Source organism: Halorubrum sp. SD41 (assembly GCF_058630335.1).
In genome coordinates, this window is record NZ_JBZVGZ010000008.1 from 1 (window position 1) to 53590 (window position 53590).

Consider the following 53590-nt stretch of genomic DNA (forward strand, 5'->3'; position numbering starts at 1 on the left):
GCCGCCTTCGGCGGCCGCGAGGAGCACGCGCGAGGGAGTCAGTCGCCGGAGCGAAGCGGAGGCGACTGACGAGGCTGGGGAGGCGTGAGGCGCGGGGCGGTGCTGTGCGGGGCGGGACTCAAAGGGGCAGCCGCGAGGACGAAGCACGGCGACGTAAGCACCGCAGGAACGAGCGAAGCGAGTGACGAGGAGCGCAGCGAGCCGCGCGAGTCCTCGCGGCTGGGGCTTTGGAAGTGTTCGCAGTTGATCTACGGTTTGTTATTTATAAGCGAGCGGCTGGGGCTTTGGAGGTCTTCACCTCAAAATCACGAACTGCTTATAAAAGCCGACAGCAACACCTCTGTTCGGCTTATAAACAACCACCCAGTCAATCCGATTCCGCTACGTAACAGAGCCAATCGAACGGCTCTGTTGAAACCCTATTCTTCAAACAGATTCTCACCTGAAACAGCCGGTCGCTGAAGAGTGCGTATTGACTATCGGATTATCTACCAGTTCAGAGAGATGTTCTGATAGCCGTGTAAGATGAAGGGCGCGTATCGGTCACCATGGGGGTCGGAATCAGTGCTGTTAGAATCAGCCGATGTAGGTGAAATCCAAAGGATTTGATTAACCACAAATTGTGTGAATAAAATAGACTCCCACGACACTACCCACGAATCACAGCTACCCGAGAAGTACCGACGCGGACAACCAACAAACCACGAATACGGCCGTAGCAACCCATCGTCCAATCTTCGCTCCAAACCAGTTCCCAATGCGAGATCTTGTCAGTGGAAAACCAATCACCCCAGATATGAGAAGGAGAGCAGCCACGGCGACATCCGCTGTGACGAGATACGAGATCCCGAGGAGAAGAGCTATACCACCAAGGACGTACGCCACGGCAGTTGTAAGTTTATCTACGAGAGTTTTCGATTGGTTCTTTTGCCTCACCATCTCCGCAGCCGACGCCCTATCATCCTCGTCAGCAAGTATCTCCAGTTCGCTCACCACCTCGCCAAGGTTGTTCACGACGAACAACTCTTCTGTACCATCTTCCATCTCAATCCGCAACCGATCTCGGAGACCACCACCAAACACTGTCTCTCGGAATCCGCCACTGAACTTCTCCTCAACACCCACGTCTAGAATCTCGTCAAAGGGGATGTTGACAACGTGTTTTCCCTGAGATTCGTCGACTTTATTCGGGGTGAATTCGATGGCTTCGGAAGTGATGGTGAGAGTCCCTCCAAGGGTTCGGTCGCCAAGGGATCGGTTGGCGTTAAACTCCTTAATTGACCTCTCATCTGTGGACATAGGCGATGACTTAGGTCTATAGACATATGATTGAAGGGGGTCGTAGCCAGAGGGTCTAGGGAGTCTACAGAATCATGAATCTACTGCTACACGATGAATCCTATGAAAAGTGCCCAAGTCAACTGACCGACTGATGTATCCAAGTCGGTTTGAAACCAACGAGGGCCGACTGCTGAACCCACACTCTGAATCTTGTACGGCGTTCCTAATAGACTTCTGAGAAGTAGTCGGTGGGCGCGGTAATTGTGTAACCAGTATTGACCGCAACCGGGGCAGAATATATCACCTACTGAGGATTTCAACAGAGCCGATCGAACGGAAGACAGTTGTCGCCGAGTCGTCGACTCGCGGGTATGGTTCCGCCCCTCGCGCTCGACATCGACGGCACGCTGACGACGCCGACCGGTCGGATCGACCCGCGAGCCTTCGAGCTGCTGCCGGACTGGGACGCGCCGATAGTCTTCGCCACCGGGAAGGCGTTCCCGTACCCGGTCGCGCTCGCGCACTTCCTCGGCCGCGAGGAGACGGTGATCGCGGAGAACGGGGGCGTCGCGTACGTCGACGGCGAGACGACGCTCGTCGGCGACCCGGACGCGGCCCGGGCCGTCGTCGAGGCGTTCCGCGAGCGCGGCGGCGAGGTCGGCTGGGGCGACGGCGACACGGTGAACCGCTGGCGCGAGACGGAGGTCGCGGTCTCGCCCGACGCCGACGAGGCCCTGCTCCGCGAGGTCGCCGCCGCCGCCGACGACGTGGAGGTCGTCGACACCGGCTACGCCTACCACGTCAAGTCGACGGGCGTGAGCAAGGGGCGGGCGCTCGGCGTCGTCGCCGAGGCGCTCGGGCTCGACGTCGAGGAGTTCGTCGCGGTCGGCGACAGCGAGAACGACGTCTCGACGTTCGGCGTCGCCGGCGAGTCGTACGCGGTCGCCAACGCGGACGCCGCCGCGCGCGAGGCCGCTGACGCGGTGCTCGACGAGGGGTTCATGGACGGGACGGTCTCGGTGCTCGAACGACTGCGCGAGCGCGCCGAGTAGGCGCGGCGTCTTCTTCCCGCTCACTCCCCGCCGTAGGGGTACCGCGCCGTCGCCCCGCACTCCAGGCAGCGGACGACCACGCGACCGGGTCGCGTCCGGACGCGGCTCGTCCTTCCGGGCCGGAGGTAGACGGCGCAGTCGTCGCAGGCGCGCCTGGAGAGCTCGGAGGGAACGCCACAGCGGTTGCGCTCGGCGATGCGGCGGGCGCGGGCGACGTACTCGCGGGCGCGGTCGTACTCGTCATCGACGACCGCCTCGCGGGCGAGGGCGAACAGCCGCTCGATCCGCTCCGACGGGATGCCCATGTCACGGAGGGCGGCGCGCGGCGGCAAAGAGGTTGTTATCCGGAGCGGTCGGTCCCGCGGGGCCCTCCGTTCGGACGTTCCGCGAGCGGCGCCGTCAGGACTCGCGCCACTTGTGGCCGCACTCGACGCAGGTGAACAACCGGACCTCGTAGGAGCCCCCCGGCTTCGGCAGCATCTCGTAGCGGGCCCGGTCGCCGTCGCAGCCGTCCGCCGGACAGGGCTCCCGCGTCGTCTCGGCGGAGCCGTCCGTCGCGTCGGCCACGGCGGGCGCCCCGTCGTCCCGTTGCGCGTCCCGCGTCGCCATCGCCGCCTCGTCTCCCGAGTCACGCGGCTCCTCGCTGTCGCAGGAGCGACACACCCACGCGTCCCCCTCGGCGTACATCGTCGACCCGCACTCGTCACAGAACCGCATAAAACCGACGTACGCGGACGGGTGACAAATACGTTAGCTTCCGAGCCGCCGCGACCCGCACGCTTTTTTATCGGTCCAACCCAACCGAGCGGTATGAAGGAATCCCTGATGGACGTGATCTGCTGTCCGCTCGACAAGGCGGCCCTCGAACTCGACGTCGACGACGCGGACGACGAGGAGGTCCTCGCCGGGACGCTCACCTGTACGGAGTGCGGCGAGACGTACCCCATCGAGGACGGGATCCCGAACCTCCTCCCGCCGGACATGCGCGAAGAGGCCGCGGCGTAGCGGACCGCGATCGACCGGCCGCCGCGGAACGAGTCGCTCCCGCGCGCCCTCGGAAGCCCTCACTCGTGTGAATCTTTTTTTAGTACGGGGTCGTGGTCCCACCCGTGCCGACACTCGACGTCGAACTGAACGGGGAGGCGGTCCACGACATCGACGCCCCGGACTCGTTCGTCACCGACGGGCCGTTCCCGGTCGTGCTCGAGAACAGCGGGCGCTCGACGCACGTCCACCTCCACTTCGACGACGAGCTCGACCGGGTGGCCGCGCTCGACGAGGGGAACCACTTCGTCGCCGACGAGGCCACCCGCCACGTCCACGTCTCGACGGCCGCCGTCGACGAGGCCGTTCGCGGCAAACTGAAGATCGTCACCGGCTACGGGTCGAACACGACGTACGTCGACGTTCGGGTCGACCCGTCGCCCGAGGCCCCCGAGGAGGCGGTCGCCGTCGACGAGGAGCTCTCCGCCCCTCCGGAGCGCACGCCGGAGCCGCCGGCCCGACAGCGCGCGGTGAACGGCCTCGACCGCCTGGTACAGCGCGGCGGGGTCGCGGGCGCGGTCTTCGGGCTGGTCGCGGTCGGCGTCGCGGTCGCGGTCGCGGTCGCCGTCGACAGCGCCGTCGTCTGGCTCGCGGTCGGGCTCGCGCTGATGGTCGCGTTCGGCGCGGCGCTGCTCGCGCTGACGTGAGGCGACGGGCGTGTCCGCCCCGCGGCCTCCGCCGGCTCGACTCCGCTGTTTCCAGCGGCTCGTCCCTCTCGTCTCGCACCCCCCGTCTCGCACCCCCCGTCTCGCTCCGGATCCGCGCGCTTTTAACCGTCCCACCGGAACGAGACGCCATGAGCTTCGAGAAGGAAGACGAGGTCGTGCTCCACGACAAACACAGCGAGTACGACGGCGAGACGGGGAAGATTACGCAGGTGATGGAGACGATGTTCGGCGACGCGACGTACACGGTCAGCTTCGAGGACGGCCAGGAGACGGGCGTCCCGGAGGACGCGCTCGACGCCGTCGAGAGCGAGGAGTAACGCCGCCCCCACTCGTACCGCATGCCGAAAGTCCCCTTCCACTACGTCGACCTCCGCGCGTTCTCGTACGCCACTGAGGACGTGAAACGCGTCGAGCAGGCGCTGTTCTCCCTGCTGCCCGACGACGTCGAGCTCGAACGCGTCGAGAACGTGGGGCATCACGGGGACCGGATCGTCGTCCTCTCGGCGCGCGTCGAGCGGGCCGACGAGATGCGACACGTGCTCGACCGGCTCTCCGAGCTGGAGGACCTCGACCGCGTCCTCGACGAGCTCGACGAGCGCGTCGACGACAACTGCGCGCTGTTCCTCCGCCTCGACAAGCAGGCGGCGTTCCGCGACGAGGTCCGGCTCGGCCCGGGGCTCACCGTCCGCACGAAGGTGGAGGCGTACCCGGCGAAAAAGGAGAAGGCGGTCGCGAACGCCCGCGAGACGCTCTCGCGGCTCGCGGACGAGGACTGAGCGCGCCCGACCGCACCCGCGTGCGGTCGACCGCCGACGGCCGCGCGAGGCCGCGCTCTCCCGGTCGCGTGTCCGGCCCGCACCCGCGGCGTGACTTTTTCACCCGCCCCGTCGATGTCCGGCTATGAGCGATCCGTTCGTGGTCGTCGGCGCCGACGCGGCGGGGTTGAGCGCGGCCAGCAAGTTCCGGCGCGAGGCGCCCGACCGCGAGGTCGTCGTCTTCGAGAAGGGCCGGTGGATCTCGTACGCCTACTGCGGGATGCCGTACTTCATCGCGGGCTACGTCGAGCGCATGTCGAACCTCCTCTCGCTGTCGCCGAGCGACGTCGACGAGCGGGGGATCGACCTCCGTCGGGGTAGCGAGGTCGTCGCCGCCGACCCCGACGCGAAGCGCGCCACCGTCGAGACGGCCGACGGCGACCGCTTCGAGCAGGCGTACGGCGACCTGCTCGTCGCCACCGGGGCGCGCGCGACGACCGGTCCCTTCGACGTGCGAGGCGTCGACGGCGCGTTCACGCTCCACGACATGGACGCGGCCGCCGCCATCGACGCGTACGTCGCCGATCCGGACGCCTACGACCGCGAACGCGCGGACGTGAGCGCGGTCGACCGCGAGCGCGTCGAGCGCAACGCCGCGATGCCGGCGCCCGAGACCGCCGCGGTCGTCGGCGGCGGGTACGTCGGCGTCGAGGTCGCGGAGGCGCTGACCGAGCGCGGGCTGGATGTCCACGTGTTCCACCGCTCCGGCCACCTCCTCTCGCCGTTCGGCGAGACTGTCGGGAACCGCGTCGAGGCGGCCCTCGAAGCCGAGGGCGTCACGGTTCACACCGACTCGCCGGTCGAGGCGCTCGTCGGCGACGACCGGATCGAGGCGGTCGAGGTCGGGGGCGACCTCGACGGGACCGTTCCCGAGCGCTTCCCGGTCGATATGGCCGTCGTCGGCGTCGGCATCCGGCCGAACACCGACCTCCTCGACGGCACCGGCGTCGACCTCGGGCCGGGCGACGCGGTCCGCGTCGACGACCGCGGCCGCACCAGCCTCCCGGACGTGTACGCCGCGGGCGACTGCGCGACCGCCCGCCACGCGGTGACCGGAGAGCCCGACTGGCTCCCGCTCGGCCTCACCGCGAACCGTGCCGGGCGCGCCATCGGTGCGACCGTCGCCGGCGACCCGACGCCCGTCGGCGACATCGCGGGCACCGCGGCCGTGAAGGCGTTCGACGCCGAGGCCGCCCGTGTCGGAATCTTAGATCCCGAGAAGGCCGAGGCGGCCGGCTTCGACCCGGTGGACGAGACGGTGACCGCCGGCTCGCGCTCCGGCTACTACCCGGGCGCGGCCGAAACCGACGTGACCCTCGTCGCCGACCGGGACACCGGGCGTCTGCTCGGCGGGAGCATCGTCGGCACCGACCGGGCCGCGGTCCGGATCGACACGCTCGCGACCGCGATCGAGGCGGACATGACCGTCCCCGAGGTCGAGCGCTTGGACCTCGCGTACGCGCCGCCGTTCAGTCCGGTGTGGGACCCGATACTCGTCGCCGCGAAGGTGCTGAACGGGAAGCTCAACGAGTGAGGCGGTTCGGGTCGCGGCGCTACCGCGACGCGGCGATCCGCGAGAGGAGGAAGCCGACGACCGTCGACGCGGCGCCCACCGCGACCGCGACCGCGCCGGCGAGGGCGAGCGGCGCGGTGAACGCGGCGGCGGCCGGGGCGCCGGCCGCGAGCGGGAGGAGGTACGGCTCCGGTCCGAGCTCCCGAAGCAGCGTCCCCGCGAACGGTCCGTAGGCGAGCAGTATCGCCGGGAACGCGCCGCCGCCGGTCGCGGCGAACGCGACCGCGCCGATCGCCGTCACCGCGGCGAGGACGCCGGTGGTCTGCGCGCTTCCGACGCCGGCCGCGGCCGTCACGTCGAACGCGACGTACGACAGCGCGAGGCCGACCGCGCTCCACACCGTCGCCCGCTCGAATCCGGTCTCGCCGAGGGCTATCCGTCGGAGCGCCGCGCGTCGAGACGCGGCCGCGCCGCCGTCGCTCGCGCCGTCCGCCGTTCGCTCGTCGCTCGCGTCGTCGCCCGTCATTCCGGTCGCGTCGCGCCCCGCCCCTCGCGGTCGGGGGTGAGGTTACCGTGTTCGTCGATCTCGCCCGCGACGATCCGCGTCGAGGAGATGCGCTCGCCGTCCTCGGCGATCACGTGGTCGACGACGACCAGATCGAGCGGGTCGCGGCCGCGCTCGGCGCGGATCTCGTTGATCCGCTCGCCGCCGGCCTTCGTCTCGGGGGAGACGATCAGCGCGTCGAACTCCGGTTCGACCGCGATGCCGGTCGGCTCCGTCAGTTCGCGGATCTCGTACTCGCGCCCGTGCGCTTCGGCCCGCGGGGCCAGCTCCGCCTCCAGGTCGCGCTCGCGCCGGTCGTAGGGGCGGACGTACCGCTCGACGTGTCGGGTCTCCGGCGCCAAGTCGTCGGAGGTGAGCCCGACCGTGACGTCACCCAGCTCGAACGCCCGTTCGAACAGCTTGCGGTGGCCGTCGTGAACGGGATCGAACGTACCCCCCAGCGCGACGTTCATGCCTCTCCGTTGCGCGGGTCGAACTTAAAACGTCCCGAACCGCGGTCGGGCGGTGCGCGGTCGGTGCCGGCCGAATCAGTTCGTCGGCTCGTGGCCGTCCGCGTCGTCACCGTCCGCGTCGTCGTCACCGTCCGCTTCGTCGCCTCCGGTGTCTTCGCCGCCTTCGGGTTCATCTCCGTCAGATGCCTCGTCGTCGACGCCGTCGCCGTCCTCGCCGTCGACGGATATCTGGACCGGTTCGGTGTCGCCGTCGGGCGACTCGCCGCCGAGCCGGCGGTCGAGGTTGAAGACGGCGTTCAGCTCGGCCTGGACGTCGCCGACGACGGTGCGGACCAGTTCGCTCGGCGCGATGGCCTCGTACTCGTAGGGGTTGTTGCCCGCCCCCTCCGCCTTCCGCTTGCCGCGCTCGACGGTCCCCTCGTCGTGGAGCTCGGCGAGCGCCTCGCGGACGGTGCTGGGGTACAGCCCCGTGCCGTCGGCGACCTCGTCGCTCGTGCTGTGGGGGTTATCGCGGAGGTAGACGTAGATGCGCGCGCGGGTCTCGGTGTCGAGCAGCCACGCGAGCAGGTCGACGACGTTGTCGTCGAACCCCTTCACCGCCCTGTCCGCGCCCTCGCCGAGCCGCTCTTTCGTCTTCCGAAGCTCCTCGCGGGTCCGGTCCGTCGGCGACTCCTCCGGGTCGTCTCCCGGCTCGGTCGGTGAATCGTCCGTGGTCATGCCGGAAACTGGGGGCTACGCGGCCAAAAGCGTTTCTCGTCGCTTTCGTTCCGACGGAACCCCCGGGAGCGCCCCAGAGGCGTTCGATTCCGGGGTTAGGGGCTCACGAGGAGGTCCGAACGCAGCGCGTCGGCGCCCTCCTCGTCGCGGATCCGGCGCTGGCGCGCGGCGCCGCTCTCCGCCTCGTACACCTCGCGGATACCGTCGACGCCGAGCCGGTCGCACTCCGCCGCGACGACCTCGCCGAGCGCGGTCGTCCCCTCGCCGTCGCGGTCGACGAACGCGGCCTCGTGGCCGTGACGGATCGCGCGCCACTTGTTCTCGTCGAGCAGCTCGCGGCGCAGCGTCGACGGCGACTCGCCGTCCTCGTACCGCTCGGCGTAGTCGACGACCAGCGCGCGGACGTACTCGGCGAGCGCGAGCGTGACCTCGGGGTCGCGCTGCGCGTCGGGCGCGCGAACCTCCACCGTGCCGTGGCCCGTGTGGGGGCGCACGTCGAACCACAGCTCGCCGCGGTCCGCGATGGAGTCCGTCTCGACCATCCGGCGTTCGTACCGCTGGAACGCGTCGAAGTCGTCGAACGCCGAGGGGATCCCAGTGTTCGGGAGGTTCTCGAACACCTTCGCGCGGGCCGAGGCGAGTCCGGTGTCGAACCCGTTCCAGAACGGGGAGTTCGCGGACAAGGCGAGCAGCACCGGGCAGTGCCACCGCAGGCGGTTCGCGACCCAGACGGCCTTGTCCGCGTCGTCGACGCCGACGTGGACGTGGAGCCCCGCGGTCGTGTTCCGGTGTTGCGGGTACTGGATCCGGTCCAGCTGGGCCTGATACCGCGGCTTCCGAACGTGGTCGAGCTCGCGCCACTTCGCCGCCGGGTGGAGGCCCGCGGCCGCGATCTGATACCCGTCCGCGGCGGCGTGGTCGACGAGCGCCTCGCGGACCGTCGCGAGCGCGTCCGCGGCGTTCGCCGGGTCCTCGATCAGTTCCGTCTGCGCCTCGATGGTACACTCGAACAGCTCGTGGTCGAACCCCTCCGGCACCGCCGCTGGCGGGTCGCGGCCGTACACGAGGTCGTCGGTCCCGGACGTGGGATTGCCGTCGGCATCGACGATGTAGAACTCCTCCTCGATGCCGAGCGTCCCCATCCGGGAGAACGCGTCCCGCGAACCGAGTTCCATTACGCCTCCGTTCCGCCCGCGCGGTCTTATATGGATTGGAACCCGAAACGGAGCGCCGGTCTCGCGAGCGACTGCTTAAATTAGTCGTCGAGCTCCTCGGCGACGGAGTCCGGAACCGCGTCCGGGCCGCCGGCCGCGGCGTCGGCGATGTCCGCCTCCTCCGGGCTTTCGGCCTCCGACGCGAACTCGGGGTCGAACAGCCGGAGCGCGGTCCGGATCGTCTCCCAGTCGTCCTCGCCCGCGGCGTCGCGGAGCGAGCGCGTCGGCGCCGCGAGCAGCTGGCCGACGAGGGCGTCGGCCAGGTCCGCGACCGTCTCGCGCTGCTCGTCGGTCAGGTCGCCCTGCGCCTCCAGCTTCGACATCGCGCGGTCGAGCTCGCGGGCCTTCACCTGGTCCGCGCCGGCGTACATCGCCGAGATCGCGTCGTCGGCGCGCTTCCGCTTGTACGCCTCCAGGATGCGGTCGAGCTCCTCGTCGATGATCGACTCGACCTTCCGGGCCTCCTCCGCGCGGCTCTCGCGGGTCCGCCGGGTGACGTCCTCGAGGTCGTCGATGTCGTAGACGGTGACACCCTCGCGGGCGCCCGCCGCGGGGTCGACGTCGCGCGGCTGCGCGATGTCGATACAGACGAGCCGCCCCGCGCCGTCGACGTACGAGGGGTGGACGACCAGATCCGGGCTCCCGGTCGCGGTGACGACGAGGTCGGCGTCGGGGATGATCGCGGGGAGGTCCGCGAGCGACACCGCCTCCGCGGGGGTGTCGACCTCCTCGACGACGAACTCCGCGTGCGGCACCGTGCGGTTGGCGACGACGATCTCCGAGACGGCGGTGTCGTCGAGCGTTCGAGCGGCGAGCGTTCCCATCTCGCCGGCGCCGACGACGACGGCCGTCCCGTCTGTCAGGTCGATCTCGCCGGCCGCGAGCCGGACGGCCGCGGAGCCGAGCGAGACGACCCCCTCGTTGATCTCGGTCTCCGTCCGCGCGCGCTCGCCGACGTGGAGCGCCTTCGTCACGGCGTCCTTGAGGACGGGGCCGATCCCGCCCGCGGACTTCGACTCCTCGTAGGCCTCCCGCAGCTGGCCGATGATCTGGTCCTCGCCGAGCACGAGCGACTCCAGCCCGGAGGCGACCCGCATCAGGTGTTCTAAGCTCTCCTCGTGGTCGAGGCGGCGGACCGCGCCGGCGCGCACCTCCGGCGCGAACGTCGACAGCGCCGTCGCCCCGTCGACGGTCCGGTCCGTGACGACGTACGCCTCCGAGCGGTTACACGTCTGGACCGCGAACGCCTCCTCGACTCCTTCGCGCGCGAGCAGGTCGGAGACGGTCGCGCGGACGCCGTCGCCGCCGGCGGCCTCGATCTCGTCGACGGTCGCGTCGGCGTGGGCGACGCTCGCGCCGGCGATCGCACCCGTCTCTCTCATCGGTCGAGTACCTCCTCGATCACGGTGTCGGCCTCTTGCCGTCCGTTGGATCTCCCCTTTTGTAAACCCTTCCAAACCCCCCGGGATCTGACAACGCGCCGGACCGCTTCCCGCCGCGTTTCGGGGTCGACACCCTCCGATTTCAGCTCCTCGCGGATCTCCCCCGAGAGCGCAGCCATCTCGCCGGCCCCCTCGATCTCGGCCTCGATCCGCTCCCGGAGCGCCTTCGCCAAGGCGGGGCTCGTGCCCCCCGTCGAGAGCGCCACGGTCACCGGCTCGTCCTCGACCGTCGCGGGCACCACGACGCTGCCCGGATCGCGGCCGCCGGAGACGTCCGTCCGGTTGACTAAGATTCCCCGATCGAGCGCCGCGGCCTCGACGGCGGCGTTGACCGCGGCGTCGTCGGTCGCCGCGACCGCGAGCGCCGGGTCGAGCCGGTCGAGCCAGTCGGGAATCTCGTCCGTGTCCGGAGCGGCGCGGACCAGTTCGACCGGCGGCCCGTCCGCACCGTCGCCGTCCGCGCGCCCGTCCGCCTCGCGCCCGTCCGCCTCGCGCCCGTCCGCGAGCGAGCGCAGCCGCTCGTCAAACTCGGGGCTGACGACGACGATCCGGCCCGCCTCGTCGAACCCGGCAGCCTTTCGCGCCCCCACGGAACCGCCGCCGAAGACGGCGACCGTCTCGCCCGCGAGGTCGTGGTACAGCGGAGTCACGCCGTGTTGCTGTCCGCCCGGTCCGCGATGCGGATACCGGTCTTCTTCAGGATACGCGTCGAGAACAGCGTGTCCCAGTCGTCGGCGCCGACGTCCCAGTGCTCGTCCATCAGCTCCCGCACCTCCGCGATCCGGCGCTCGCTCTCCGCCTCGGTGCGGCCGTGCGTCATCGCGAAGAAGTTGTACTCCCAGACGCCGGCGTGGCGCGGCCGCTCGTAGCAGTGCGTGACGAAGTCCAAGTCAGCGACGGCGGGGCCGACCTCGTCTAAGACCTCCTCGGGCACGTTCCAGACCGTCATCCCGTTCTCCGTGTAGCCGAGCGCGTAGTGGTTCGGGATGACGCCGACGCGGCGCACCTTCCCCTCCCGCTCGAACCGCTTGACCGTCTCGATCACCCACCCGACATCGGCGCCGATCGCGGCCGCGACGTCAGCGTACGGGGTCTCCGTCACCGGGAGCCCGCCCTGAATCTCGACGATCAGGTCGCGCTCGTCGGGGGTGAGCGTCTCCCGGTCGCTCGGTTCCACGGTGGGCCCGAGGTCCGACAGGTCCACGTCGCCGTCGGGGACCGGCCCGTCGACGAGGAACTTCGCGCCGACGTGGAACTCCCGGAGCTTCGGGAGGTTGTACGTCTCCTGGTCCGTCGCGGCCTCGATCTCTTCGAGCACCTCCTCGACGCGGTCGCTCCCGTCCTTGTCGGGGTCCGGGTGGTCGGCGACGCTCACCACGAACCACATGTTGAGGTGGGGGTGCTCCCGCTCGTAGTTGTGCGCCACCGCGGTGAACTCGTTGACGGTCTCCGCGATCTCGTCGTAGCGGTCCTCGGGGGCGTGCATCGCCACGAGCGACGCCGCGCCGCCGATCTCCTCGGCGTTGACGAGCGCGCCGAACCGCGAGAGGATTCCCTCCTCGTCGAGTTCGCGGACGCGCTCGCAGAGCTCCGGGCCCGTCACGTCGACGCCGCGCTCCGCGAGCGCGGCCGCCGCGGCGTCGAAGGGCCGTTCCGCGACCGGGAACCCGCCCTGGAACGCGTTGATGATCGCGCGGTCGAGCGCCGTCAGATCCGCGTCGACCTCTCGCATGGCGCGACCTCGGGACCGAGCGAGAATAAGCGGTTCGGCCTGACGCCGCTGTCCGCCGGCGACGACCGTCGACCGTCGCGGCCCTCACTCAGCCGTCCACGTCGCGGGCGATGTCCGCGAGCGACGACCGCGGGCTCCGATTCGCGTCGTACACGGTCCGCTCGCCGGGGACCCGGAGCCCGTACAGCTCGCCGGGCACCACGACGTCGAGGACGACGCTGTCGCCCGGCTCCCGGCCGTTCGCGTCGAGCCACTCGACCAGCCGGTTCGTCCCCTCGCTCGCCTCGCGCGCGAGCCGCCGGTTGTCGAACGCGCCGCGGAGGAGCCGCCCCCGCGAGTCGCTCGCGACCCGCGCGTGGTGCTCCTCGCGGTCGATCGCGACCCGGATCAGGTCCCCCTGGCTCACGCCGAGCGCGTCGCAGGTCCCGGACTCGACGCGGCCGTCGAGCGCGTCGTCGTCGGGGAGCCTGACGCAGGGGCGGCGAGTGCCGCCGCTCCGGGCGAGCGAGACGCGGATCGAAGAGACGTCCTCGCCGTCGGAGGGAACGCGAGGCATCGCGGCGTCGTTACTCGTCGGCCTCGTCGCCGTCCGCGTCGCCCTCGCCGAGCGCGGCCGCCACGTCGCCCTCGCCGTCGACGACGCTCGCGTTGATCTGCGCGACGTCGTCGTCGATCTCGCGGCCGCGGACGGTGATGCGCTTGCGCTCGCCCTCTCGGGACGGCTCGAAGCCCACGCCGCCCTCCAAGAGGAGCTCCTTCAGGCGCGTGCCGGAGACGTCCTCGCGCATCGGGCGCCCGGTCTCGTCGGAGCCGCCGGTGAGCTCGATGGTGTGTTCGGAGAGTCCGACGGCGTCGCCGCCGATCTCGTCGCCGAGTTCGCGACCGAGGAATCGGTTGGCGTCCTGTCCGTCGACCTCTCGCTGGAACGTCTCGCCGGTCTCGGGGTCGGCGACGACGACTTTGAATTCGGCCATGCGCGAACCCAGTCCCCCGCGCATAAAAAGCACGTCGAAACGTCGGAACCGCGGGCCGCGACGCGCTCAGGCGTCTTCCCCGTCGACGCGGACGATCTCGCGCTCGCCGTCGCCCCACGGCCCGTCGACGAGCGCGGCCTCGACGGCGCGGGCGACGGCGGTCGGGTCGTCCGGGCCGCCGGCGTCGGCGACGCTCCCGACCGAGTCCGCGTCGAACGGCACGTCGAGCGCGTCGTAGACGGGTTCGGTGACCCGCGCGATCGGCTCGGGGTCGGCCGCCGAGACGACGAGAACCCCCGCGACGAGCGCCGCGTCGGCGCGGACGCGCTGGGCGAGGCCCGCGACCTTGCCGCCGACAGAGGCATCAGTTCCGCCCGCGATCCGAAGCGAGTGGTCCCCCGGACAGAACGCGGCCCGCGGCTCTCCCCGGACCACGTCGGCGCCGAGGTCGCTGAGCGCGTCGCGGAGCGTCTCGGTCGCGGTCTCGTACCGCGAGTCGATCGACCCGCGGCCGTCGCCGGTCGGCACCGCGACGCCGAACGAGAGCGTCGACCCCGTGTACGCGACCGCGCGCCCGCCGACGTCGCGTTCGAGGGGCGGGAACCCCGCCTCCTCGGCCGCCCGCTTCGCCGCCTCGAACCCGGGCTCGCGGGCGTCGCGCCGACCGAACGCGACCTGCCGCGGCGGCGCGGTCACGCGCACGGCCGGGACGCCGTCCGCGGCGGACGCGAGCAGGTCCGCCGTCGGCTCGCGGTCCGCGGCGGGCGTCTCGAACCCGCCCCTGTACACGCGCATGCCGAATCTGACGACGGGGGCGTACAAGCCCTTTGCGTCGGGAGCGGTCGCCCGTCGGCGCGCTGCGAGCCCCGGAGACGAGGCGGCCCGCCGGCCGGCGCGTGACACAACAGTTTTGTCGACCCTGGAAGTGGTTCAGGTATCGATGAGCGACCTCGGCGCGCTGCCGGTCCAAGCGTACCTGACCGCCTGCCTGCTGGCGGGAGGCATCGGGCTCTGGCTCGGCCGGGTCGCGTGGCGCGAGCGCGACGAGCCCGGCGGGATCGAGGTCGCCCTCTACCTGCTGTGCGGCGGCGGCGTCTCCCTCCTGTACGCGCTCCGCGTCGCCGCGCCCGGCGAGGTCGCGATGACGGTCGCGCTCAACCTGGCGACGCCGCTCATGGGCGCGTTACCCGTCCTCTGGATCCTCTTCGCCTTCGCGTTCACCGGGCACGACCGCTGGCGGACGGAGAACCGGATCGTCGCGCTCTCGACCCCGGCGTTCGTCTGGGTCCTCCTCGCGTGGTCGAGCGGCACCCACGGGCTGGCCCGGCGCTCGATCGCCCCCGTCGTCGACGGCCCGTTCACGCTGCTCGGGTACGGGCTCGGCCCCGTCGGGGGCGCGTTCGTCCTCCTCGCGTACGGGCTGTGTATCGCCGGCGCGCTCCTCGTCGTCGACCTCTACGAGCGGACCGGGAACCGCTACCGGCTCCAGACGTTCGTCGTGCTGCTCGGCACGCTGTTCCCGTTCCTGGCGGGCATCGCCACCTTCGTCGACGTCGGGAGCTACGCGCACCTCTCGTGGCTGCCGACCGCGTTCGTGATCCACGGCGTGTTCCTCTACGGCACCGTCTTCTGGCTCGGCACGCTCGACGCCGCGGTCGTCGCGCGCGACACCGCCGTCGAGGTGATGCAAGACCCCGTCATCGTCTCCGGTTCCGACGGCCGCATCCGCGACCTCAATCCCGCCGCCGAGGCGATCCTCCCGCCGGACGCGGTCGGCTCGTCGCTGTCGGAGGCGTTCCCGCGCCTGGAGGTCGGCGACGAACACCCGATCGCCATCGGCGACCGCCGGTTCGACATCCAGGAGAACCCGATAACCGACCCCCGCGGGACCGACCGCGGGCACGTCTTCCTGCTGCGCGACGTCACAGCGCGCGAGCGGCGGCAGACCGAGCTCGAGCGCCGGGAGGCCGAGCTCGAACGGCAGAACGAGCGGCTCGAGGAGTTCGCCGGCGTGGTCTCGCACGACCTCCGGAACCCCCTCGCCGCCGCCTCGGCGGCCGTCGAACTGGCCCGCCAGCGCGGCGACGACCCGGACGGCGCCCTAGAGCGGGCGGCGAACGCCCACGAGCGGATGGACGACATGATCGAGGGGCTGCTCGCGCTGGCGACGGCGGGGGAGACGGTCGACGACCTCGACCGCGTCTCGCTGGACGCCACGGTCAGACGGGTCTGGTCCCGGCTGGAGACCGCGGAGGCGACGCTGACCGTCGAGGGCGACGCGACCGCGCTGGCCGACCGCGACCGCCTCGAACAGCTGGTCTCGAACCTGTTCCGCAACGCGGTCGATCACGCGGGCGAGGACGTCGCCGTCACCGTGCGCGTCGAGCGCGACGGCGACGCCGTCTCGCTCGCGGTCGGCGACGACGGCCCCGGGATCCCGGCCGACGAGCGCGAGCGCGTCACCGAGCGCGGCGTGTCGCTCGGCGGCGGCACGGGGCTGGGGCTCGCCATCGTCGGCGACATCGTCGAGGCGCACGGGTGGTCGCTCTCGGTCGCCGAGTCCGACGCCGGCGGCGCGCGCTTCGTGATCGAGGGGATGGAGGCGGCGGAGTCGTGACCGAACCGCGGACCGAGGGGCTCGACCCGTCGAACGCGACCGTCGCGCTCCCCGCCGACGTCGTCGAACACTACGAGAAGTTCTCGCGGTTCAACTCCCCGTACCCCGCCCACGACCGCGGGCGGGCGGTCGACCTGTACCCCGGCGACGGCGTCGGGCGCTCCCCGGTCGCCGGGGTCGTCCGCGAGGTCCGGACCGTCGGCTGCCCCGACCGTCCGTACGCGGCCGCCGAGGACCACCTGATCGTCGTCGACCTCGACGGCGAGTGGTGCGCCCGCGCCGGCGCCCCCGCCGGCACCGTCGCGCGGATCCTCCACGTGATCCCCGAGGTGAAACCGGGCGACCGGGTCGCCGTCGGCGACGCGCTCGGCCCGACGACCCGTTCCGGCTTCTTCGGCCAGTGGGTCGACGACCACGTCCACCTCGGGTTCCGCCCGCCGAACGCGAATCCCCTCCGAGCGAGCGGGTCGCTCCCGGTCGACGTCGACGCGCCCGTCGAACCGGTCGCGTGGGACGGGACCGGGACCGTCGTCGAGCGGGGTCCGACCCACGTCGTTCTCGACGGCCCGCGCCGCGCGGGCTCGGGTCGGTCCGGTTCCGGCCCGTCGTTCGCCGCGCTCGCGAGCGACGAGGGAGTCCCCCTCGACGGCGGGCTGACGCACTACGCGGGCGGCGGGACGTTCGAGGCAGAGGGTCGGAAGCGCGTATCGGGCGACGCGGCGCCCGCGGCGGACGGGACGACGCTGTCGCTCTTCGAGACCGAGATCGGAACGGTCCGAGCCAGCGACACGGACGCCGGAGCGCCCGGTGTCGAGTGGGCGCCGGTCGACGTCCTCGCGAACGGCGAGCGCGTGACCGGCCTGTCGCTGTTCGCGGCGCGTGGGGACCGGTTCGGGGTCAAGGTCGTCTGTCCCGAACGTGAGTTCGCAATCGGCGAGTCGGTGAGGGTCGACGTCGTCCCGAGCGACGACCCGATCCGGCTCGGCGTCGGGTGAGCGAGATCGTCAATCGGCGGCCGGTTGTCTCGCGTTTCCGGGGGGTACAAACCGTCCCGGGATATTCCCCGGAACATGGACCGCACGGAGATCGCGGCGATGGATCCGCTCCCCGACGGGGCGACGGAGTTCGTCAGGCGGAAGCTGGAGGACGATCACGGCTACCTCTCGTGGCTGAACACGAGGGTGGAGACGATCGAGCGCGGCCGCGTCGTCCTCTCGATCCCCTTCGACGAGAAGCTCACCAACGCCGACGGGCGGACGATCCACGGCGGCGTCGCGGCGACGCTGATCGACACGGCCGGCGGCGTCGCCCAGCGCACGACGTTCGAGGACCCGCTCGACGGCGGCGTCGCGACGGTGAACCTCAACGCGAACTACCTCCGCCCCGCGAACGGCGACCTCCGCGCGGAGGCCGAGGTGGTGCGGGCCGGCGGCTCGATCGGCGTCAGCGAGATGACCGTCACCACCGCCGGGAACGGTGGCGAAGGGGCCCCGGGAGACGACGAGAGCGACGGCGACCGCTCGGAGGTCGTCGTCGGTCAGGGGTCGTTCCGGCTGTTCCGCGAGTAGCCCGGGAGGTCGGCGAGGATCGCGTCGAGGGCGGCCTCGTCGTCGCCGCCCCCGTCTCGACCGTCCAGTGCCGCCGCCAGCGCCGCGACCGGCCCGCGGTCGATGCGGTCGGTGGCCGCCCGCACGACGACCGACTGCTCGCCGAGCGGAACGAACCCGCAGCCGAGCCGCTCGGCCGTCTCGCGGAGGCCGAGCCCGGCGTCGGCGTCGCCGGCGACGACCGCGCGGACCGGGCTCTCGAACCCCTTCGCGGTCCGCTCGTAGCCGTCGATCTCCTCGGCAAGTTCGCGGCGGTCGGCGTCGCGCCCGTCCGCGCGGTCGTCGAGCGCGGCGTCGAGGCTGCGCCGGAGCCCCGAGACGGTCGGGCGGTTCCGGAACCGGAGGTCGCGGTCGACGAGGTCCCCGAGCCCCTCGATCCCCTCGGGGTTACCCGACGGAACGGCGAGCCCCCACTCGCGGGTCCAGCCGCCGAGTTCCGCGGCGTCGACGTCGCGGTCGGTCGGCCCCGCGGTCACCGCCACGTCGGGGACGCCGTCGCGGAGTCGGCGGAGCCCCTCGCGCGAGCCGACGGCGAGGTAGCGGGGGTTGTCGAGCCGGTCGAGCAGGCGGTTGAGCGCGGGGTCGTCCTCGCCGACGGCGAGCAGGGTCGGCGGGCGCACGTCCGGCGAGAACAGGTCGACGGAGACCGTCTCGCCGACGTCGAGGTACTCCGTGTCAGGGTCGACCGCGACGACGCCGTCCGCCTCGACGAGGCTCGTGGTCGCGCCCGACCCCTTGTCGACCGGGTAGACGAGCGGGCGGTCGTCGCCCCCCTCCGTCGCGGCCTCGTCGAGGTCGAGCAGGCCGACCGGCATCAGCCGGAGGCGGCCCTCGGCGTACCGCTCCTCGACGCCCATCCGGCCCTCGACGGTCGCCGTCGCCGGCTCGGGCTGCCCGGCGGCCTCGCGGATCGCGGGCGCGACGAACGTCCGGAAGATGGTGAGCGCCGACACCGGGTAGCCGGGAAGGCCGATGTATGCGGACTCGCTCCCACGGGAGTCGTCCGCCTCTTCGGTACGGTCCAGCCGCCCGACGAGCATCGGCTTGCCGGGCTTGACGGCGACGCCGTGGAGGAGCAGTTCGCCGCGCGCCTCTATCACGCGGTAGATGACGTCGACCGCGCTCGCCGAGGTCGACCCCGAGGAGAGAACGAGGTCGCACTCGTCGGCCGCCCGGCGGAGCAGGCGTTCCATCTCCTCGTAGTCGTCGCCGGCGTGCGGGTACAGCACCGGCTCGCCGCCCGCCTCCTCGACGCCGGCCGCGATCGTCGTCGAGTTCACGTCGTATATCTCGCCGCGGTCCGGGTCGAGTTCGTCGCCCGGCCGCACGAGCTCGTCGCCCGTCGAGACGATGCCGACGCGCGGGCGCCCCTCGACCGGGACCTCGTCGACGCCGAGCGCCGAAAGCAGGCCGATCTCGCGGGGCGTCAGCCGCGTTCCCGGACCGAGCGCGCGGGCGCCGGCCGCGATGTCCGTCCCCGCGGTCATCACGTTGTCGCCCGGCGCGACCGAGGTTCGGAACGCGATCCGCGGGGAGCCCTCAGTGTCGCCGTGGCCCTCGCCGACCTCGTCCGTCCGCTCGACCATCACGACCGCGTCCGCGCCGTCGGGCATCACCGCGCCCGTCGATATCTCGGCGCAGGTGCCCGGTTCGACCGTCACGTCTGGCGCCGCGCCCGCGTGGACCGCGCCGACGAGGTCGAGCTCGGCGGGGTCGGCCTCGTCCGCGCCGAAGGTGTCGCGGGCCCGAACCGCGTAGCCGTCCATCGAGGCGCGGTCGAAGCCGGGCACGTCGATGGCGGCGTCGATCCGCTCGGCGAGGACGCGCCCGCGGGCCTCCCGCAGCGGGACCGTCTCGGGCGCCGGCGAGAGGTCGAGCGACGCGATCGCTTCTCGCGCGGCCTCCGGCGTCGCGAGGTCGCGGAACTCCTTGCGGTCGCTCATTCGGTCACCTCCCAGAGTTCGACGTCGACCGCCTCGCCCGCGTCGAGTCCCTCCCGCGGCTCGGGGACGACGACCCAGCCGTCGGCGAGCGCGACGCTTGAGAGGATACCGGAGCCGCTCGCGCGCGTCGGCGTCGCGGTCGGGAGCGCGTCGGCGCTCTCGTCGTCGTCTCCGTCGCTCTCGTCGGCTTCCCCGTCGGTTTCGTCGTCCGACTCCGAGAGCGTCACCCGCGCGAACGTCCGCACGCCGGGCTCGCTCGCGACCTTCCGGGCGAGCGTCGCGCGCCGCGTCGGGAACGGCTCGGCGTCGGTCCCGACCGCGCGTTTCAGGGCGGGCCGGAGGAACTGCGCCGCGTTGACGATACACGCGACCGGATAGCCCGGGAGCGAGACGATCGGCGTCCCCTCGGCCGCCCCGAGGCAGACCGGGTGGCCGGGCTTCAGGGCGACGCCGTGGACCAGCACCTCGCCGAGGCCGTCGACGACCTCGGGGATCAAGTCCCGCTCGCCCACCGAGGAGCCGCCGGTGGTGACGACCACGTCGGCGTCGAGGTCGGCCGCGACCGCCTCCCGGAGCGCCTCCGGGTCGTCGGTGACCACGTCGCGGTAGCGCGCCTCGCCGCCCCAGCGCTCGACGAGCCGCGAGACCGTGAGCCCGTTCGTCTCGATCACCTCGCCCGGGCCGGGGTCGGACTCGACTAACTCCTCGCCGGTCGGAATGACGGCGACCTCGGGCGGCTCGCGGACCGAGACGCGGTCGAGGCCGACCGAGCGCAGGAGCCCGAGGTCGGAGGGGCGCAGGACGTGGCCGGGCTCGTACAGCCGCTGGCCGTCGGCGACGTCCTCGCCGGCCTCGCCGACGTTCTCGCCGGTCGCGACCGCGTCGAACACCTCCACCTCGTCGCCGACCTCCTCGACTTGTTCGATCATCACGACCGCGTCCGCGCCCTCGGGCACCGCGCTGCCGGTGTGGACGCGGGCGGCCTCGCCGGGCGTGACCGCGTCGGCCTCGGCCTCGGCGGACTTCGCCGCGAGGACCGCGGGCGAGCGGTCGCCCGCGCCGAAGGTGTCGCTGGCGCGGACCGCGTACCCGTCCATCGCGGCGCGATCGTACCCCGGCACCGGCGCGGGCGCGTCGATCGGTTCGGCGACGACGCGGCCGTCCGCCGCCTCGACCGGGACCGACTCCGTCCGGTCGTGGGGCGTGACGGCGTCGAGCAGCGTCGCCCTCGCGTCCGCGACCCGGGTCCGCCGCTTGAACCCGGACTCGCGTCTGTCGTGGCTCATGGGAATCCATTCGCGGCCGCGGGCAAAAACCCCGTTCTCCGCGGGCGCCGCGCCTCGGTCTCGGTTCCTCAGGCGAACCAGGAGAGGAGCCGCCGGGTGCGGTGAACCGACTGAAGCGCGGCGACCTTCGCGGCGACGGCGCCGTCGACCGCGGTCCGCTTGGTGGCTCGCGCGCCGCGGGCCGCGCCGGTTCGCGCGTAGTACGCAGACCGGCGCCCGGCCGCGCCGACGTAGTGTTTCGCGGCCATCCGGATCGGCGCGCGGCGCCCCTCGACGGTCGTCGTGCCGCGGCGGATCGCCGCCAGCACGTCGTCGGCGGTGACCTCATGAACGGACTCGGCGCCCTCGACCGTCAGCTCCGTGAACGCCCGGCCGACGTACTGGAGGTGGTGCGCGTCGCTCGCGGCGATTCCGGGGTAGCCGTGTTCGGCAGCGAAGCGCCGCGCGCGACGGTTCCGGTACCCCGTGAACAGCCACGCGTTGAACACCTCGATCGCGTCGACCTCGGCGACCGCCGCGGCGGGGTCCGGGTCCGGGTCCGGGTCCGTTTCGACCTCTCCGGCTTCGGGGGCGCCGTCCGCCGCGACGGGCTCGTCCGCGTCCGCGTCCGGCCCGGGCGTCGGGATGTTGCGCTGGCGGACGCCGTGGCGCGAGCGCTGGAACGGGTGCGGGACGACGGCGACCCCGCCGCGGTCGCGGATCCAGCTGACCGTCTCGGCGTACGTCCGCCCGCGTGGCGGCATCCGCTCGACGCCGATCGCGAGCAGGTGCCCGTGCGCGGTCGACACCTCCACGCCGGGGATGCCGATCAGCCCGTACTCGGGGGCGATCTCCGCCGCTCGCTTCGACTCCCGGATCACGTCGTGGTCGGTGATGACGACCGCGTCGAGCCCGATCTCGGCCGCGTGTTCGAGAATCAGCTCGACCGGCTCGTGGCCGTCGTAGCTCCCCTCGGAGTGGACGTGCGGGTCGATGCTGACGGTGACGCGGGACACGCCCGAACTACGCGGCGGGAGATATATAAATGGGCGAGCGACGGGCGTCGGACGACCGGCTCGCGTCCATTCGCAAATCAATTCGCGGTGGCGTCGCCGGCGGCTCTGCCGCCGGCTGTAAGAGGCGCGTAGCGCCTCCCTGCGTGCCTGCGAGCGGCCGCCACCGGCGGCCGCAAGTCAGCACGCGCGAGGGAGTCGACGGTCCGGAGCGAAGCGGAGAGCCGCCGACGGGGCGAGAGCGAAGCTCTCGCTTGAAACCGGACGTAGTCCGGTGACGAGGCTGGGGAGGCGTGAGGTGCGGTGCGGTCGCAGTCGGGCGGGACTCAAAGGGGCAGTCGTGAGGCGGGCGCAGGCGAAGTAAGCACCGCAGGAACGAGCGAAGCGAGTGACGAGGAGCACAGCGAGCGTGCGCCCGCCTCACGACTGGGGCTTTGGAGGTATCTCCGTCGCTCTACCGTCTTCCATTTATAAGCGAACGACTGGGGATTCGGCGGTGTTCGTCGCCGACTGACTGTCGGTTACTTATAAATAAGCGACTGAGAACGCGACAGCACCCGCTGCCGAACCGTCGTCTTATAAAGAATACCGAGCGCCACTCGGCCGCTTCAGCCGAACAGGCCCTTGATCCTGTCGACGACCGACCCGTCCTCGTCCTCCGCTTCGGCCTCCTTCCGCTGCTGTTCGCGCAGTTCGCGGAGCTTCGCGGCCTGGTCGTCGGTCCCCTGGCCGCTGTCGGTCTTCACGTCGCCGCCCTGGAGGCCCTTCAGCTCCGAGACCGCGTCGTTGACCGTGCTAGTGGTCGTCCGCGTCTCCGTCGCGGAGCCCGCCAGCTTCTCGGTGTCGACGTCGGCCTCGTCGACGGCGCTCGTGTTCAGCTCCAGCCGCCGCGTCTCGGAGCGCTCGACGCCGCCCCACGTCAGCTCCGCGTCCTCCAGCTCGCGCTCGATGTCCGTGCGGACCGACTCCTCGGTGACTTCCTCGCCGCCGGCCCCCGACGCTCCCGAACCCGACGCGCCCCCCGCGTCCGCGGCGCCGCCTCCGGTGCCCGTACCGCCCGCCGCGCCGCTCGCGACCGCGCCGCCCGTCGCGCGCTCGACCCGGTGGGCGACCAGGGCGCCGCCGGTCGCGCCGATGACCGCCACCAGCCCGAGCGTGTACAGGGCGACGATCTGCGCGCTGTAGTCGGGGTTGACGACGACGTTCCAGTTGTGCGGGTACGCCCAGGTGAACGCGCCCGTCCCGACGAGCGTGACCGCGATCCCGGCGCCCGCGAGGTACAGCATCCGCCGGTCCACCGGCAGGAGGACGACGATGCCGAACAGCAGCGCCGGGAGGCCGACCGCGCCCGCGACCGCGGCGACCTCTTGGACCGCGTACGTCGAGAGCGCGGTCGGGTCGAGCGTCGCGCTGTAGAGGAACACGACGACCCCGATCACTCCGAGCGCGATGCCGGCGGAGAACAGCCCGAAGCCGGCGTACACGTCGATCGTCCGGTCCGGGTCGCCGACGTAGCGACGGTAGTACTCGATGAGGACGTTCTCGGCGTCCGCTTCGCTCATATCCGAACGTTTCCGCCGAGTGTAATGACTGTTACCCCGGCCGCGCGGTCGGGGCACGCCGTTCGCGACCGAACTGCTCACCCGACCCGTGCGTTTTTCACCGCGGGCGACGAGGTTCCACGCGAGAATCCGTGTCGCACGAGTGCCCCCGCTGCGGCGCCGAGCTGTCGTCGCTGTCGCTCGGGGCCGCCACCGCCGTCGCCTGCGACGACTGCGGCTACGCCGACGTCGAGGCCGACCACTCCGGCGAGCCGGAGTTCGCCGAGAGCTGGGCGGACGCGCTCGCGCGCTTCGAGGAGAACCGGTAGCCGCCCGAGGCACAGCCCCCCCGATCCACACCATGCCAACGCTCGACATCACCGACGACCACGCGGACCGGATCGAAGCGCTCCGCGAGGAGCTGGCCGCGGCCCACGCGGGCCCGTACGCCTCCGTCGACCGCGAGGACGCGCTCGCGTACCTGCTCGACCTCGCGGACGCCGTCGACGACCCCGACCGCGTCGCGGCGCCGGCGAGCGACGGCGGCGACGAGACGACCGACGCCGTGGGCGACGCGGCGGCGGCCGGCGCGGCGGCGGCCGACGCGGCCCCGTTCGACCGCGACCGCGCCCGCGAACTCCTCGCGGCGCGGAACAGACGGCACGGCGACCCCGACCCGGACGACCCGATGGACCTGTCCGACGTCGCCGCCGCGTTCGACGTCACCGGGCGCAGCGAGATGACGAAAGACGAGCTCGTCGACGCGATCCTCGACGCCGCCGAGGCGCTGGCCGCCGACCCGTTCGCGCGCGTCGACGTCGACCTCGACGCGGCCGAGTCCGCGAATGAGCCGGTCGGAGACGACGCCGCCAACGAAGACGACTCGGTCGAGGACGAAGCGAGCGAAGGTGACACCGGTGGGGACACTACCGGAAGCGACGACGGCGGCGCCGGCCAGCTGGACGCGATGATGAGCCTCCTCGACACCCACGGCGACAAGTGGCGGGAGGCGGACGGCGACGCGCGGTACGAGGTCGACCTCCCGGACGGGGGCGTCGAGACGGCGCGGACGAAAGACGACGTGCGCGCGCTGCTGTTCAAGAACTACTGACGACGACCACACAGACCCATGGGATTCATCGACGCGGTCCGCGCGTGGCTCTTCGGCGCGGACGACGAGGCGGACGACGCGGCCGAACCGGGCGGCGAGGCCGGCGAACCGGGCGGCGAGGCTGACGCAGGCGACGCCGACGAACCGGGCGGGGACACGACCGACGGCGACGAGCCCGACGGGCTCGACCCCGCGGCCGCCACCGAGACGCGAACCGCGACCGCCACCGACGACGCGGTCGACGCGCTCCGCGACGTCCGGAGGTCGCACGAGACGGCCGACTCGCAGGAGAAAGACGACGGGAACCCCGCGGGAGCGTCAGACGACGACCGCACGCGGCCGCCGGACGACGACCGCCCGAAGTCGTCCGGCGACGACGGTACCAACCGTTAGGTGCCCGGAGGCGAACAAGGGAGTATGACAGACGCGGACGCGCCCGGCGGCGCCGGCGAGTTTCAGGACCTCGAGGACCTCCCCGAGGACCCGACCGATCGGGAGTACGTGGAGCGAACCATCAGGCTCTCCGAGGAGGCGGTGGAGGCCGGCAACACGCCGTTCGGCGCGCTGCTCGTCGTCGACGGCGAGGTCGTCGGCGAGGCGCGCAACGAGACGCGGACCGAGGGCGACGTGGCGGCGCACCCCGAGCTGACGCTCGCGCGCTGGGCCGCGCGCGAACTCGACGCCGACGAGCTCGCGGACTGTACGATGTACGCCAGCACGGAGCCGTGTCCGATGTGCGCGACCGCGATCCACTACGCGGGGATCGGGCGGGTCGTCTTCGGCGTCGACGGCGAGACGCTCGGCGAACTCTCCGGCGACGTGGTGCCGATCCCCCTCGAAGAGGTGATCCGGCGCGCCGACGGCGACACGACCGTCGAGGGCCCGATCGCCGTCGACGCCGCGATGGCGGTCCACGACGACTTCTTCCGCGAGCCGTGACGACCGGATCGAACACCAGGTCAGGATCGGGGCCCGACGCCGGGGCCGAGGCGGAGCCCGACGACGGTATCCGCGGCGACGGCATCCGCGACGACGGCACCCCCGCGGTCCTCTCCGTCGGCGCCGCGGCCATCGACGAGTGGTACGCGATCAGCAACCTCCCCGAGCCGGACGGCGGCGCGTTCGCTCACGAGGTGACCTCCGCGTTCGGCGGCGTCGGCGCGAACGTCGCGGTCGCGCTCGACCGCCTCGGGCGCGACGCCGGCCTCGTCAGCCGCGTCGGCGACGACGAGTACGGCCGGCGCGCGCTGGCGTACCTCGACGAGACCGGCGTCGACGGGACCCACGTCGCGGTCGGCGACGACCCCCACACGCGCTCGCTCATCCTCCGCGACCCCGACGGGGAGCGCGCCATCGTCACCGCGGGCGAGAGCTTCCGCGGCCTCCGGCTCGACGACGACGCGCTCGCGGCGATGGCCGACGCCGACGCCGTCTTCCTCACCGCCTACGCCCCCGACCGCGCGGCGCGGCGGGTGCTCGACCGCGTCGAGTCGCTCCGGGAGAGCGCGGCCGACTCGGGCGCAACCCCGCCCGCGCTGATCTTCGACCTCTCCGGGTCCGTCGAGGAGCTGGTCGGACGCGGGACGGAACCGGCGACGATCCACCGGTTCCTCCACCGGGCCGACCTGTTCGTCGCCGACGGGGTCGCCGCCCCGGCGTTCTTCGGCTCGGCGAAGGCGGCGGTCGGGCGGATCGCGGACGCGCAGCGCCGAGCGGTCGCGTCCGACGCGGGATCCGACGCGGCGTCCGCATCGCGGTCGCGACGCGGGCCGACGTGGCCTCGCGCCGTCCTCACGCACGGCGCGGACGGGATGACGGCGGTCGCCGGCGGCGAGGCGACCGAGTTCGACGCGTTCGACGTCGAGACGGTCGACGCGACCGGCGCCGGCGACGCGTTCACCGCCGGGCTGATCGACCGGTGGATCGCGGGACGGTCACCGGAGGCGTCCGGGGAGCCGGACGGCGACGGCGACCGCGACGGCGGCCGCGACGAGGTCGCCTCCGGCGTCAGGTTCGCGGCCGCGGTCGCGGCGATCAACTGTACGAGCCGGTTCACGCAGCCGGGGCTCCCGACGCGGTGCGAGGTCGAGTCGTTCCTCGCGGAGCGCGGGTTCGGGGCCGACTGAAATCGACGAACGGAACGGAGCCGACGAGGTCACCGCACCGCGTCGGCGGCCGCGACGAGGTCCGCGACGCGGTCGGCGTCGACCGGGGCCGTCGTCTCGCCGCCGTCCTTGAGCGCGGTGCCGACGATGGCGCCATCCGCGACGCCGAGCAGGTCGGCGACCGTCTCCGGCGTGACGCCGCTGCCGACGAGGACGGGCGTGTCGAGGCCGTGGCGGTCGCGCTCGGCGACGACCGCTTCCAGCGCGTCCGCGTCGACCGCCTCGCCGGTCCCGGGTCCGGAGGCGATGACGGCGTCGGCGAGGCCGCGCTCGGCCGTGTCTGCGAACGACTCGGCGGTGTATCCCGCCGGGGTCAGCGGCGCGGAGTGTTTCACGTCGGTGTCGGCGAAGACGCCGACGTCGACGCCGAGGCGGTCGCGGAGGCGGAGCGTCTCGTGGGCGCGCCCTTGGACGATCCCCTGGTCGGTCACCCGGGCGCCGGTGTGGACGTTCACGCGGACGAAGTCGGCGCCGACCGCGGCGGCGACCGAGAGCGCGGCCTCGGCGTCGTTTCTGAGGACGTTGATCCCGAGCGGGAGGTCCGTCTCGTCGGCGACCGCGGTCGCGGCGCGCGTCACGCCCGCGACGACGTGGGGCGGGACCTCGTCGGGGTAGAACGGCGCGTCGCCGAAGTTCTCGATCACGATCCCGTCGACGCCGCCGCGGTCGAGCGCCCGCGCGTCGCTCGCGGCCCGGTCGACCGCCGCGCGCATCGCCTCGCGCCCGTCGTCGGGCGCTCGCGGGGCCCCGGGGAGCGGCGGGAGGTGGACCATGCCGAGCAGCGGCGCGGCCGTGCCGAAGGTGGACTCGAACTCCATCGATGGGGCCGAGGAGACGGCCCGACATAAGCCTCCCCACAGCGTTTAGGCGCCCCCGGCGCGTTGCTCCGACCGAGATGGGAATCGACGCCACGGAGCCCGGCGACGGCGACGTGACGCTCGTCTTCTCGCTCGGCGCCGCGCGGTCGCTCGCTGACCCGGCCGCGGCGTTCGCCGACGCGCGCCGGTGGAGCCGCCACGTCGGCATCGTCGCGAACGAGGCGGATCAGGTCGCGGCGTTCGCCCGCGACCACGGGGTCGACAACGACTACGCGCTCACGAGCTGGGACAAGTGGGGGACGCTCGCGGACGTCCGCGAGGAGAGCGCCGCCCCGCGGTACGTGTTCGTCGGCACCACCCGCGCGGACGAGCGCGTCGCGACCGAGACCGGCTACGAGTTCCTGCGGGTCGACGAGGCCGCCGAGAAGGCCGGCTGGGAGCTCTCGGAGCCGGGAGCGGCGGAGCCTGACGCGGAGGGCGACGACGGACGACTCGCCCGGCTCCGCCGGACGGTCCGCGACGCGCTCTCGCGGCTCCGGTGAGCTCCGGACTCTCGCTCGTCGGGAGCGGCGGGGTCCGCCCGCGGAAGGTACAAACCGCTCGTCGCCCAAAGTGGGGTATGTCCTCACCGCTCGCGGACGAGCCTGTCGAACCGGCCGGCGACGACGCGGAGCCGCTCGACGCCGACGAGTGCGCCGACTACCTCGACGACCTGGGCGACGCGTGGGAAGTCGTCGACGACCACCACTTGGAGGCGAGCTACGAGTTCCCCGACTTCGAGACCGCGCTGGCGTTCACGAACGACGTGGGCGAGCTCGCCGAGCAGGAGTGGCACCACCCGGACATCGCGCTGTCGTGGGGCGAGGTCGGGGTCGAGATGTGGAGCCACGAGGTCGGCGGCCTGACGCGCGCCGACTTCGTGATGGCGGCGCGGATGGACCGCCTGTACGCCGACTACGACGCGTGACCGGAGGGGGCTCGACCTGACGCATCAACGAACGGCTTTAAACCTCTGCCGGCGAAACGACGGGTAATGAGCGAGAACGTCTTCCTGGTCCCGATAGACCCGGAGAACTTCGACCGAACGGTCCGGTCCCCCGTCGACCTCACCGACTACCCGGACCGCCCGGAGCCACTCGCGGACCTCGACGAGGCCCGCCTGTGGGCCGTCGACGACGACAGCGGCAACGGCTCGACGTTCGAGAAGATGGCGGCGGGCGACCTCCTGCTGTTCTACGCGGACGACGAGTACGTCGCGACCGGCCGCGTCGGCGAGGCGTTCGCGGACGACGACCGCTGGGCGAGCGGCACGTTCTGGACCGCGTTCCCGACCACGCGGGTGTACACGGTCACCGACTTCAGCGCCGTCTCCGCGCCCAAGCGCGCCGTCAACCGCATCTTCGATTACTCGTCGTCGTACACGCCCGGCTTCATGCGCGTCGCGGACAGTCGGGTGAACACGGACCTCTCGTCGATCGAGTCCGCGCTGGAACACTACACGAAGCGAAACGCCTGAGTTCGGCGGCCGCGCGCGGCGCTTTTTCAGTTCTCGACCGCGCCGACGAGCGACACGTACGCGGGTTCGTACGCCGCCGCCACGCGATCGGGAGCGCCGCGAACCTCGCCGGACAGCGCCGGCAACGGTTCGGTCGCGAGCGGTTCGATCATCTCCGTCACCGCGTCGACGTGCTCCTCGCGGGACCCCTCGCGCGGGCTCCCGGCGGCGACGGCCCGGGCCTTCGCGTAGCGGTCGCCCGCGTAGATCCGCGCGCGGCCGGGGTCGACGACGGCGACGGCGTCCGGCGCGACCGGCCCGTCGCGGGGGAGCGTCCCGGCGACGTCGGCGTACGACTCGACGACTCGCGGGACCGGGGTGCGCGCGACCCGTCCCGCGAGCCGTTCGATCGCGGGGAGGTGCGCCTCGGCCATCACCTCGTTGAACTCGGGGACGTCGCTCACGCGAGTCGCGTCCGCGAGCGGGAGGCGCTCGGTCAGTTCGCTCGGGAGCAGTCCAGCCTCCTCGGCCGCGCCGTTGACGACGAACCGCGTGCCGGAGTCGGTCGTCACGCGGTCGCAGAGGAAGGTGCGGTCGGCGTCGCCGAGCATTCCGGTCCGGCCGGGCGTCGGCTTCCAGAGCCGGTGAACGGGGTTGATCGACTCGGGCGTGACCGCCGAGGGCGACGGGGACTCGTCGTCGACCGTCGCCAGCACGCGGGTGTTCGCGGCCGCGAGCGTGCGTGCGTCCTTCCCGTACAGCCGGCCCGCGTCCGTCGCGACCCGGTAGTCGTCGTGGTCGAACCAGAAGTCGTTGCCCGCGCGGGGCTTGACGCCGACCGCGTCGCCCGCCTGCTCGGCGAGGTGTGCGACCAGCCCCGCGGAGAAGGTGGTCTTCCCGGCGTCGACGCGCGCGCCGCCGGCGACGAGGTAGACCGGCGGATCGGAGGCGTCCCCGGTCACGCGGACTCGTCGGCGTCGGTCGCCTCGCTGTCGTCCGGAGCGGCGTGCTCCGCGAGCCCGTAGTACCCCGGGCCGTCCTCGCTCAGCGGCTCGGCGACGACCATCTCCTCGGCGTGGACCATCACCCACGGGACCGCCCAGTCGACGAGGACGGCCTCGGTGTCGGGGTCGACCTCGGCGTCCGGCTCTAACCCCTGAAGCAGGCGACCGATCTCGGGGATGGTGTACATCTGGTCCGGTTCGAACAGCTCCGCTGGCTCGTAGAAGTCGCACGGGTAGGTGGCGTCGAACGCCGACTTCGGTTCGGGCATGCGCGAGCGTACGCGACCGCGTCCGTAAACGCTGCCGATACGATTCCGACGGTGCGGTGGCGCGTGCCTGCGAGGCCGCTCCGCGGCCGAGCAGCACGCGCGAGGGAGTCAGTCGCCGGAGCGAAGCGACGGCGACTGACGAGGTTGGGGAGGTGAGAGGTGCTGTGCGGAGCGGTGTGGGGTGGGACTCAAAGGGGCAGCCGCGAGGGCGGCGTAGGCGACGCAAGCACCGCAGCGAAGGAGCGTAAGCGACTGAGCGAGGAGCGCAGCGAGCGTACGGCGTCCTCGCGGCTGGGGCTTTGGAGGTGTTCTCCGCCGGTCCGCAATCAACTATTTATAAATGAGCGGCTGGGGCTTTGGAGGTGTTCTCCGCCGGTCCGCAGTCAACTATTTATAAACGAGCGGCTGGGGATTTGGCGGTGTATTCCGCCGGTCCGTAGTCGATCGTTTATGAGTAGACGGGCGGAGATGTGGAGATGTTCACCGCTGACCCATCGGGAACCGTTTATAAATCAATCAGCCTGAACGGAGCAGTCACTAACCGCGTGGCGTCCTGCGAAAAAACCCGGATCTCGACGCGCGTAACGCGTCCCGAGGGACGCGCTTACTCGAACAGCTCGACGGCCTGCTCGTAGCGGGACGACGGCTCCTGCCAGTCGACGACCTCGAAGAAGTTGTCGACGAACTCGCCGCGGGCCGGGCCGTAGTCGTGGTAGTAGGAGTGCTCCCAGACGTCCAGCGCGAGGATCGGGTGGCCGCCCCAGATCGCGCCCTGGTCGTGCTTGTCGACCACGACGTTGCGGAGCTGGTTCGAGAACGTGTCGTACACCAGCAGCGCCCAGCCGCTCGCGTTGCCCGCAGCGGCTTCGAACTCGCCCTTCCAGGCGTCGTACGAGCCGAAGTCCTCCTCGATGCGGTCCGCGAGCGCGCCCTCGGGCTCGTCGCCGCCCTCCGGCGACATGTTCTGCCAGAACAGGTCGTGGAGGATGTGGCCCGAGGAGTTGTGGGTCACGTTCCGGATGGCGCCGGCCGACGAAGAGAAGTCGTGGTTCTCACGGTTCTCTTCGAGCGTCTCTTCGGCCGAGTTCCAGCCGTTGACGTACCCCTGGTGGTGGGTGTCGTGATGCCATTCGAGCACCTGCTCGGAGATGTGCGGCTCAAGCGCGTCGTAGTCGTACGGCAGCGGATCGAGTTCGTAGCTCATGCTTGTATCACCTACCACGAACATGTGTCGGAACGCTGTTAAAGATAATGCGGCACGCGCTACCACGGGTCACCGGACGCGAGTGTTATCGGGTGTACGCGACCGTCACCGGTGGTGTTGCGGTTCGGGCCTCGAAACCGACCGATCGCGGTGTCGATCGGAATCGACGGACGCGACGTACTGATAACCACATTCGGTTTCGCGACCGATCGAGAGAGGCGTCACTCTCTGATTCGAATCACAGCTGCCGCTCTCCGCTCACTAGCGTTCGCGGAGAAGCGGTGGGACTGGGATTCGAACCCAGGAAGCCGTGAGGCTACCTGCTTTCAAGGCAGGCGCAATGGGCCACTCTGCCATCCCACCACACGTCACCGCTCGGCGTCGGTCGACTAAGTGGTGTCGGATCCGACGAACTCGACCGCACCGCCCGGCACCGACCGATCAGTCTCGAACCAGCCGCTGCTCCCCGTCTTCGACGACCACGTCCAGTCCCTTCTCGTGGACGAACGCGGCCGTGTAGTCCGGCACCACGCGCTCGGCGGCGAACCGCGCCCGGAGGTTCGGCACCACGTCGAGCAGGTCCTCGCCGGTCTCCAGCGAGGGCGACGGCTCGACGAAGTCGACCGAGCGGTCAGCGTCGCGCCCGCGCTCCGCGAGCGTCGGCAGCGCGGGCGCCTCGAACGCGCCGTCGAAGTCGATCGGCTCGGTGAAGCCCGCGTAGTACGCCCGGCCGTTCGACGAGGGCCCGAGGACGACCTCGGTCGTCCGCAGCTTCATCGCCGCGGAGTCGACGATCGTCCGCGAGAGCAGCGGCGCGGTGGGGGTGACGACCGCGACGGAGTCGGCGCCCTCCTCGCGCAGCAGGTGCGTGACGGTGTTGCCGGCGCGCGCGCCGAACGAGGAGCCGACCTGCCGCTCGAAGCGGACCTCGTCGGTGCCGCCGAGGGTGTCTGCGACCAGCGTCCGCAGCTCCGCCTCCGGGCTCGTCTCGGTCCGGTACTCGGCGGGCAACTGCTCCTCGTCGGGGTAGTTGACGAGGAGCTCGCCGCCCGAGCGCTCGACCGCGAGGACGGCGTCGCGGAACTGCGCCTCGTAGAGGTCGGCCGCCTCGGCGGGCGACAGCGGCGTCGACTCGGCGATCGCGGTTCCGACGAGCCCCTCGCGGGGCGGGTTCGCCAGCAGGGCGACGACGGTCATACCGGAACGCGGCGCGGGAGCGCCTTCAACTCGCTGCTTCGGTTCGGAGGGAGACCGACGGCGGCACGGACCTGCTCGGCCGGGGTGCGCCGGTTCGACCGCTCAGGAGAAGTCGCGCCGCATCGCGATCTCGAACCACGGGCAGAGGCGGAGCTGCCGGTACAGCGCGGGGTTCTCGTGGAGGTGGTCGTAGTCGGCCCACAGCATGCCGCCGATCTCCTCCTCGTCCGGGTCGAGCGAGGTGTCGTCGAGGGTGACCTTCAGCACCGCGCACACCTCCCACTCGACGCCCTCGTTGGGGTAGTAGCGCTTGTACTCGAACTTGTCCGTCACGCGGAGGTCGTCGTACTGGTCCGGCGAGATGCCGAGCTCCTCTTCGAGGCGCTGCTCGGTGGCCTCCTCCTGGGACTGCCCCTCGACGGGGTGAGAGGCGACCGTGCCGTCCCAGTGGCCGTCCCACAGGCGCTTGGTCGGCGCGCGCTGGGCCAGCAGGATCCGGCCGTCGGTGTCGAAGACGAGGCAGGTGAACGCGCGGTGGCGGATCCCGTCGCCGGTGTGCGCGTCGAGCCGGTTCACCGTGCCCTGCGCGACGTCGTCGGGGTCGACGGCGATGACGTCCTGAAGCGCGTTCTCGTGGTCCGTGTCGCTCGCGTCGCCCGTCTCGCTCGCGCCGTCGCCGGCGGCGTCCCCCGGTGCGGCCGCGTCTTCGGAACTCATGCGCGATACGTCGCGGACCAGGGCTAATAAGGGTTCGATACGGCGTCCGTTCACACCCCCGCCGACGCTCCCGTCCGTCACCGCCGACGCTCCCGTTCGCGCGCCCCGACGGCGCGTCCGTTGGCGCCGGTCGCCGGTCCGCCCGCACCGCCCGTGCTTCGACGCTCTTAACCGCGTCCCGGCGCTACTTCGCGCGGATGAGTGACCCGGCGCTCGACGTCGTCGAGTTCGTGTTGACGACGCACTTCTACACGCAGGACCGCGACCTCGACGAGAACGACCTGCCGCCCCGATTCCGGCAGGTGTTCTGGTCGGCCGACGCCGCCGACGACGCCCCCGGCGGCGTGGAGCGACCGCTCAAGGCGACCGACGAGACCACCCGCACCGCCACCGGCGTCGAGCGGCCGTGGGACGCGGTCTCCGACCTCCTCTTCACCCAACGCACGGAGTTCTCCGGCGAGATCTCCCTGACCCAGCCGGCGATGGGGCTGGAGTGGTACCGCGACCGCGCGGGCGACGACCGGATCGCCGGGAACCCGACGCTCGTCGCCGCGATGGAGGCCGCGGAGGACCTGACGGCGCCGGTGACCCGCGAGGAGGCCCGAGACGACGTGCGGCCGGTCCAGGCCGACCGCGTCTGGATCGACGCGCTGCTCTCCGAGTACTTCGACGAGGACGAGGACGGCGAGATGCTCGACCTCGTCAACGTCCGCGCCCCCGAGGAGATCGAGACGACGCTGGCCGACCTCGTGCTGACCGGCGACCAGGAGGGCGAGATCCAGAAGATCGTCAAGGCGATCGAACACCGCGAGTACCTCGCGGAGATCGGCCTCCGCGAGATCGGCAAGCTGCTGTTCGTCGGCCCGCCCGGGACCGGGAAGACGACCGTGTCGCGCGCGCTCGCCCACGAGCTCGGGCTCCCGTTCGTCGAGGTGAAGCTCTCGATGATCACGAGCCAGTACCTCGGCGAGACGTCGAAGAACGTCGAGAAGAGCTTCGAGGTCGCCAAGCGGCTCTCGCCGTGTATCCTCTTCATCGACGAGTTCGACTCGGTGGCGAAGACCCGCCGCTCGGACGAGCACGCAGCCCTGAAGCGCGCGGTCAACACCCTGCTGAAGTCGATCGACGAGGTGTCGCTCGTGCGCGACGAGGTCCTCCTCATCGGCGCGACGAACCACCCGGACCAGCTCGACGCCGCCGCGTGGCGCCGGTTCGACGAGATCGTCAACTTCCCCAAGCCGGACCGCGACATGCGCGCGGACATCCTCCGCGTGGTGACCAAGGAGATGAAGATCGCCGACTTCGACCCCGAGGAGGTCGCCGACCGGACCAGCGGGCTCACCGGCTCCGACCTCCGGATGGTGCTCCGGGAGGCCGTCCTCGGCGCCCTCACCGAGGACCGGATGACGATCACGCAGGCGGACGTGATGGAGGCCGTCGAGGACTTCGAGGAGCGCGACAACCTCAAGAACATGGACATGATCGACGGGGAGGGCGCCGAGGTCCTCGGCGAGACGGGGTCGAACGACGCCCACGACCACGGCGAGGAAGGTGGTCACGACCACGGCGATCACGATCACAGCGGCGGCGATCACGATCACGGCGAGGACGGCGGCCACGACGAGGGCTCCCCGGACCCGACCCGCGGCGCCGAACCGCAGGGACGGACGCAGGACTGAGGCAAACGACCAAATTCCTCGACATCGATCGACACGAACACCGCCGAAGCCCCAGCCGCTCGGCAATACAGCTCTATTTATAAGCGGCCGATCGACACGAACACCGCCGAAGCCCCAGCCGCGAGGCGGGCGTACACTCGCTGTGGTCCTCGTCACTCGCTCCGCTCGTTCCTGCGGTCCTTGCGTCGTCTACGCCCGCCTCGCGGCTGCCCCTTCGGATCCCACCCCGCACCGCTCCGCCCAGCACCTCACCCCTCCCCAGCCTCGTCAGTCGCCTCCGCTTCGCTCCGGCGACTGACTCCCTCGCGCGGTGCTGCTCGGCCGCAAGGCGGCCTCGCAGGCACGCGCCACGGTACCGCAGATCGGCTGTCTCTTTCTCTGTACCGACCGATCACCGTCGAACGCCCACGACCGTGTAGCCGAACCCGCGGTCGACGATCCGCGGGTCGAGCCCGGCGTCGTCCATCGCGGCCGCGAGATCAGCGGGCGCTCGGAACTGCGAGTCCATCCCGATCGCGTGTTCGCCGGCGACCAGCAGTCGCCCGAGCGGGTGGTCCGGATTAAAATCGCGGACGACGAGCGCGCCGCCGGGCGCGAGCACGCGCGCCACCTCCGCGAGCGCGGCGTTCTGGTCCGGCAGGTGGTGGAACGCGTCGACGACCGTGACCGCGTCGACGCTCGCGTCGCGGAACGGGAGTCGTCCCGCGTCGGCCGCAAGTCCCGCGAGCCCGCGGCCGCGACGCGCCCGCGAGAGCATCCCGACGGAGGCGTCGACGACCGTGATCTCCGGACCGGTCAGCGCGGCCGCCGCGCGCCCCGTGCCGCCGCCGACGTCGAGGAGGCGCTCGATCGGCCGCGCGGGGTGGTCGAGGCCGGCCGCCAGCGCCTCGCCGTCCGCCGGCGGCATCGCGAGGTCGTACAGCGGCGCCACCCGGTCGAAAAAGTCGACGTCCCCGACTCCGTACATGGAGGAGACGAGCGCCGCGAGCGATAAAGAGCCACCGCCCTATTTACCTTCTCGCCGACGTACGCCGCCCATGGAGTACGCGCTCGTGTGTCCGCCCGACGAGGGGGAGACCCTCCGCCTCGACTACCGGGCGTTCGCGTACGCCGGCAAGTTCGTCGTCGGCGCGCCGGGGAAGTCGGTGATCCGGACGCCGGACGGGCGCCCGGCCGCGCCGGACTGGGAGTCGGCCGAGCCGCTGCCGGACACGGTCGACCCCGACGCGTTCGACGAGGACGTGATCGCGGCCGTCTCCTTCTCGCCCGACCGGACCGACCCGGCCTGCTGTCGGCTGCGGTACGTCACGGTCCACGCCGCGCGGCGCGGGGAGGGGATCGGCCCGCGGCTGATCGGCGAGACGGTCGCCGACCTCGCCGTCGCGGGCTTCGAGCGCGTGAAGATCGCCGTGAACAACCCGTTCGCGTACGAGGCGTGCCACAAGTGCGGCTTCGCGTACACCGGCGAGCGCACGGGGATCGCCGAGCTCGAACTGGAGCGCCCCGCGGCGGCGCCCGCCGACGCGGACCCGGAGCGGTACCGCGAGGGGCTGGCGGCGTTCCGCGAGACGGACGGGGAGCTGAGCCGGGCGGAGCGCCGCTTCGTCGCCGAGCGGCTGGAGCGCGGGCCGCCGTCGGTCGGCGACGCGGCGGGGAGCGAAGACGGGTCCGGTTGAGCCGCTTAGTTGAGCGTCCAGATCGCGTAGTTGAGCGCGGTCGCGAAGCAGACCCACGCGAGGTAGGGGACGAGCAGCGCCGCGGCGCGGCGGTCGACGCGGTCGAAGGCCCGGACCGTCGCGACGACCAAGGGGAGGAGGACGACGAGGACGGCGAGCCCGAGGTCGGGGCGTTCGAGCCCCCAGAAGACCGGCGACCACGCGACGTTGACGGCGAGCTGAACGCCGAACAGCGCGAGCGCGGTCCGGACGCGTCCCGCCGACGCTCCCCCGTCGCGGCCGGCGAGGTAGACGAGGGCGGCCGCCGCACCGAGTAACGCGTACAGGATCGGCCAGACGACGCCGAACGCCCACCCCGGCGGGTAGAAGGAGGGCAGTTCCAGCGACGCGAACCAGGCGCTCTGGGTGGTCGTGAAGGGGACGCCGAGCGCGCCGATCAGGTTGACCGCGATCGCCGCGCCGGCGATGAGGAGGGCGTCCCGGCGGTCGAGGAGTCGGGAGGTCGCGGTCGTCGCCATGGGTCTCGTTCGCGAGGAGCGGTGTTAAATCCGTCAGATCGCGTCGTAGTCCTCGCGGAACGTCTCCAGCGTGGCCGCGAGCACGCCGATCACGATGGGGCCGACGAAGAGGCCGGTGAACCCGACCGAGTAGATGCCGCCGAACACGCCCAGCAGGATGATTGCCGGGTTCAGGTGCGCCTGCTGGTCGATGACGAGCGGGCGGGCGTAGTTATCGACCATCGCGATCACCGCCACGCCGTAGACGGCGAGGAAGATCCCGGCGGTCACCTGGTCGACGACCACGAGGTACGCGGCCGCCGGCCCCCACACGAAGAAGGCGCCGATGAGCGGCAACAGCGCCAACACCGCCATCACGAACGTCCAGAACACCACGTTCGGGATCCCGGCGGCCCACAGCCCGAACCCCGCGACCAGCGCCTGGAGGAGCGCGACCGAGATGTGGCCGATGACGACGCCGCGGGTCATCACGTCGACGCGGTCGACGAGGTCGGCGGTCACGTCGGACGGCAGCGGGCTCGTCGCCCGGATCCACTCGACGAACGCCGGCCCGTCGATGAGCGTGTAGTACACCAGAAACAGCGCGAGCGACAGCCCGACCGACGCCCGGATCGCCGTGTTCAACACGCCGCTGAACCCGCCGAAAAGCGTCTGCACGAGGATCTCGCCGGCGGTCTGGAGGAGGTCGCCGACCTCCGGGTCCTGTCCCGTGATCGCCGCGATCTCGGCCTCGATGGCGGCGACGTCTATCCCCGTTTCGCCGGCCGCGATCGCGGTGAGGTCGCGGACGAACACCCACGTGATGTACGCGAGCGGGAGGATGACGGCGACGATCGAAGAGAGGATGAGGATCAGCGCCGACAGCATCTGGCCGAACCGGTTCGAGACGCGCTTCCGGAGCCAGCGGGTGAGCCGCCGGTGGAACGGGTAGAGGATGAAGGCGAGGATCGCCGAGGCGATCACGTACTCGACGAACGGCAGGATGACGAAGAGAGTCAGAAGCGCCACCGACCCCATGAGGAGGAGCAGGAACGATTGCCCGCGGTTCATGGGTCCCCGTCTCCCCGGCGGAGTATAAAGTGGGCGGCGGGCCACCCTAATCGCCGACGCGGCTGCCGGACGCAGACTGAGATGTATTTAAAAAGCGTCGACCGCGCTCAGGCGCTCGCCTCGTCCTCGTCGAGGCCGGGCGCGGTCGCGGCGTCGACCTCGTCCGGCTCCTCCGTGTCGCCGCCGACGACCGTCTCCCCGTCGTCGGTCTCGACGTACACGTCGTCCGCGAAGCCGGCCAGCGCGTTCTCGTACTCGGGCTCGTCGAGCTTCGCGGGCGTCTCCGGCGCCTCGACGATCCCCTCCGGCGGGCGGAACTCGCCCAGCGGGTCGTCGATCGTGATCCCGTGTTCCGAGAAGAACGACTCGTACCGCCGGTAGTGCGCCTCTAACTCGTCGCCCGGGATCTCCATCATCTCCGTCCAGCCGTGGTTGAAGAAGTCGAAGTTCGCCTGGACGTGGGTGATCTCGCGGGCCTCGGCCTCCGGGAAGCCGGCCTCCAGGGCGGCGACGTAGGTGTCCATCGTCGCGTCGAAGAAGCTGTCGAGGTGGTCGCGGCGCTCCTCGCGCCGGTCCTCGTCCGCCTTGTTGAGGAAGATGCTCGTGTGGAGGTCGACGAGCTTGTCGTTGGCGACGTCGCCGACCACCGGCGTGGTCAACGCCTTCTTGGCGGCCCAGTGGCGGATGTTCTGCCGGATTTTCATACGCGCTGTTGGGCCGGGACGCTCTTGAATGTGTGGCGTCGGGACCGCGGCGCCCGTACGCGCTCCCGCCGCGAGCGGGCGGCGCGTGTGCTCGTGCGAGGTGGTTCCGTCGGGATCGTGTTCGTGTCGGGACCGTGTGCGACGCCGACCGCACCGCGGAACTGTTATTGCGCTCAACGAACAATATTGTGGTAGCCATGGAACCGAAAGAGGCGGACGACGACTGGGCGGCGCAGGTGGAGGCGCAGCGGGAGGCGAAGATCGAGCAGTTCCGTGACTCGGCGCGGTCGCCGCTGCCGGCCTCGATGCGGGGCGACGCGTTCCCCGGGCTGGCGTACTTCGACCCTGACCCGGCGTACCGGTTCGAGCTTCCGCTCCACGAGCACGACGAGAAAGAGACCGTGACCGTCGAGACGACCGCCGACGGCGGGCAGACGTACCGCCGGTGGGGGGAGTTCCGGTTCGAGGTCGACGGCGAGGCGGCGACGGTTCAGGCGTACCGCCCGGCCGACGGCGCGGACCGCTTCTGGGTGCCGTTCCGCGACGCGACCAGCGGCGAGGCGACGTACGGCGCGGGCCGATACCTCGACTTGGAGCCCGACCGGGACCGCGTCGACGGCGAGTGGATCGTGGACTTCAATCACGCGTACAACCCGACCTGCGCGTACAACCACGCGTACGAGTGCCCGCTCGTTCCGACGGAGAACTGGCTCGACGTCGCGATCGAGGCGGGCGAGAAGGACTTCCCGGCGGAGCCGGCGGGCGCGGACCACTGACCGGGCACGGACCACTGACCGGACGGGAGAATTCCACCGCGCGGGGCGGATCGGAGCCCGATCCTCGACGCGGGTGAGGGGAGTTCTCACGCCCCGAGACGCGGATGACAACCCACATTAACCATGAATCCGAACGGCCGGCTATGAGCGATTCGTACGTGATCATCGGTGACGGTATCGCGGGCGCGTCCGCGGCCGAGACGCTGCGCGAGGAAGCGCCCGACGCCGAGATCACGGTTCTCACGGACGAGGGTGAGTCCCTCTACAACCGGATCCTGATCAAGGAGTACGCGAAGGGGAAGCTCCCCGAGGCCCCGATTTCGATCCACGAAGAGAGCTGGTACGACGACCACGACGTCGACCTGCGACTCAACACCGTCGTCGTCGACATCGACGTCGACGAGGACGCGGTACACACCCACGAGGGCGAGACGTTCGAGTACGACTCCCTCCTGCTCGCGGTCGGCGGCACGCCCCAGCAGCTCCCGGTCGGGAACGCGGACGCCGACGGGATCCACCACTTCTGGACGTTCCAGGACGCTCGCAAGATCAAAGAGAGCGTCGAGGGCGCGGAGAAGGGCGTCATCGTCGGCGCCGGGCTGCTCGGCATCGACTTCGCGGCCATCTGCGGCGCGCAGGACGTCGAGGCGAAGTACCTGATGCGCGGCGACAACTGGTGGCGCTACGCGCTCTCCGAGGAGGGCGCGGAGATCATGCACGAGGCGATGCGCGAGCGCGGCGTCGAGCCCGTCTTCGGCTCCGGTGTGGACCACTTCGAGGTCGACGACGACGGCCGCGTCGAGGCCGCGGTCGACCCGAACGGCGAGCGCTACGAGTGCGACTTCGCGGGCGTCGCCATCGGGCTGAACTTCAACACCGAGTTCGTCGAGGACACGCCGCTGGAGCTCGACGACGGCATCGTCGTCGACGAGTTCATGCGCACCAACGTCGACAACGTGTACGCCGCGGGCGACATCACCACGTTCAACGACCTCATCCTCGGCGAGCGCGCGAAGAACGGCTCGTGGGGGTCGGCCAAGGAGCAGGGGACGATCGCCGCCCGCAACATGGTCGAGTACGGCAGCGAGGCGTTCGAATGGGTCTCCTCGTACTCGATCACCCACTTCGACTTCCCGTTCCTCTCCTTCGGCCACCCGACGCTCGGCGACGAGTCGGTTGAGGCGACCACCGCCGAGGGGGAGTGGCGCCGCGTCGCGCTGAAGGACGGCAAGGTGGTCGGCGGGGTGCTCATCGGCGACCTCTCGCCGCAGTCCGCGTTCAAGCAGCTGATGCGCGAGGGGCGCGACGTGAGCGACCAGACGGACCGGCTCATGGAGCCCGGCTTCTCGGTCGACGACCTGGCGGCCCCGACCGAGCAGTAGTCCGCCGACCCCGGCCTCGTCTCGGGGGGCGTCGCTCCCGGCGACGGACTCGCGGCCAGCGACGTGCCACGGTGCTTTTCACGGTCGACGCGCTATCTCGTTTATATGTCACCCGGATCGCAAGGGCCTCCGGCCGGCTTCTTCGCCTCCTTCGTCGAGGGGTGTTCCGATCCGGTCGTCTCCGTCGACCGGGAGGGGACGGTCGTCTACGCGAACCCCGCCACCGAGGCGGTTCTCGGGTACGACCCCGAAGACCTCCGCGGCCGCGACCTCGCCTCCCTCGTGGCCTCGGAGGCCGCGGACGGACGCGCCCGGTCGGTCCGCGAGCGGTTCGCGCGGGTCGAGGGGCTCGACGACTGCGGGAGCTTCTCCGTTCCCGTCCGCCACGCGAACGGGCACACCGTGACCTTCTCCGTCCGATTCCACGAACACGCCACCGGAGGCGACGGAAGCGGCGGCGTCCCCGACGGGGCGACCGGCGACCGCGACGCCGTCTACACGGGGATCTTTCGCGACGGCGTCGACGAAGCCGGCGGAGAGACGCTGGAGACGTTCCGCAACCTCGTCGAACACGCCGGCCACGCCATCTACATCACAGACGTCGACGGGACGATCGAGTACGTCAACCCGGCGTTCACCGACCATACTGGCTACGAGTCCGAGGAGGTCCTCGGCGAGACCCCGGCGATACTCAACTCCGGCGAGATGCCGGACGAGTACTTCGACGCGCTGTGGTCGACCCTGCTGGACGGCGAGGTGTGGGAGGAGGAGATAATCGACCGACGGCGAGACGGCGAGCCGTACCGCGCCCACCAGACGATCGCGCCCGTGGTCGGCGACGACGGCGAGGTGTCCCGGTTCGTCGCGATCCAGACGGACGTCACGGCGCGGAAGGCGGCGATGGGACAGCTGAAACAGTACCGGGACATCGTCGAGCGGCTCGACGACCCCGTCCTCCTCCAGAACCGCGACGGGGAGTTCGAGCTGTTGAACGAGGCCGTAAGCGAGTTCGCTGGCGTCGACCGCGAGGCGCTGTACGGGACCGACGAGTTCGCGTTCATGGACGCGGAGACGGCGGGCGAGGTCGACGAGCGCCGCCAGAGCGTGCTCGACGCCGAGGAGATGGCCGAGTACGAGGTCTCGCCGACGTTTCCGGAGACCGATCGGGAGGCGACGTTCAGCACGCAGCGGTACCCCTACTACGACGCCGACGGCGACCTCGCCGGCACCTTCGCCATCTGTCGGAACGTCACCGACCGCAAGGAGCGCGAACGGGAGTTGGAGCGGTACGAGCGCGCGATCAACGGCGCGACGGACCTCATCGCGGCGGTCGACCGCGACGGGCGGCTCCTGTTCGCGAACCCGCAGTACCGCGAGTACCACGGGCTCGAGGACCGCGACGTGACGGAACTGACGCTCGCCGACGTGGTCCCGGCCGACGGCTACGAGGACGTCGAGCGACAGGTGGAGCGCGCGCTCCGGGGCGAGTCGGTGGAGTACCGGACGACGCGGACGCACCCGACCCGCGGCAGGCGGACGTTCGACGTTCGGTACTACCCGCTCGGAGGCCCCGACGACGGCGAGCCCGCCGGGGTCGTCGGCGTGCTTCGGGACGTGACGGACAGCGAGAACCGCGCGCGACAGCTTCGGGTCGTCGATCGGGTCCTCCAGCACAACCTCCGGAACGCGCTGACGGTCGTCCGCGGGCGGGCGGAACAGATCGCGGCGGGCGCCGCCGACCCCGCGGACGCGGCCGGGTACATCGTGTCGCGGGCGGACGACCTCTTGGAGACGAGCGAGAAGGCCCACCACATCACCGAGATACTGAGCGACGCGCCGGAGACCGAACCCGTCGACGTCGGGCGCGTCGCCCGACAGGTGGTCGAGGCGCGGACGACGGAGTTCCCGAACGCGACGATCGAGGCGTCGGTGCCGGACGACGGGGTCGCGACGGCGTCCGCGACGACCTGGCTCTCCCGGGCGATAGACGAACTGGTCCGGAACGCGGTCGAACACCACGACCGCGACCGGCCGACGGTCGCGGTGTCGGTCGAGGCCCGCTCCGACGCGATCGAGGTCCGCGTCGAGGACGACGGGCCGGGGCTGACCGGCATGAACCGAGACGTCCTCGTCGACGGGACGGCGGTCGACGCGCTGTACCACGGCAGCGGCCTCGGGCTCTGGCTCGTCTACTGGGTCGTTCAGCAGTCGGGCGGCGCCGCGGCGGTCGCGGACGCGGAGCCCCGCGGCACCGTAGTGACGCTCACCTTCCCCCGCGCCGACGACTGAACCGCCGCCGTCGCGTTCGCGGGCCGAACGAACCGAACCGGGGCGACGCCCGCCGCGAAACGCTTATGATTAATCGTGTTATATGCTATCATATGTCACTTAGAGACACCGGGCGACGGCTGCGGCTCCGACGCACCGGCCGCGTTCCGGCGGACGCGCGGGTCCGCCACTACGACGAGCTGGACGACGACGAGCAGGGGGTCGTCCGAGAGCTGGCGGACGTGCCGTGGACGGCGCCGGAGACCGGCGACCTCGCCGACGGCGACGTGGTGAAGTTCACTGACTACTATCAGGTTCGATCGCGGTGAGGGCGGTCGCGCGGTCGGAAGCGTCCGCCCGGAAGCGAAGTTGTTTTCGCCGGTCGGGGGTAAGCGGGGCGCATGGACAGCGGCGGATCTACAGACATGACGCTGGCGTTCGAGTTGGAGGCGCTGAAAGCCCTCGCGGACCCCAACGCGGTGTTCAACAACGCCCGACAGTGGACCGAGTACGTCGGGGTCGTCAGCGAGAAGCCCACCTACGTCGTCACGAACTTCACGCGGAAACACCGCGTGCGACAGGACTTCTTCTCCGGCCCGCGCGGCGTCGAGGAGAGCCTAGAGAACATCAGCGGGCAGTTCGACACGGACCGCCACGTCTTCGTGGGGGTCGACGACGAGGACGAGGCGGTCGCCGAGGCGACCGGCTGGGAGTTCCTCCACGTCGAGGACGCCGCCGAAGCGGCCGGGTGGACGCTCGCCACCGGTGAGGCGGAGGACGAGGCGCCCGAGGAGCAGGCCCGCGACGACTGGCCCTGACAGACCGGGAGGTGTTTTGACGCGGGCGACGAAGGCGAGAGTATGACCGATAACGACGAGGCGAACGATCACGACCACCAGCACGACGACAGCGGCCATCACGACCACGACGACGGCCACCAGCACGACGACAGCGGCCATCACGACCACAACGACGGCCACCAGCACGACGACAGCGGCCATCACGACCACGACGACGACCACCACCACCACGACGTCGACTCGGTCGCGGCCGCGGTCGTCACGGTGTCATCTTCGCGTAGCACGGACGAGGACCCGGCCGGCGACTACGTCGCGGCCGCGTTCGAGGAGGCGGGTCACGAGGTCGTCGTCCGCGAGCTGATCGACGACGACTACGACAGCGTTCAGGGGACCGTCGACCGGCTGGCCCGGCGGAAGGACACCGACGCCGTCGTGACGACCGGCGGGACGGGGGTCACGCCCGACGACGTCACGCCGGAGGCGGTTCGCGGCGTCCTCGCGAAGCGACTTCCCGGGTTCGGCGAGCTGTTCCGCCGGCTCTCGTACGAGGAGGTCGGCACGCGGACAGTCGGCTCGCGCGCGACCGCCGGCGTCGTCTCCGCCACGCCGGTGTTCTGCCTCCCGGGCTCCGAGAACGCGGTCCGGCTCGGCGTCGACGAGATAATTCTTCCCGAGGTCGGGCACCTCGCCGGGCTCGCCGGCCGAGGACTCGACGAGGCGGAGAGCGACCAGAAGCAAGTCGGCGACGAAACTGCGACAGACAAGACGGCGAACGGCGGGTCGTAGGCGGCCGGCGAAGCCCGACACAGCCGCGGCTCAGACGCCCGTGAGGAAGTTCCGGACGAGGTCGTGGCCCGACCCGGTCAGCACGCTCTCCGGGTGGAACTGGACCGCCTCGATCGGGTGATCGCGGTGGCGGATCCCCATCACGATCGACTCGTCGTCGTGGTCGGTGGTGGCCGTCACCGCGAACGACTCCGGGACCTCCGTGGCCGCCAAAGAGTGGTAGCGACCGGCTCGGAACCCCTGGTCGAGCCCGCGGAACACGCCCTCCCCGTCGTGGTCGACCGGGAACGCCTTGCCGTGGACCGGCTCGGGGGCGTGGCCGACCGTCCCCCCGTACTCGTAGACGGCGGCCTCCAGACCGAGGCAGACACCGAGCGTCGGCACCGTCCGGGAGAGCTCGCGCAACACCGGCATCGTCACCCCCACGTCGCGCTCGTTCTTCGGGTGGCCGGGCCCCGGACTGACGATCACCGCGTCCGGCTCCGCGGCCTCGATCTCGGCGAGCGACGCGGTGTTCTTGAACACGTCGACGGCGACCGGCTCCCCGTCGACCGTCTGGTCGGAGACGTACTCGACGAGGTTGTAGGTGAACGAGTCGAAGTTGTCGACGACGACGACCCTCATCGCTCGGCCTCCGTGCCGGTGGCGACCGGGTCGGCCGCGTCGCCTTCTTTTTCTTCCCCTTCCCGGATCCGGTCGATCGCGGTCAACACGCCGTCCATCTTCTGCTCGGTCTCCTCGTACTCCGCGGCCGGGTCCGAGTCGGCGACGAGGCCGGCGCCCGCGCGCACGCCGACGACCGACTCCTCGCCCGACTCGTCGAGCGTCGCGGTCCGGATCACGATCGCGAAGTCGGCGTCGCCGGTCCACGAGTAGTAGCCGACGCCGCCGCCGTACGCCTCCCGCGGGGTCGTCTCCAGGTCGTCGATGATCTCCATCGCGCGCACCTTCGGCGCGCCGGTGAGGGTCCCGGCGGGGAACGTCGCGCGCGTCGCGTCGAACGCGTCCGCGTCGCCCGCGAGCGTCCCCGTCACGGTCGATTCGATGTGCTGGACGTGGCTGTACTTCAGCACGTTCATGAACTCCTCGACGCGGACGGAGCCCGGCTCCGAGACGCGCCGCACGTCGTTGCGCGCGAGGTCGACGAGCATCGTGTGCTCGGCGCGCTCCTTCCCGTCCGCCAGCATCTCGCCCGCGAGCCGGCGGTCCTCCACCGGGCTGGTCCCGCGCGGGCAGGTGCCGGCGATGGGGTTCGAGACGACGCGGTCGCCCTGCACCGACACGAGCGTCTCCGGGCTCGCGCCGACCACGGTCCGGTCGTCGTGGCGCAGCACGTACATGTACGGCGAGGGGTTCACGTCGCGGAGCGCCGCGTAGAGGCCGAGCGAGTCGACCTCGCCGCGGAGCTCGCGGCTGCGAGAGATCACGCCCTGGTAGATGTCGCCGTCGAGGACGTGCCGCTTGGCCGTCCGGACCGCCTCCTCGTACTCGTCGCGGGGGTCCGCGGACTCCTCGCGCACGCTGACCCCGTCCGGGTCCGGCGGCGACGCGGCCGCGAGCTCGGCCGCGACGCGCTCGGCCTCCGCGACGAGGTCGTCGTAGACCGCGGCGGGATCGTCGTCGACGCCGATCACGGGGGTGAACACGAGCTCGGCGCCGCCCTCCTTCTCGTCGAAGACGACGGTCCGGGTGGTGAGCGCGAACTCGGCGTCGGGGAACTCGGTCTCCGGGCGCTCGACGCCGACCTCCTCTAACCAGAGGTCGTAGACGGCCTCGTACGCGAGGAAGCCGACGAACCCGCCCGAGAGGATCTGCCGGTCGGTGTCCGGGAACCCGCGGAGGCTCACGTCGGGAAACGCCGCGCGGACGCGGTCGACCGCGTCGCCCGCGTCGGGACCGAGCCCGGGCGCGGTCGCCTCGGCCGCCCCGTCGTCGCCGGTCGCGTCTCCGCCCGCGTCCTCCCCGAGGAACTCGGCCGCGGGCCCCAGTTCGGTTACTTCGGTCCGGTCCGGGTGGACGGAGACGATCGCCTCCGGGTCGTAGCCGACGAACGAGTAGCGGGCGTGCCTGTCGGCCTTCCCGCCCGACGTGAACGCGCCGTCGGGGTCGCTGGAGGCGACCTTCTCCCCCGATTCGAGGAGGAACCCGTACGGGCCCTCGCCGACGAGGGTCGCGTACGCGCCGAGCGGGCTGACGTCGGCGCCGAGCGAGGCCGACGCGCGGACCACGACCGGCTTCTCGGCGTCCGCGGCGAGCTCGACGAACTCGGCCTTCGTCCTGTCCAGCGGGGGCGCGTCGCTCATGCCAGCTCCATCTCCCGGCCCGCGTTGGCGACGAAGCGGGCGACCGCGTTGTGGTCCTTGCGTCCGCCCTCGATCTCCACGCCGGAGGCGACATCGACCGCGAAGGGGTCAGCGACGCGGACCGCCTCGGCGACGTTGTCGGCCGTGAGCCCGCCCGCCAGCACGACGGGCGTGGTGAGCCGCTCGGCGAGCTCGCCGGTCGCGCGCCAGTCGTGCGTCTCGCCGGTCCCCCCGGCGCCCGAGTCGTCGGTGGAGTCGACGACGAAGGCGTCGACCGCGCCGTCGAGCTCCTCGGCGCGCGCCGGATCGTCGGCGTCGACCGTGAGCAACACGCGCCGCTCCGTCTCCGCGCGGATGAACCGCAGTTCGTCGGCGGTCCAGTCGCCGTGGAGCTGGATCGCGTCGGGCGCGACCGTCCGGACGAGCTCGACCGCGCGCTCGGCGGAGTCCGGCATCGTCACGAGGGTCGCGGTGACGAACGGGGGCACGTCCGCGAGCAGTTCCGCCGCCTCGGCCGGGTCGACCTCGCGCGGCGAGTCGACGGGGACCTCGGTGATGACGCCGACCGCGTCGGCGCCCGCGTCGACCGCGGCGCGGAGGTCGGCTTCACTGGTGATCCCGCAGATCTTCACACGCGCCATCAGTCGTCGTCCTCCGCGGTCGCGGTCTCGACGCCGTCGCCGAGAGACTCCCCGTCGCCGCACAGCGCCGCGAACTTCTCGGCGGCCGCGCCGGAGTCGATCGCGTCGGCCGCGCGCTCGACGCCCGCCGCGAGCGTGTCGGCCTCGCCGGCGACGTAGATCGCGGCGCCCGCGTTCGCCAGTATCAGGTCTCGCTTCGGGCCGGTGACGGAGCCGTCGACGATCCCGCGCAGGTCCGCGGCGTTCTCCTCGGGGGTGCCGCCCGAGACGTCTTCGATCGGCGCGCGGTCGAGCCCGAGGTCGTCGGGCGCGATCGTGAACTCCGTCACGTCCTCGCCGTCGACCTCGGCGGCGACCGTTTCGTCGTGGATCCCGATCTCGTCCATGCCGGCGCCGTGGACGACGAGGGCGCGCTCGACGGGCATGTGCGCGAGCGACCGCGCGATGACGGGGACGAGGTCGGGGTCGTACACGCCGAGCACCTGCGCGTCGGCGCCCGCCGGGTTGGTGAGCGGCCCGAGGACGTTGAAGATCGTCCGCATCCCGAGCTCCTTGCGGGGGCCGATGACGGCCTTCATCGCCGGGTGGAACACCGGCGCGAGCATGAAGCCGATCCCGTCGTCCTCGATCGCCGCCTCGACGGCGGGCGGCTCGGCCTCGACGTCGGCGCCCGCGACCTCCAGCACGTCCGCGCTCCCCGAGGAGGAGGAGACCGAGTAGTTGCCGTGCTTCGCGATCGGCACCCCGGCGCCCGCGGCGACGATGGCCGCGGTCGTCGACACGTTGATCGTGTCGTAGTCGTCGCCGCCGGTGCCGCAGGTGTCGACGAGCGGCTCGCGGTCGGGCTCGATCGTGCGCGCCGCGTCCCGCATCCCCTGCGCGAACCCGGCGATCTCGGCCTCGGTCTCGCCCTTCGTGCGGAGCGCGGCCAGCAGCGCCCCGATCTGGGCCTCCGTCGCCTCCTCGAAGACGAGCCGCGCGGCCTCGCGCGCCTCCTCGACAGTGAGATCCGTCCCGTCCGTCACGCGCTCGACCGTGTCGTTGAGATTCATTGTGTCCACCGATGTAGTATTCCGCGTTGTGATGTACAAGTGTGTACACTAATTTAACGCTGTCGCCGGGGCGGTAGACGATAACGCGCAGTGACCGCGGACGAAAACGGTGAAGAACGTCTGGACTGCGAAGAGAGCGGTGACCGAGCCTACTCCGCGTCGAGCGCTGTCGACCCGTCGGCCTCGACCACGACGACCGGGACCTCGGCGTCGCCGACGACCGTGTCGGTGGTGGAGCCGAAGACGAAGCGGCCGACGGTCCCGGTCGTCGGCGCGCCCACGACGACCAGGTCGTAGTACGCCGACTGCTCGACGACCGCGCCCGCCGCGGTCCGGTCCTCGACGAGCCAGCGGTCCGCGCGGTCGAACCCGCCGAGCCGCTCCTCGGCCGCGTCGAGGAGCCGCTCGCCGGCCGCGACGTAGTCCGTGGCGTTCGGGTCGCCCGCCTCGACGGCGGTCCCGGAGGCGTCCCCGTCGGGGCCGGCGTCGGCGAGCGCCGCGTCGGAGGGGACGACGTGGAACAGTTCCAGCCACGCGTCGGTCGACGCCGCGATCTCCCGCGCGACGTCGACGGTCGCCCCCGAGTGCGGGCCGGGACCGACGGCGACGAGGACCGAGGAGACCCGGTCTGGGCGCTCCGCGCGGTCGGCGCCGTTCAGCGACACGTCGGCGACGGAGGGGGCGTCTCCCGCGTCTTCCACCGCGGGCCGGATCATGGCGTCACCGACCGCGGGCGAGCCCGCGTGACCGGCCCCCCCGGCTCCGGCCGAACCGCTCGACTCCCCGCGGGCGCCGCCGTTTCGCGTCCCGCCCTCTCGGGCGCTTCCGCCGTCGGCGTCGCTCCCGTTCATGCGTGAACGTCTGACGCTCGTCAGATAAATCCCGTTGGTTCCGCGTCCGCCGCGGAGCGGCGGTCGACGAGCGGAGCCGAGCCGGCGAGCCGCCCCCCGCGTCACTCCCGGAAGAACTCCTCGCGCTCGAACGGCTCCTCTTCGCCCTCCACCGCGAGGACGTCGAGCGCGGTCACCTCGGCGCCGACGCCGAGCAGGCCGGCGAGGCTCGGCTCCGTGCGCCCCTCGTCGCTCGATATCAGCTCCTTGATGTAGAGGCCCCCCTCGCCGCGGATCTCGACGGTCGCGTGGCGGGGGTCGTCGAGTTCGGCGGTCGCCTCGTACACGTCGCGCTCGCGCGTGATGCTCGCGCGGCGGTGGTCGACCCGGTTGGGCGTGTACTGCTCGACGGTCGCGCCCTCCAGCGCTTCGACCGCCTCGGCGAGCGCCTCGGCGTCGACGTCGGCGTCGAAGGTCACCAGCGCGCGGTAGCGCTTCGCGGCGTCGTGCTCCTTCACGCGCTCGACGGTGTCGTACGTCGCGAGCCGGAGCCCCTCGACCTCGACCGCGCCGTCGGCGAACGCGTTGATATCCGACTGGAGGCGGTCGGTGTCGACCCGGCGCCGCCGCGGCTCCTCGACCTCGATCACGAACGGGCGGCCGGTGCCGAGCATGAGGGCGTCCACGTCCTCGCGGCCCGCGCCGTGGAACGTCGCCTCGGTGCCGTCCATCACGTCCTCGACGACCGGTGCGGTGTACTCCTCGACGCTGTCGTCGTAGAGGTAGCCGGAGCCGCCGCAGTGGTCGCAGGGGTCCGCGCCCTGTCGCCCGGACCCCTTGCACTCGCGGCAGGGCCACTCGGTCTGCGGGATGTCGCGCTCCAGCTTCCGGTATCGACCGTAGACGAACGTGGAATTCACCTTTGCGTCGATCTCGTCGTCCGCCAAGTCGATCGTGAACTGGACGTCCGGGCGGTCGAAGGAGACCTCGGCGCCCGTCAGCCGCCCGACCCGCTTGCCGACCTCGCGGTTGAACTCCGACTTGAACGGCTCGCCCGCGTCCTCGTCGAGGCCGACGTCCGCGCGGAGGAGGGCCTCGTTCTCCTCGATCAGCGGCGGCGGACGCGTGCCGACGTTGTACGTGGCGAACTCGATCCCCTCGACCGCCTCCGCGGCGCGCTCCGCCCACGCGTCGAACTCGGCGCAGCGCCCCTCGCACACCCAGCAGTCCGCGGTCTCGACCGCCTCGTGGTCCTCGTCGTCGCGCAGCGCGAGCGACACCCGGAGCGCCGAGCCGCGGTCGGCGTTCGACAGCCCGAAGCTCCGGTCGGCGACGAGCCGGCCGAGACAGGCGTCGCACACCGGGCCGGTCTCGGTCGCGCGCGCCGCGACGTCGAGTACGTCCATACGCCCTCAAACGCGGCGCGTGGTAACTGTCTTACTACTCGGCAGAGGTACCGCAGTCGGATCGTTCAATGTCGCCCGGGCGGAGGGGATCCGTATGGGAACGCCACTCGACTCGCGCGACGAGCAGGTCGCCGAGGTCCTCGACCGGCTCTACGAGGAGTACCCCGACTCGACCATCTCGCTCAACTACTCGAACCGCCTGGAGCTGCTGATCGCGGTCATCCTCTCGGCGCAGTGTACGGACGAGCGCGTGAACGAGGTGTGCGCCGACCTGTTCGAGACGTACGAGACGCCCGAGGAGTACGCGAACGCGCCACAAGAGGAGATGGCCGAGGCCATAAACTCGATCACCTACTACAACAACAAGGCGAAGTACATCCGCTCGGCGTGCGCGGACATCGCCGAGGAGCACGACGGCGAGGTGCCGGACACGATGTCGGAGCTGACGGAGCTGGCCGGCGTGGGGCGGAAGACCGCGAACGTCGTGCTCCAGCACGGTCACGACGTCGTCGAGGGGATCGTCGTCGACACCCACGTCCAGCGGCTCACGCGCCGGCTGGGAATCACGGAGGAGGAGCGCCCCGAAGCGATCGAACAGGACCTGCTGGAGGTCGTCCCCGAGAGCGACTGGCAGCAGTTCACGCACCTCATGATCGACCACGGCCGCGCGACGTGCACCGCGATCAACCCCGACTGCGCCGACTGCGTCCTCGCCGACGTCTGTCCCTCCGAGAAGGGCGACGGCGACGTGGATCTGGCGAGCGGCGAGGCGTGGTAGGAGACGGAACCGGGGCGATGCCGATGGCGTTCGGGAGGTAGTATTTAAAGGCCCCTCGGATGAGGGGAGGCGGCCGAATTCGTCCCGCCGAGGGGGAACTCGCTTTCCGGTTTATACGTCCGTCCGGCGTATTCGCAAGTGAGGAGAGACACTATGTCCACCAAAACCACGAACGAGTTCGGCGGAGAGATCGGCGGGATCACGCTGCTGGGGAAGGCGCACTCGCTGTCGGCGCTGTTCATCGTCCTGCTCCGGGCGACCATCGGCGGGATGATCCTGTTCGCGGGCCTCGGGAAGGTCTCCGAGTGGCCGTTCGACGCGGCCGGCTACCTCGCGAACGTCGACCCCGCGAGCCCGGTCAGCGGGATCTACGCCGCCATGGCGTCGAACGCCGCGCTGATGGAGTTCGTCAACGTGTTCGTGCCCGCGACGCAGCTGCTCGTCGGCGTCGCGCTCATCACCGGCGCGTTCGTCCGCCTGGCCGCGTTCGGCGGCGCGATGCAGATGATGCTGTTCTACCTCGGCGGGTGGAGCGGCGAGTTCCTGTCGCTGTTCGGCTCGACGCTGGTGTACGCGGTCGTGTTCCTCACGGTCGCCGCGTTCGGCGCGGGCCGCGTCCTCGGCCTCGACGCCTACATCGAGAACGTCGAGGTCGGCGGGCAGGCGCTCGTCGAGAAGTTCCCCGCGCTCCGGTACGTCCTCGGCTGAACTGGGGGCGAGACCGAGCGAGGGGAATCGGGCGGTGACGACTCACCGCCGACTCGTTTTCGATACGTGGAGTACGGCGTGGGTGATTCACTTTTCGTAATCAGTTTGTAACGGCGAGCGCCCGCGTCGCGACCGCTTACTTATAAATAGATACCAGATATCGGCAGAAGACGCTGCCAATTCTCTGCCGATTACTTATAAATAATCAACCGTGGCTCGGCGGCGAACACTCCCATAGCCCCACCCGGACAGCACGACCGGAGGCCGGTCGCTTCGCTTCGTCGCCGGCGCGACGCGCCTCTCGCGGCCGCCACTGGCGGCCGCTCGCAGGCGCGCCACCGCCGCCTTATTTATAAATCGTCGTCAGCGAGGGTCGCGGATCGACGGCGACCCTGGTCCGATTCGATCCCGACGGACCGCCGCGCTTTATTCCCCGTCAGACCCACGGTCAGGTATGAAGCTCTCCGAGTACGTCGATCGGCTCGACGACCGGCTCGACACGGCCGCGTACGCCGACGTCGACGCGAGCGCGAACGGGTTACAGGTGGGTCCGGACGACGCCGACGTGGAGCGGGTCGCGTTCGCCGTCGACGCCGCGACGGCGACCGTCGAGGCCGCCGCGGACGCGGGCGCCGACGTCCTCGTCGTCCACCACGGACTCTCGTGGGGCGGCATCGAGCGCGTCACGGGACGGTCGCACGACCGGATCGCGGCCCTCGTCGAGAACGACGTCGCGCTGTACGTCTCGCACCTCCCGCTCGACGGGCATCAGGAACTGGGTAACGCCGCGGGGGTCGC

61 protein-coding genes and 1 tRNA gene (1 of these 62 cut by a window edge) are annotated in these 53590 nt (G+C 71.2%); 28 read left to right on the forward strand and 34 right to left on the reverse strand.

What is annotated here, in order from left to right; genetic code table 11:
• Positions 1-666 precede the first annotated feature (666 nt).
• Positions 667-1299: a hypothetical protein gene (locus tag AC4NMM_RS04730; RefSeq protein ID WP_491923652.1), complete on the reverse strand. Its 633-nt coding sequence runs from the start codon at positions 1297-1299 to the stop codon at positions 667-669.
• A gap of 353 nt (positions 1300-1652) precedes the next feature.
• On the opposite strand from AC4NMM_RS04730, the gene AC4NMM_RS04735 reads away from it, so the two are divergent.
• Complete coding sequence (locus tag AC4NMM_RS04735) at positions 1653-2333, forward strand: HAD-IIB family hydrolase (RefSeq protein WP_491923653.1); 681 nt, start codon at positions 1653-1655, stop codon at positions 2331-2333.
• A gap of 20 nt (positions 2334-2353) precedes the next feature.
• On the opposite strand, the gene AC4NMM_RS04740 is transcribed toward AC4NMM_RS04735, so the two are convergent.
• Together AC4NMM_RS04740 and AC4NMM_RS04745 are read right to left on the reverse strand one after the other, a co-directional pair.
• Positions 2354-2638, reverse strand: coding sequence for a ribonuclease P protein component 4 (locus AC4NMM_RS04740; protein ID WP_096393336.1), 285 nt, complete (start codon positions 2636-2638; stop codon positions 2354-2356).
• 94 nt (positions 2639-2732) lie between these two features.
• A complete protein-coding gene (locus AC4NMM_RS04745; protein WP_491923654.1) occupies positions 2733-3050 on the reverse strand; it encodes an RPA12/RPB9/RPC11 RNA polymerase family protein in 318 nt (105 codons plus the stop codon).
• Positions 3051-3143: 93 nt separating this feature from the next.
• Between AC4NMM_RS04745 and AC4NMM_RS04750 the strand changes: the two genes are divergently transcribed.
• The 5 genes from AC4NMM_RS04750 (at position 3144) to AC4NMM_RS04770 (ending at position 6394) form a co-directional block, all read left to right on the forward strand.
• The gene (locus tag AC4NMM_RS04750; RefSeq protein WP_491923655.1) at positions 3144-3338 is read left to right on the forward strand and encodes a methytransferase partner Trm112; all 195 of its coding nucleotides are present in this window, start codon (positions 3144-3146) and stop codon (positions 3336-3338) included.
• A 104-nt stretch (positions 3339-3442) separates the two neighbouring features.
• Positions 3443-4024, forward strand: coding sequence for a DUF7524 family protein (locus AC4NMM_RS04755; RefSeq protein ID WP_491923656.1), 582 nt, complete (start codon positions 3443-3445; stop codon positions 4022-4024).
• Positions 4025-4173: 149 nt separating this feature from the next.
• Positions 4174-4362, forward strand: coding sequence for a hypothetical protein (locus tag AC4NMM_RS04760; protein ID WP_017342881.1), 189 nt, complete (start codon positions 4174-4176; stop codon positions 4360-4362).
• 21 nt (positions 4363-4383) lie between these two features.
• A complete protein-coding gene (locus AC4NMM_RS04765) occupies positions 4384-4821 on the forward strand; it encodes an RNA-binding protein (RefSeq protein WP_096393339.1) in 438 nt (145 codons plus the stop codon).
• Between the two features lie 124 nt (positions 4822-4945).
• Positions 4946-6394 carry an FAD-dependent oxidoreductase gene (locus tag AC4NMM_RS04770; RefSeq protein ID WP_491923657.1) on the forward strand — a complete coding sequence of 483 codons (1449 nt, stop codon included), beginning with the start codon at positions 4946-4948 and terminating at the stop codon, positions 6392-6394.
• A 19-nt stretch (positions 6395-6413) separates the two neighbouring features.
• On the opposite strand, the gene AC4NMM_RS04775 is transcribed toward AC4NMM_RS04770, so the two are convergent.
• The 10 genes from AC4NMM_RS04775 to AC4NMM_RS04820 all read right to left on the reverse strand — a co-directional run bounded on the left by AC4NMM_RS04775 (position 6414) and on the right by AC4NMM_RS04820 (position 14264).
• Entirely contained in the window at positions 6414-6899 is a 486-nt protein-coding gene (locus tag AC4NMM_RS04775) for a hypothetical protein (RefSeq protein WP_491923658.1), read from the reverse strand.
• The gene (locus AC4NMM_RS04780) at positions 6896-7390 is read right to left on the reverse strand and encodes a phosphopantetheine adenylyltransferase (RefSeq protein WP_096393342.1); all 495 of its coding nucleotides are present in this window, start codon (positions 7388-7390) and stop codon (positions 6896-6898) included. The genes AC4NMM_RS04775 and AC4NMM_RS04780 overlap by 4 nt, the downstream gene beginning before the upstream one ends.
• A 75-nt stretch (positions 7391-7465) precedes the next feature.
• Positions 7466-8107: a winged helix-turn-helix transcriptional regulator gene (locus AC4NMM_RS04785; RefSeq protein WP_491923659.1), complete on the reverse strand. Its 642-nt coding sequence runs from the start codon at positions 8105-8107 to the stop codon at positions 7466-7468.
• Between the two features lie 95 nt (positions 8108-8202).
• On the reverse strand, positions 8203-9282 hold the full coding sequence (locus AC4NMM_RS04790) for a glutamate--cysteine ligase (RefSeq protein ID WP_096393344.1): 1080 nt from the start codon (positions 9280-9282) through the stop codon (positions 8203-8205).
• 80 nt (positions 9283-9362) lie between these two features.
• Positions 9363-10703, reverse strand: coding sequence for a glutamyl-tRNA reductase (hemA, locus tag AC4NMM_RS04795; protein ID WP_096393345.1), 1341 nt, complete (start codon positions 10701-10703; stop codon positions 9363-9365).
• Positions 10700-11413, reverse strand: a complete 714-nt coding sequence (locus AC4NMM_RS04800; RefSeq protein ID WP_491923660.1) for a precorrin-2 dehydrogenase/sirohydrochlorin ferrochelatase family protein — start codon at positions 11411-11413, stop codon at positions 10700-10702. Before AC4NMM_RS04800 ends, hemA begins: the two co-directional genes overlap by 4 nt.
• The gene (gene ahbB, locus AC4NMM_RS04805; protein ID WP_491923661.1) at positions 11410-12495 is read right to left on the reverse strand and encodes a siroheme decarboxylase subunit beta; all 1086 of its coding nucleotides are present in this window, start codon (positions 12493-12495) and stop codon (positions 11410-11412) included. The genes AC4NMM_RS04800 and ahbB overlap by 4 nt, the downstream gene beginning before the upstream one ends.
• 88 nt (positions 12496-12583) lie before the next feature.
• Positions 12584-13051: a DUF7112 family protein gene (locus AC4NMM_RS04810; protein ID WP_491923662.1), complete on the reverse strand. Its 468-nt coding sequence runs from the start codon at positions 13049-13051 to the stop codon at positions 12584-12586.
• A gap of 10 nt (positions 13052-13061) precedes the next feature.
• Positions 13062-13469, reverse strand: coding sequence for a 30S ribosomal protein S6e (locus AC4NMM_RS04815; RefSeq protein ID WP_096393348.1), 408 nt, complete (start codon positions 13467-13469; stop codon positions 13062-13064).
• Between the two features lie 66 nt (positions 13470-13535).
• The gene (locus AC4NMM_RS04820) at positions 13536-14264 is read right to left on the reverse strand and encodes a lipoyl protein ligase domain-containing protein (RefSeq protein WP_491923663.1); all 729 of its coding nucleotides are present in this window, start codon (positions 14262-14264) and stop codon (positions 13536-13538) included.
• A 145-nt stretch (positions 14265-14409) separates the two neighbouring features.
• Here AC4NMM_RS04820 and AC4NMM_RS04825 point away from each other — a divergent pair, with 145 nt between their 5' ends.
• The 3 genes from AC4NMM_RS04825 to AC4NMM_RS04835 all read left to right on the forward strand — a co-directional run bounded on the left by AC4NMM_RS04825 (position 14410) and on the right by AC4NMM_RS04835 (position 17654).
• Complete coding sequence (locus AC4NMM_RS04825) at positions 14410-16086, forward strand: sensor histidine kinase (RefSeq protein ID WP_491923664.1); 1677 nt, start codon at positions 14410-14412, stop codon at positions 16084-16086.
• Positions 16083-17081: a DUF8155 domain-containing protein gene (locus AC4NMM_RS04830; RefSeq protein ID WP_491923665.1), complete on the forward strand. Its 999-nt coding sequence runs from the start codon at positions 16083-16085 to the stop codon at positions 17079-17081. Before AC4NMM_RS04825 ends, AC4NMM_RS04830 begins: the two co-directional genes overlap by 4 nt.
• Before the next feature lie 75 nt (positions 17082-17156).
• Positions 17157-17654: a PaaI family thioesterase gene (locus AC4NMM_RS04835; RefSeq protein WP_096393352.1), complete on the forward strand. Its 498-nt coding sequence runs from the start codon at positions 17157-17159 to the stop codon at positions 17652-17654.
• Here the strand turns inward: AC4NMM_RS04835 and AC4NMM_RS04840 are convergent.
• The 4 genes from AC4NMM_RS04840 to AC4NMM_RS04855 form a co-directional block, all read right to left on the reverse strand.
• On the reverse strand, positions 17624-19636 hold the full coding sequence (locus AC4NMM_RS04840) for a molybdopterin biosynthesis protein (protein ID WP_491923666.1): 2013 nt from the start codon (positions 19634-19636) through the stop codon (positions 17624-17626). The genes AC4NMM_RS04835 and AC4NMM_RS04840 overlap by 31 nt on opposite strands.
• Complete coding sequence (locus tag AC4NMM_RS04845; protein WP_491923667.1) at positions 19633-20922, reverse strand: molybdopterin molybdotransferase MoeA; 1290 nt, start codon at positions 20920-20922, stop codon at positions 19633-19635. Before AC4NMM_RS04845 ends, AC4NMM_RS04840 begins: the two co-directional genes overlap by 4 nt.
• Before the next feature lie 68 nt (positions 20923-20990).
• The gene (locus AC4NMM_RS04850; protein ID WP_491923668.1) at positions 20991-21917 is read right to left on the reverse strand and encodes a CehA/McbA family metallohydrolase; all 927 of its coding nucleotides are present in this window, start codon (positions 21915-21917) and stop codon (positions 20991-20993) included.
• 605 nt (positions 21918-22522) lie between these two features.
• Positions 22523-23476, reverse strand: a complete 954-nt coding sequence (locus AC4NMM_RS04855) for a cell division protein CdpA domain-containing protein (protein ID WP_491923669.1) — start codon at positions 23474-23476, stop codon at positions 22523-22525.
• A 131-nt stretch (positions 23477-23607) separates the two neighbouring features.
• Here AC4NMM_RS04855 and AC4NMM_RS04860 point away from each other — a divergent pair, with 131 nt between their 5' ends.
• The 5 genes from AC4NMM_RS04860 (at position 23608) to AC4NMM_RS04880 (ending at position 26692) form a co-directional block, all read left to right on the forward strand.
• Positions 23608-23784, forward strand: a complete 177-nt coding sequence (locus AC4NMM_RS04860) for a hypothetical protein (RefSeq protein WP_172863923.1) — start codon at positions 23608-23610, stop codon at positions 23782-23784.
• 32 nt (positions 23785-23816) lie between these two features.
• The gene (locus AC4NMM_RS04865) at positions 23817-24566 is read left to right on the forward strand and encodes a hypothetical protein (RefSeq protein ID WP_096393358.1); all 750 of its coding nucleotides are present in this window, start codon (positions 23817-23819) and stop codon (positions 24564-24566) included.
• A gap of 18 nt (positions 24567-24584) precedes the next feature.
• Positions 24585-24959 (forward strand): hypothetical protein, encoded by a 375-nt coding sequence (locus tag AC4NMM_RS04870; RefSeq protein ID WP_096393359.1) that lies wholly within the window; start codon positions 24585-24587, stop codon positions 24957-24959.
• 24 nt (positions 24960-24983) lie between these two features.
• Complete coding sequence (locus tag AC4NMM_RS04875; protein ID WP_096393360.1) at positions 24984-25505, forward strand: nucleoside deaminase; 522 nt, start codon at positions 24984-24986, stop codon at positions 25503-25505.
• A gap of 68 nt (positions 25506-25573) precedes the next feature.
• Positions 25574-26692, forward strand: a complete 1119-nt coding sequence (locus AC4NMM_RS04880) for a carbohydrate kinase family protein (RefSeq protein WP_491923724.1) — start codon at positions 25574-25576, stop codon at positions 26690-26692.
• A gap of 29 nt (positions 26693-26721) precedes the next feature.
• Here the strand turns inward: AC4NMM_RS04880 and AC4NMM_RS04885 are convergent, their stop codons facing one another.
• Positions 26722-27549, reverse strand: a complete 828-nt coding sequence (locus AC4NMM_RS04885; protein ID WP_096393361.1) for a BtpA/SgcQ family protein — start codon at positions 27547-27549, stop codon at positions 26722-26724.
• Between the two features lie 77 nt (positions 27550-27626).
• Here AC4NMM_RS04885 and AC4NMM_RS04890 point away from each other — a divergent pair, with 77 nt between their 5' ends.
• The 3 genes from AC4NMM_RS04890 (at position 27627) to AC4NMM_RS04900 (ending at position 29065) form a co-directional block, all read left to right on the forward strand.
• Positions 27627-28091 (forward strand): DUF7124 domain-containing protein, encoded by a 465-nt coding sequence (locus AC4NMM_RS04890; RefSeq protein WP_096393362.1) that lies wholly within the window; start codon positions 27627-27629, stop codon positions 28089-28091.
• Positions 28092-28168: 77 nt separating this feature from the next.
• Positions 28169-28516, forward strand: coding sequence for a 4a-hydroxytetrahydrobiopterin dehydratase (locus AC4NMM_RS04895; RefSeq protein ID WP_096393363.1), 348 nt, complete (start codon positions 28169-28171; stop codon positions 28514-28516).
• Positions 28517-28582: 66 nt separating this feature from the next.
• The gene (locus tag AC4NMM_RS04900) at positions 28583-29065 is read left to right on the forward strand and encodes a hypothetical protein (protein ID WP_096393364.1); all 483 of its coding nucleotides are present in this window, start codon (positions 28583-28585) and stop codon (positions 29063-29065) included.
• Between the two features lie 26 nt (positions 29066-29091).
• Here AC4NMM_RS04900 and AC4NMM_RS04905 read toward each other — a convergent pair whose 3' ends face one another.
• From AC4NMM_RS04905 to idi, 6 genes are all read right to left on the reverse strand, one after another.
• The gene (locus tag AC4NMM_RS04905; RefSeq protein WP_096393365.1) at positions 29092-30006 is read right to left on the reverse strand and encodes an ATPase; all 915 of its coding nucleotides are present in this window, start codon (positions 30004-30006) and stop codon (positions 29092-29094) included.
• Positions 30003-30317, reverse strand: a complete 315-nt coding sequence (locus AC4NMM_RS04910) for a DUF5827 family protein (RefSeq protein ID WP_096393366.1) — start codon at positions 30315-30317, stop codon at positions 30003-30005. Before AC4NMM_RS04910 ends, AC4NMM_RS04905 begins: the two co-directional genes overlap by 4 nt.
• Before the next feature lie 604 nt (positions 30318-30921).
• Positions 30922-31521 carry a superoxide dismutase [Mn] gene (sod, locus tag AC4NMM_RS04915; RefSeq protein WP_491923670.1) on the reverse strand — a complete coding sequence of 200 codons (600 nt, stop codon included), beginning with the start codon at positions 31519-31521 and terminating at the stop codon, positions 30922-30924.
• A 279-nt stretch (positions 31522-31800) separates the two neighbouring features.
• Positions 31801-31884 (reverse strand) — tRNA-Ser (locus AC4NMM_RS04920).
• A 78-nt stretch (positions 31885-31962) separates the two neighbouring features.
• Complete coding sequence (locus tag AC4NMM_RS04925) at positions 31963-32718, reverse strand: DUF2064 domain-containing protein (protein ID WP_491923671.1); 756 nt, start codon at positions 32716-32718, stop codon at positions 31963-31965.
• A gap of 102 nt (positions 32719-32820) precedes the next feature.
• A complete protein-coding gene (gene idi, locus AC4NMM_RS04930; RefSeq protein WP_096393369.1) occupies positions 32821-33435 on the reverse strand; it encodes an isopentenyl-diphosphate Delta-isomerase in 615 nt (204 codons plus the stop codon).
• Between the two features lie 197 nt (positions 33436-33632).
• Here idi and AC4NMM_RS04935 point away from each other — a divergent pair, with 197 nt between their 5' ends.
• A complete protein-coding gene (locus AC4NMM_RS04935; protein WP_491923672.1) occupies positions 33633-35114 on the forward strand; it encodes an ATP-binding protein in 1482 nt (493 codons plus the stop codon).
• Positions 35115-35505: 391 nt separating this feature from the next.
• Here the strand turns inward: AC4NMM_RS04935 and AC4NMM_RS04940 are convergent, their stop codons facing one another.
• Positions 35506-36081: a class I SAM-dependent methyltransferase gene (locus AC4NMM_RS04940; RefSeq protein ID WP_491923673.1), complete on the reverse strand. Its 576-nt coding sequence runs from the start codon at positions 36079-36081 to the stop codon at positions 35506-35508.
• 70 nt (positions 36082-36151) lie between these two features.
• Between AC4NMM_RS04940 and AC4NMM_RS04945 the strand changes: the two genes are divergently transcribed.
• Complete coding sequence (locus AC4NMM_RS04945; RefSeq protein WP_491923674.1) at positions 36152-36790, forward strand: GNAT family N-acetyltransferase; 639 nt, start codon at positions 36152-36154, stop codon at positions 36788-36790.
• A gap of 5 nt (positions 36791-36795) precedes the next feature.
• Here AC4NMM_RS04945 and AC4NMM_RS04950 read toward each other — a convergent pair whose 3' ends face one another.
• The 3 genes from AC4NMM_RS04950 to AC4NMM_RS04960 all read right to left on the reverse strand — a co-directional run bounded on the left by AC4NMM_RS04950 (position 36796) and on the right by AC4NMM_RS04960 (position 39062).
• Positions 36796-37308 carry a TspO/MBR family protein gene (locus AC4NMM_RS04950; RefSeq protein ID WP_491923675.1) on the reverse strand — a complete coding sequence of 171 codons (513 nt, stop codon included), beginning with the start codon at positions 37306-37308 and terminating at the stop codon, positions 36796-36798.
• Positions 37309-37341: 33 nt separating this feature from the next.
• On the reverse strand, positions 37342-38358 hold the full coding sequence (locus tag AC4NMM_RS04955) for an AI-2E family transporter (RefSeq protein WP_096393374.1): 1017 nt from the start codon (positions 38356-38358) through the stop codon (positions 37342-37344).
• 107 nt (positions 38359-38465) lie between these two features.
• Positions 38466-39062, reverse strand: a complete 597-nt coding sequence (locus AC4NMM_RS04960) for a DUF6149 family protein (protein ID WP_096393375.1) — start codon at positions 39060-39062, stop codon at positions 38466-38468.
• Between the two features lie 197 nt (positions 39063-39259).
• Between AC4NMM_RS04960 and AC4NMM_RS04965 the strand changes: the two genes are divergently transcribed.
• The 6 genes from AC4NMM_RS04965 (at position 39260) to AC4NMM_RS04990 (ending at position 45074) form a co-directional block, all read left to right on the forward strand.
• A complete protein-coding gene (locus tag AC4NMM_RS04965; RefSeq protein WP_491923676.1) occupies positions 39260-39838 on the forward strand; it encodes a DUF1684 domain-containing protein in 579 nt (192 codons plus the stop codon).
• A 143-nt stretch (positions 39839-39981) separates the two neighbouring features.
• Positions 39982-41220 (forward strand): NAD(P)/FAD-dependent oxidoreductase, encoded by a 1239-nt coding sequence (locus AC4NMM_RS04970; RefSeq protein WP_491923677.1) that lies wholly within the window; start codon positions 39982-39984, stop codon positions 41218-41220.
• A 105-nt stretch (positions 41221-41325) separates the two neighbouring features.
• Positions 41326-43509, forward strand: a complete 2184-nt coding sequence (locus AC4NMM_RS04975; RefSeq protein ID WP_491923678.1) for a PAS domain S-box protein — start codon at positions 41326-41328, stop codon at positions 43507-43509.
• Positions 43510-43601: 92 nt separating this feature from the next.
• The gene (locus tag AC4NMM_RS04980) at positions 43602-43817 is read left to right on the forward strand and encodes a DUF7979 domain-containing protein (RefSeq protein ID WP_017342862.1); all 216 of its coding nucleotides are present in this window, start codon (positions 43602-43604) and stop codon (positions 43815-43817) included.
• 72 nt (positions 43818-43889) lie between these two features.
• A complete protein-coding gene (locus AC4NMM_RS04985) occupies positions 43890-44306 on the forward strand; it encodes a DUF7124 domain-containing protein (protein WP_096393379.1) in 417 nt (138 codons plus the stop codon).
• Positions 44307-44348: 42 nt separating this feature from the next.
• On the forward strand, positions 44349-45074 hold the full coding sequence (locus AC4NMM_RS04990; protein WP_491923679.1) for a MogA/MoaB family molybdenum cofactor biosynthesis protein: 726 nt from the start codon (positions 44349-44351) through the stop codon (positions 45072-45074).
• 30 nt (positions 45075-45104) lie between these two features.
• On the opposite strand, the gene trpG is transcribed toward AC4NMM_RS04990, so the two are convergent.
• The 6 genes from trpG to AC4NMM_RS05020 all read right to left on the reverse strand — a co-directional run bounded on the left by trpG (position 45105) and on the right by AC4NMM_RS05020 (position 51306).
• A complete protein-coding gene (gene trpG / locus AC4NMM_RS04995) occupies positions 45105-45698 on the reverse strand; it encodes an anthranilate synthase component II (protein ID WP_096393381.1) in 594 nt (197 codons plus the stop codon).
• Positions 45695-47377 carry an anthranilate synthase component I gene (gene trpE / locus AC4NMM_RS05000; RefSeq protein ID WP_096393382.1) on the reverse strand — a complete coding sequence of 561 codons (1683 nt, stop codon included), beginning with the start codon at positions 47375-47377 and terminating at the stop codon, positions 45695-45697. Before trpE ends, trpG begins: the two co-directional genes overlap by 4 nt.
• Positions 47374-48018: a phosphoribosylanthranilate isomerase gene (locus AC4NMM_RS05005; protein ID WP_096393383.1), complete on the reverse strand. Its 645-nt coding sequence runs from the start codon at positions 48016-48018 to the stop codon at positions 47374-47376. Before AC4NMM_RS05005 ends, trpE begins: the two co-directional genes overlap by 4 nt.
• On the reverse strand, positions 48018-49070 hold the full coding sequence (trpD, locus tag AC4NMM_RS05010; protein ID WP_096393384.1) for an anthranilate phosphoribosyltransferase: 1053 nt from the start codon (positions 49068-49070) through the stop codon (positions 48018-48020). Before trpD ends, AC4NMM_RS05005 begins: the two co-directional genes overlap by 1 nt.
• A gap of 149 nt (positions 49071-49219) precedes the next feature.
• Positions 49220-49921 (reverse strand): universal stress protein, encoded by a 702-nt coding sequence (locus tag AC4NMM_RS05015; protein WP_096393385.1) that lies wholly within the window; start codon positions 49919-49921, stop codon positions 49220-49222.
• A gap of 101 nt (positions 49922-50022) precedes the next feature.
• Positions 50023-51306, reverse strand: coding sequence for a tRNA pseudouridine(54/55) synthase Pus10 (locus AC4NMM_RS05020; protein WP_096393386.1), 1284 nt, complete (start codon positions 51304-51306; stop codon positions 50023-50025).
• A 94-nt stretch (positions 51307-51400) separates the two neighbouring features.
• Between AC4NMM_RS05020 and nth the strand changes: the two genes are divergently transcribed.
• The 3 genes from nth to AC4NMM_RS05035 all read left to right on the forward strand — a co-directional run.
• Positions 51401-52084, forward strand: coding sequence for an endonuclease III (gene nth / locus AC4NMM_RS05025; RefSeq protein WP_096393387.1), 684 nt, complete (start codon positions 51401-51403; stop codon positions 52082-52084).
• A 153-nt stretch (positions 52085-52237) separates the two neighbouring features.
• The gene (locus AC4NMM_RS05030; RefSeq protein ID WP_096393388.1) at positions 52238-52792 is read left to right on the forward strand and encodes a DoxX family protein; all 555 of its coding nucleotides are present in this window, start codon (positions 52238-52240) and stop codon (positions 52790-52792) included.
• Between the two features lie 454 nt (positions 52793-53246).
• Positions 53247-53590, forward strand: the start of a protein-coding gene (locus AC4NMM_RS05035; protein WP_491923680.1) for a Nif3-like dinuclear metal center hexameric protein. The gene runs 433 nt beyond the window's last position; the window shows 344 of its 777 coding nt (coding positions 1-344); its start codon is at positions 53247-53249; its stop codon lies beyond the right edge, outside the window.

Coding starts and splice junctions, on each gene's coding strand:
- AC4NMM_RS04815 (WP_096393348.1), bottom strand. CDS start 13,469: ATGGCCGAATTCAAAGTCGTCGTCGCCGACCCCGAGACCGGCGAGACG.
- AC4NMM_RS04745 (WP_491923654.1), bottom strand. CDS start 3,050: ATGCGGTTCTGTGACGAGTGCGGGTCGACGATGTACGCCGAGGGGGAC.
- AC4NMM_RS04975 (WP_491923678.1), top strand. CDS start 41,326: ATGTCACCCGGATCGCAAGGGCCTCCGGCCGGCTTCTTCGCCTCCTTC.
- AC4NMM_RS04870 (WP_096393359.1), top strand. CDS start 24,585: ATGGGATTCATCGACGCGGTCCGCGCGTGGCTCTTCGGCGCGGACGAC.
- AC4NMM_RS04925 (WP_491923671.1), bottom strand. CDS start 32,718: ATGACCGTCGTCGCCCTGCTGGCGAACCCGCCCCGCGAGGGGCTCGTC.
- ahbB (WP_491923661.1), bottom strand. CDS start 12,495: ATGCGAGAGGTCGACGCGGATCTGACGGCGCTCGACCGCGCGATCATC.
- AC4NMM_RS04740 (WP_096393336.1), bottom strand. CDS start 2,638: ATGGGCATCCCGTCGGAGCGGATCGAGCGGCTGTTCGCCCTCGCCCGC.
- AC4NMM_RS04990 (WP_491923679.1), top strand. CDS start 44,349: ATGACCGATAACGACGAGGCGAACGATCACGACCACCAGCACGACGAC.
- AC4NMM_RS04855 (WP_491923669.1), bottom strand. CDS start 23,476: ATGAGCGAAGCGGACGCCGAGAACGTCCTCATCGAGTACTACCGTCGC.
- AC4NMM_RS04985 (WP_096393379.1), top strand. CDS start 43,890: ATGGACAGCGGCGGATCTACAGACATGACGCTGGCGTTCGAGTTGGAG.
- AC4NMM_RS04865 (WP_096393358.1), top strand. CDS start 23,817: ATGCCAACGCTCGACATCACCGACGACCACGCGGACCGGATCGAAGCG.
- sod (WP_491923670.1), bottom strand. CDS start 31,521: ATGAGCTACGAACTCGATCCGCTGCCGTACGACTACGACGCGCTTGAG.
- AC4NMM_RS04890 (WP_096393362.1), top strand. CDS start 27,627: ATGGGAATCGACGCCACGGAGCCCGGCGACGGCGACGTGACGCTCGTC.
- AC4NMM_RS04825 (WP_491923664.1), top strand. CDS start 14,410: ATGAGCGACCTCGGCGCGCTGCCGGTCCAAGCGTACCTGACCGCCTGC.
- AC4NMM_RS04780 (WP_096393342.1), bottom strand. CDS start 7,390: ATGAACGTCGCGCTGGGGGGTACGTTCGATCCCGTTCACGACGGCCAC.
- idi (WP_096393369.1), bottom strand. CDS start 33,435: ATGAGTTCCGAAGACGCGGCCGCACCGGGGGACGCCGCCGGCGACGGC.
- AC4NMM_RS04940 (WP_491923673.1), bottom strand. CDS start 36,081: ATGTACGGAGTCGGGGACGTCGACTTTTTCGACCGGGTGGCGCCGCTG.
- trpD (WP_096393384.1), bottom strand. CDS start 49,070: ATGAATCTCAACGACACGGTCGAGCGCGTGACGGACGGGACGGATCTC.
- AC4NMM_RS04760 (WP_017342881.1), top strand. CDS start 4,174: ATGAGCTTCGAGAAGGAAGACGAGGTCGTGCTCCACGACAAACACAGC.
- hemA (WP_096393345.1), bottom strand. CDS start 10,703: ATGAGAGAGACGGGTGCGATCGCCGGCGCGAGCGTCGCCCACGCCGAC.
- AC4NMM_RS05030 (WP_096393388.1), top strand. CDS start 52,238: ATGTCCACCAAAACCACGAACGAGTTCGGCGGAGAGATCGGCGGGATC.
- trpG (WP_096393381.1), bottom strand. CDS start 45,698: ATGAGGGTCGTCGTCGTCGACAACTTCGACTCGTTCACCTACAACCTC.
- AC4NMM_RS04875 (WP_096393360.1), top strand. CDS start 24,984: ATGACAGACGCGGACGCGCCCGGCGGCGCCGGCGAGTTTCAGGACCTC.
- AC4NMM_RS04885 (WP_096393361.1), bottom strand. CDS start 27,549: ATGGAGTTCGAGTCCACCTTCGGCACGGCCGCGCCGCTGCTCGGCATG.
- AC4NMM_RS04785 (WP_491923659.1), bottom strand. CDS start 8,107: ATGACCACGGACGATTCACCGACCGAGCCGGGAGACGACCCGGAGGAG.
- AC4NMM_RS04950 (WP_491923675.1), bottom strand. CDS start 37,308: ATGGCGACGACCGCGACCTCCCGACTCCTCGACCGCCGGGACGCCCTC.
- AC4NMM_RS04945 (WP_491923674.1), top strand. CDS start 36,152: ATGGAGTACGCGCTCGTGTGTCCGCCCGACGAGGGGGAGACCCTCCGC.
- AC4NMM_RS04960 (WP_096393375.1), bottom strand. CDS start 39,062: ATGAAAATCCGGCAGAACATCCGCCACTGGGCCGCCAAGAAGGCGTTG.
- nth (WP_096393387.1), top strand. CDS start 51,401: ATGGGAACGCCACTCGACTCGCGCGACGAGCAGGTCGCCGAGGTCCTC.
- AC4NMM_RS04910 (WP_096393366.1), bottom strand. CDS start 30,317: ATGCCCGAACCGAAGTCGGCGTTCGACGCCACCTACCCGTGCGACTTC.
- AC4NMM_RS04770 (WP_491923657.1), top strand. CDS start 4,946: ATGAGCGATCCGTTCGTGGTCGTCGGCGCCGACGCGGCGGGGTTGAGC.
- AC4NMM_RS04775 (WP_491923658.1), bottom strand. CDS start 6,899: ATGACGGGCGACGACGCGAGCGACGAGCGAACGGCGGACGGCGCGAGC.
- AC4NMM_RS04955 (WP_096393374.1), bottom strand. CDS start 38,358: ATGAACCGCGGGCAATCGTTCCTGCTCCTCCTCATGGGGTCGGTGGCG.
- AC4NMM_RS05005 (WP_096393383.1), bottom strand. CDS start 48,018: ATGGCGCGTGTGAAGATCTGCGGGATCACCAGTGAAGCCGACCTCCGC.
- AC4NMM_RS04980 (WP_017342862.1), top strand. CDS start 43,602: ATGTCACTTAGAGACACCGGGCGACGGCTGCGGCTCCGACGCACCGGC.
- AC4NMM_RS04895 (WP_096393363.1), top strand. CDS start 28,169: ATGTCCTCACCGCTCGCGGACGAGCCTGTCGAACCGGCCGGCGACGAC.
- AC4NMM_RS04820 (WP_491923663.1), bottom strand. CDS start 14,264: ATGCGCGTGTACAGGGGCGGGTTCGAGACGCCCGCCGCGGACCGCGAG.
- AC4NMM_RS05015 (WP_096393385.1), bottom strand. CDS start 49,921: ATGAACGGGAGCGACGCCGACGGCGGAAGCGCCCGAGAGGGCGGGACG.
- AC4NMM_RS04970 (WP_491923677.1), top strand. CDS start 39,982: ATGAGCGATTCGTACGTGATCATCGGTGACGGTATCGCGGGCGCGTCC.
- AC4NMM_RS04810 (WP_491923662.1), bottom strand. CDS start 13,051: ATGCCTCGCGTTCCCTCCGACGGCGAGGACGTCTCTTCGATCCGCGTC.
- AC4NMM_RS04935 (WP_491923672.1), top strand. CDS start 33,633: ATGAGTGACCCGGCGCTCGACGTCGTCGAGTTCGTGTTGACGACGCAC.
- AC4NMM_RS04765 (WP_096393339.1), top strand. CDS start 4,384: ATGCCGAAAGTCCCCTTCCACTACGTCGACCTCCGCGCGTTCTCGTAC.
- AC4NMM_RS04840 (WP_491923666.1), bottom strand. CDS start 19,636: ATGAGCGACCGCAAGGAGTTCCGCGACCTCGCGACGCCGGAGGCCGCG.
- AC4NMM_RS04750 (WP_491923655.1), top strand. CDS start 3,144: ATGAAGGAATCCCTGATGGACGTGATCTGCTGTCCGCTCGACAAGGCG.
- AC4NMM_RS04730 (WP_491923652.1), bottom strand. CDS start 1,299: ATGTCCACAGATGAGAGGTCAATTAAGGAGTTTAACGCCAACCGATCC.
- AC4NMM_RS04790 (WP_096393344.1), bottom strand. CDS start 9,282: ATGGAACTCGGTTCGCGGGACGCGTTCTCCCGGATGGGGACGCTCGGC.
- trpE (WP_096393382.1), bottom strand. CDS start 47,377: ATGAGCGACGCGCCCCCGCTGGACAGGACGAAGGCCGAGTTCGTCGAG.
- AC4NMM_RS04835 (WP_096393352.1), top strand. CDS start 17,157: ATGGACCGCACGGAGATCGCGGCGATGGATCCGCTCCCCGACGGGGCG.
- AC4NMM_RS04965 (WP_491923676.1), top strand. CDS start 39,260: ATGGAACCGAAAGAGGCGGACGACGACTGGGCGGCGCAGGTGGAGGCG.
- AC4NMM_RS04845 (WP_491923667.1), bottom strand. CDS start 20,922: ATGAGCCACGACAGACGCGAGTCCGGGTTCAAGCGGCGGACCCGGGTC.
- AC4NMM_RS04900 (WP_096393364.1), top strand. CDS start 28,583: ATGAGCGAGAACGTCTTCCTGGTCCCGATAGACCCGGAGAACTTCGAC.
- AC4NMM_RS05020 (WP_096393386.1), bottom strand. CDS start 51,306: ATGGACGTACTCGACGTCGCGGCGCGCGCGACCGAGACCGGCCCGGTG.
- AC4NMM_RS04735 (WP_491923653.1), top strand. CDS start 1,653: ATGGTTCCGCCCCTCGCGCTCGACATCGACGGCACGCTGACGACGCCG.